The 55,675-nt window shown below is 68.6% G+C and carries 52 protein-coding genes and 10 pseudogenes (1 of these 62 cut by a window edge); 28 read left to right on the top strand and 34 right to left on the bottom strand.

The annotated features are described in order from the left end of the window. The 3 genes from ACIQRL_RS39690 to ACIQRL_RS39680 form a co-directional block, all read right to left on the bottom strand. Positions 1-552 carry the 5' portion of a sigma-70 family RNA polymerase sigma factor gene (locus tag ACIQRL_RS39690; protein WP_401340978.1) on the bottom strand. It extends 66 nt beyond the left edge of the window, so only the first 552 of its 618 coding nucleotides appear in the window; it begins with the start codon at positions 550-552; its stop codon lies off the left edge, out of view. Between the two features lie 607 nt (positions 553-1,159). Then, positions 1,160-1,897: a YqjF family protein gene (locus tag ACIQRL_RS39685; RefSeq protein WP_401340976.1), complete on the bottom strand. Its 738-nt coding sequence runs from the start codon at positions 1,895-1,897 to the stop codon at positions 1,160-1,162. A 51-nt stretch (positions 1,898-1,948) separates the two neighbouring features. Beyond that, the gene (locus ACIQRL_RS39680) at positions 1,949-2,650 is read right to left on the bottom strand and encodes an SDR family NAD(P)-dependent oxidoreductase (protein ID WP_401340973.1); all 702 of its coding nucleotides are present in this window, start codon (positions 2,648-2,650) and stop codon (positions 1,949-1,951) included. A 449-nt stretch (positions 2,651-3,099) separates the two neighbouring features. On the opposite strand from ACIQRL_RS39680, the gene ACIQRL_RS39675 reads away from it, so the two are divergent. From ACIQRL_RS39675 to ACIQRL_RS39665, 3 genes are all read left to right on the top strand, one after another. Then, complete coding sequence (locus ACIQRL_RS39675) at positions 3,100-3,333, top strand: hypothetical protein (RefSeq protein ID WP_328557983.1); 234 nt, start codon at positions 3,100-3,102, stop codon at positions 3,331-3,333. Positions 3,334-3,416: 83 nt separating this feature from the next. Next, positions 3,417-4,349: a hypothetical protein gene (locus ACIQRL_RS39670; protein WP_401340971.1), complete on the top strand. Its 933-nt coding sequence runs from the start codon at positions 3,417-3,419 to the stop codon at positions 4,347-4,349. Between the two features lie 250 nt (positions 4,350-4,599). Beyond that, positions 4,600-4,815, top strand: a complete 216-nt coding sequence (locus ACIQRL_RS39665; protein ID WP_389400758.1) for a hypothetical protein — start codon at positions 4,600-4,602, stop codon at positions 4,813-4,815. 369 nt (positions 4,816-5,184) lie between these two features. On the opposite strand, the gene ACIQRL_RS39660 is transcribed toward ACIQRL_RS39665, so the two are convergent. Both ACIQRL_RS39660 and ACIQRL_RS39655 read right to left on the bottom strand, forming a co-directional pair. Further along, a complete protein-coding gene (locus ACIQRL_RS39660) occupies positions 5,185-5,415 on the bottom strand; it encodes a type I-E CRISPR-associated endoribonuclease Cas2 (RefSeq protein ID WP_401340969.1) in 231 nt (76 codons plus the stop codon). A 553-nt stretch (positions 5,416-5,968) separates the two neighbouring features. Beyond that, positions 5,969-6,787: a DUF4239 domain-containing protein gene (locus ACIQRL_RS39655; RefSeq protein WP_401341058.1), complete on the bottom strand. Its 819-nt coding sequence runs from the start codon at positions 6,785-6,787 to the stop codon at positions 5,969-5,971. Positions 6,788-7,107: 320 nt separating this feature from the next. Here ACIQRL_RS39655 and ACIQRL_RS39650 point away from each other — a divergent pair, with 320 nt between their 5' ends. Next, positions 7,108-7,935 carry an SAM-dependent methyltransferase gene (locus tag ACIQRL_RS39650; protein ID WP_401340966.1) on the top strand — a complete coding sequence of 276 codons (828 nt, stop codon included), beginning with the start codon at positions 7,108-7,110 and terminating at the stop codon, positions 7,933-7,935. Between the two features lie 185 nt (positions 7,936-8,120). Here ACIQRL_RS39650 and ACIQRL_RS39645 read toward each other — a convergent pair whose 3' ends face one another. The 4 genes from ACIQRL_RS39645 to ACIQRL_RS39630 are packed head-to-tail and all read right to left on the bottom strand — an operon-like array spanning position 8,121 to position 12,398. Continuing rightward, positions 8,121-9,317 (bottom strand): ABC transporter ATP-binding protein, encoded by a 1,197-nt coding sequence (locus ACIQRL_RS39645; RefSeq protein ID WP_401340964.1) that lies wholly within the window; start codon positions 9,315-9,317, stop codon positions 8,121-8,123. A gap of 38 nt (positions 9,318-9,355) precedes the next feature. After that, complete coding sequence (locus tag ACIQRL_RS39640) at positions 9,356-10,189, bottom strand: carbohydrate ABC transporter permease (protein WP_401340961.1); 834 nt, start codon at positions 10,187-10,189, stop codon at positions 9,356-9,358. Next, positions 10,189-11,130, bottom strand: a complete 942-nt coding sequence (locus ACIQRL_RS39635) for a carbohydrate ABC transporter permease (protein WP_401340958.1) — start codon at positions 11,128-11,130, stop codon at positions 10,189-10,191. The genes ACIQRL_RS39640 and ACIQRL_RS39635 overlap by 1 nt, the downstream gene beginning before the upstream one ends. After that, positions 11,127-12,398, bottom strand: coding sequence for an ABC transporter substrate-binding protein (locus ACIQRL_RS39630; RefSeq protein WP_401340956.1), 1,272 nt, complete (start codon positions 12,396-12,398; stop codon positions 11,127-11,129). The genes ACIQRL_RS39635 and ACIQRL_RS39630 overlap by 4 nt, the downstream gene beginning before the upstream one ends. Before the next feature lie 275 nt (positions 12,399-12,673). Between ACIQRL_RS39630 and ACIQRL_RS39625 the strand changes: the two genes are divergently transcribed. The 4 genes and pseudogenes from ACIQRL_RS39625 (at position 12,674) to ACIQRL_RS39610 (ending at position 17,195) form a co-directional block, all read left to right on the top strand. Further along, entirely contained in the window at positions 12,674-13,921 is a 1,248-nt protein-coding gene (locus ACIQRL_RS39625; RefSeq protein ID WP_401340954.1) for a MalY/PatB family protein, read from the top strand. Positions 13,922-14,501: 580 nt separating this feature from the next. Further along, complete coding sequence (locus ACIQRL_RS39620; protein ID WP_401341055.1) at positions 14,502-15,086, top strand: LysR substrate-binding domain-containing protein; 585 nt, start codon at positions 14,502-14,504, stop codon at positions 15,084-15,086. 13 nt (positions 15,087-15,099) lie between these two features. Beyond that, positions 15,100-15,355 (top strand): annotated as a pseudogene (locus ACIQRL_RS39615) (IS5/IS1182 family transposase); the annotation flags it as partial. 235 nt (positions 15,356-15,590) lie between these two features. Continuing rightward, positions 15,591-17,195, top strand: coding sequence for a phospholipase D family protein (locus ACIQRL_RS39610; protein ID WP_401340952.1), 1,605 nt, complete (start codon positions 15,591-15,593; stop codon positions 17,193-17,195). A gap of 149 nt (positions 17,196-17,344) precedes the next feature. Here the strand turns inward: ACIQRL_RS39610 and ACIQRL_RS39605 are convergent. After that, positions 17,345-17,938: pseudogene (locus ACIQRL_RS39605) on the bottom strand (transposase); the annotation flags it as partial. A gap of 268 nt (positions 17,939-18,206) precedes the next feature. Here ACIQRL_RS39605 and ACIQRL_RS39600 point away from each other — a divergent pair. After that, entirely contained in the window at positions 18,207-19,892 is a 1,686-nt protein-coding gene (locus tag ACIQRL_RS39600) for a ribonuclease J (RefSeq protein WP_401340950.1), read from the top strand. A 520-nt stretch (positions 19,893-20,412) separates the two neighbouring features. Here ACIQRL_RS39600 and ACIQRL_RS39595 read toward each other — a convergent pair. From ACIQRL_RS39595 to ACIQRL_RS39575, 5 genes and pseudogenes are all read right to left on the bottom strand, one after another. After that, positions 20,413-20,766, bottom strand: a complete 354-nt coding sequence (locus ACIQRL_RS39595; protein WP_401341053.1) for an STAS domain-containing protein — start codon at positions 20,764-20,766, stop codon at positions 20,413-20,415. A gap of 27 nt (positions 20,767-20,793) precedes the next feature. Next, positions 20,794-21,012 (bottom strand): annotated as a pseudogene (locus ACIQRL_RS39590) (SpoIIE family protein phosphatase); the annotation flags it as partial. Between the two features lie 434 nt (positions 21,013-21,446). Further along, positions 21,447-22,847 carry a chromate efflux transporter gene (gene chrA / locus ACIQRL_RS39585; RefSeq protein WP_401340948.1) on the bottom strand — a complete coding sequence of 467 codons (1,401 nt, stop codon included), beginning with the start codon at positions 22,845-22,847 and terminating at the stop codon, positions 21,447-21,449. Continuing rightward, entirely contained in the window at positions 22,844-23,275 is a 432-nt protein-coding gene (locus tag ACIQRL_RS39580; protein WP_401340946.1) for a chromate resistance protein ChrB domain-containing protein, read from the bottom strand. Before ACIQRL_RS39580 ends, chrA begins: the two co-directional genes overlap by 4 nt. After that, the gene (locus ACIQRL_RS39575) at positions 23,272-23,829 is read right to left on the bottom strand and encodes a Chromate resistance protein ChrB (RefSeq protein ID WP_401340944.1); all 558 of its coding nucleotides are present in this window, start codon (positions 23,827-23,829) and stop codon (positions 23,272-23,274) included. Before ACIQRL_RS39575 ends, ACIQRL_RS39580 begins: the two co-directional genes overlap by 4 nt. Before the next feature lie 223 nt (positions 23,830-24,052). Here ACIQRL_RS39575 and ACIQRL_RS39570 point away from each other — a divergent pair, with 223 nt between their 5' ends. From ACIQRL_RS39570 to ACIQRL_RS39550, 5 genes are all read left to right on the top strand, one after another. After that, positions 24,053-24,736, top strand: a complete 684-nt coding sequence (locus ACIQRL_RS39570) for an ATP-binding cassette domain-containing protein (RefSeq protein ID WP_401340942.1) — start codon at positions 24,053-24,055, stop codon at positions 24,734-24,736. Continuing rightward, a complete protein-coding gene (locus ACIQRL_RS39565; protein ID WP_401340940.1) occupies positions 24,733-25,524 on the top strand; it encodes an ABC transporter permease in 792 nt (263 codons plus the stop codon). The genes ACIQRL_RS39570 and ACIQRL_RS39565 overlap by 4 nt, the downstream gene beginning before the upstream one ends. Further along, the gene (locus ACIQRL_RS39560) at positions 25,521-26,564 is read left to right on the top strand and encodes a YncE family protein (RefSeq protein WP_401340938.1); all 1,044 of its coding nucleotides are present in this window, start codon (positions 25,521-25,523) and stop codon (positions 26,562-26,564) included. The genes ACIQRL_RS39565 and ACIQRL_RS39560 overlap by 4 nt, the downstream gene beginning before the upstream one ends. A 142-nt stretch (positions 26,565-26,706) precedes the next feature. Next, complete coding sequence (locus ACIQRL_RS39555) at positions 26,707-27,090, top strand: hypothetical protein (protein WP_401340936.1); 384 nt, start codon at positions 26,707-26,709, stop codon at positions 27,088-27,090. 758 nt (positions 27,091-27,848) lie between these two features. Next, entirely contained in the window at positions 27,849-28,763 is a 915-nt protein-coding gene (locus tag ACIQRL_RS39550) for a hypothetical protein (protein WP_401340934.1), read from the top strand. A gap of 92 nt (positions 28,764-28,855) precedes the next feature. Here ACIQRL_RS39550 and ACIQRL_RS39545 read toward each other — a convergent pair whose 3' ends face one another. The 3 genes and pseudogenes from ACIQRL_RS39545 to ACIQRL_RS39535 form a co-directional block, all read right to left on the bottom strand. After that, complete coding sequence (locus tag ACIQRL_RS39545) at positions 28,856-29,092, bottom strand: hypothetical protein (protein ID WP_401340932.1); 237 nt, start codon at positions 29,090-29,092, stop codon at positions 28,856-28,858. A gap of 63 nt (positions 29,093-29,155) precedes the next feature. Continuing rightward, positions 29,156-29,467 (bottom strand): annotated as a pseudogene (locus ACIQRL_RS39540) (transposase); the annotation flags it as partial. Positions 29,468-29,852: 385 nt separating this feature from the next. Further along, complete coding sequence (locus ACIQRL_RS39535) at positions 29,853-30,941, bottom strand: alcohol dehydrogenase catalytic domain-containing protein (RefSeq protein WP_401340929.1); 1,089 nt, start codon at positions 30,939-30,941, stop codon at positions 29,853-29,855. A 102-nt stretch (positions 30,942-31,043) separates the two neighbouring features. Between ACIQRL_RS39535 and ACIQRL_RS39530 the strand changes: the two genes are divergently transcribed. The 5 genes from ACIQRL_RS39530 (at position 31,044) to ACIQRL_RS39510 (ending at position 34,662) form a co-directional block, all read left to right on the top strand. After that, positions 31,044-31,937 carry a LysR family transcriptional regulator gene (locus ACIQRL_RS39530; RefSeq protein ID WP_401340926.1) on the top strand — a complete coding sequence of 298 codons (894 nt, stop codon included), beginning with the start codon at positions 31,044-31,046 and terminating at the stop codon, positions 31,935-31,937. A gap of 229 nt (positions 31,938-32,166) precedes the next feature. Continuing rightward, entirely contained in the window at positions 32,167-32,364 is a 198-nt protein-coding gene (locus tag ACIQRL_RS39525) for a hypothetical protein (RefSeq protein WP_401340924.1), read from the top strand. A 665-nt stretch (positions 32,365-33,029) separates the two neighbouring features. Then, positions 33,030-33,344: a hypothetical protein gene (locus ACIQRL_RS39520; RefSeq protein ID WP_401340922.1), complete on the top strand. Its 315-nt coding sequence runs from the start codon at positions 33,030-33,032 to the stop codon at positions 33,342-33,344. Between the two features lie 21 nt (positions 33,345-33,365). Then, a complete protein-coding gene (locus ACIQRL_RS39515) occupies positions 33,366-33,602 on the top strand; it encodes a hypothetical protein (protein WP_401340921.1) in 237 nt (78 codons plus the stop codon). 532 nt (positions 33,603-34,134) lie between these two features. Then, positions 34,135-34,662 carry a hypothetical protein gene (locus ACIQRL_RS39510; protein WP_401340919.1) on the top strand — a complete coding sequence of 176 codons (528 nt, stop codon included), beginning with the start codon at positions 34,135-34,137 and terminating at the stop codon, positions 34,660-34,662. 189 nt (positions 34,663-34,851) lie between these two features. Here the strand turns inward: ACIQRL_RS39510 and ACIQRL_RS39505 are convergent, their stop codons facing one another. Continuing rightward, positions 34,852-35,271, bottom strand: coding sequence for a hypothetical protein (locus ACIQRL_RS39505; protein ID WP_401340918.1), 420 nt, complete (start codon positions 35,269-35,271; stop codon positions 34,852-34,854). Between the two features lie 225 nt (positions 35,272-35,496). On the opposite strand from ACIQRL_RS39505, the gene ACIQRL_RS39500 reads away from it, so the two are divergent. Beyond that, positions 35,497-35,733 carry a hypothetical protein gene (locus tag ACIQRL_RS39500; RefSeq protein WP_401340916.1) on the top strand — a complete coding sequence of 79 codons (237 nt, stop codon included), beginning with the start codon at positions 35,497-35,499 and terminating at the stop codon, positions 35,731-35,733. Then, entirely contained in the window at positions 35,723-35,980 is a 258-nt protein-coding gene (locus ACIQRL_RS39495) for a hypothetical protein (RefSeq protein WP_217235551.1), read from the top strand. Before ACIQRL_RS39500 ends, ACIQRL_RS39495 begins: the two co-directional genes overlap by 11 nt. Before the next feature lie 325 nt (positions 35,981-36,305). Here ACIQRL_RS39495 and ACIQRL_RS39490 read toward each other — a convergent pair whose 3' ends face one another. Continuing rightward, on the bottom strand, positions 36,306-36,704 hold the full coding sequence (locus ACIQRL_RS39490) for a hypothetical protein (RefSeq protein ID WP_401340912.1): 399 nt from the start codon (positions 36,702-36,704) through the stop codon (positions 36,306-36,308). 159 nt (positions 36,705-36,863) lie between these two features. Between ACIQRL_RS39490 and ACIQRL_RS39485 the strand changes: the two are divergent. Further along, positions 36,864-37,046, top strand: a pseudogene (locus ACIQRL_RS39485) (transposase); the annotation flags it as partial. Continuing rightward, positions 37,024-37,125: pseudogene (locus ACIQRL_RS39480) on the top strand (MerR family transcriptional regulator); the annotation flags it as partial. The pseudogenes ACIQRL_RS39485 and ACIQRL_RS39480, both read left to right, overlap by 23 nt. 387 nt (positions 37,126-37,512) lie before the next feature. On the opposite strand, the gene ACIQRL_RS39475 reads toward ACIQRL_RS39480, so the two are convergent. Next, positions 37,513-37,845: an STAS domain-containing protein gene (locus ACIQRL_RS39475; RefSeq protein ID WP_401340909.1), complete on the bottom strand. Its 333-nt coding sequence runs from the start codon at positions 37,843-37,845 to the stop codon at positions 37,513-37,515. 647 nt (positions 37,846-38,492) lie between these two features. Between ACIQRL_RS39475 and ACIQRL_RS39470 the strand changes: the two genes are divergently transcribed. After that, positions 38,493-38,642: a hypothetical protein gene (locus ACIQRL_RS39470; RefSeq protein WP_401340906.1), complete on the top strand. Its 150-nt coding sequence runs from the start codon at positions 38,493-38,495 to the stop codon at positions 38,640-38,642. 320 nt (positions 38,643-38,962) lie between these two features. On the opposite strand, the gene ACIQRL_RS39465 is transcribed toward ACIQRL_RS39470, so the two are convergent. The 8 genes and pseudogenes from ACIQRL_RS39465 to ACIQRL_RS39430 all read right to left on the bottom strand — a co-directional run. Beyond that, entirely contained in the window at positions 38,963-39,229 is a 267-nt protein-coding gene (locus ACIQRL_RS39465) for a DUF4235 domain-containing protein (RefSeq protein WP_401340904.1), read from the bottom strand. Positions 39,230-39,233: 4 nt separating this feature from the next. Next, positions 39,234-39,683 (bottom strand): DUF3618 domain-containing protein, encoded by a 450-nt coding sequence (locus tag ACIQRL_RS39460; protein ID WP_401340902.1) that lies wholly within the window; start codon positions 39,681-39,683, stop codon positions 39,234-39,236. Next, positions 39,680-40,117, bottom strand: a complete 438-nt coding sequence (locus tag ACIQRL_RS39455; protein WP_401340900.1) for a phage holin family protein — start codon at positions 40,115-40,117, stop codon at positions 39,680-39,682. The genes ACIQRL_RS39460 and ACIQRL_RS39455 overlap by 4 nt, the downstream gene beginning before the upstream one ends. Before the next feature lie 93 nt (positions 40,118-40,210). Further along, complete coding sequence (locus ACIQRL_RS39450) at positions 40,211-40,693, bottom strand: phosphatase PAP2 family protein (protein ID WP_401340898.1); 483 nt, start codon at positions 40,691-40,693, stop codon at positions 40,211-40,213. Between the two features lie 162 nt (positions 40,694-40,855). Next, a pseudogene (locus ACIQRL_RS39445) lies at positions 40,856-41,906 on the bottom strand (YihY/virulence factor BrkB family protein). A gap of 530 nt (positions 41,907-42,436) precedes the next feature. Continuing rightward, positions 42,437-42,649 carry a hypothetical protein gene (locus ACIQRL_RS39440; protein ID WP_401340896.1) on the bottom strand — a complete coding sequence of 71 codons (213 nt, stop codon included), beginning with the start codon at positions 42,647-42,649 and terminating at the stop codon, positions 42,437-42,439. A 441-nt stretch (positions 42,650-43,090) separates the two neighbouring features. After that, the gene (locus tag ACIQRL_RS39435; protein ID WP_401340895.1) at positions 43,091-43,651 is read right to left on the bottom strand and encodes a hemerythrin domain-containing protein; all 561 of its coding nucleotides are present in this window, start codon (positions 43,649-43,651) and stop codon (positions 43,091-43,093) included. Positions 43,652-44,164: 513 nt separating this feature from the next. Next, a pseudogene (locus ACIQRL_RS39430) lies at positions 44,165-44,455 on the bottom strand (sigma-70 family RNA polymerase sigma factor); the annotation flags it as partial. Between the two features lie 43 nt (positions 44,456-44,498). On the opposite strand from ACIQRL_RS39430, the gene ACIQRL_RS39425 reads away from it, so the two are divergent. Further along, positions 44,499-44,732, top strand: a complete 234-nt coding sequence (locus ACIQRL_RS39425; RefSeq protein WP_401340893.1) for a hypothetical protein — start codon at positions 44,499-44,501, stop codon at positions 44,730-44,732. Positions 44,733-45,059: 327 nt separating this feature from the next. Here the strand turns inward: ACIQRL_RS39425 and ACIQRL_RS39420 are convergent, their stop codons facing one another. Then, entirely contained in the window at positions 45,060-45,923 is an 864-nt protein-coding gene (locus ACIQRL_RS39420) for an ANTAR domain-containing protein (RefSeq protein WP_401340890.1), read from the bottom strand. Between the two features lie 157 nt (positions 45,924-46,080). Between ACIQRL_RS39420 and ACIQRL_RS39415 the strand changes: the two genes are divergently transcribed. Next, entirely contained in the window at positions 46,081-46,443 is a 363-nt protein-coding gene (locus tag ACIQRL_RS39415; RefSeq protein ID WP_401340889.1) for a helix-turn-helix transcriptional regulator, read from the top strand. A 911-nt stretch (positions 46,444-47,354) separates the two neighbouring features. On the opposite strand, the gene ACIQRL_RS39410 is transcribed toward ACIQRL_RS39415, so the two are convergent. Both ACIQRL_RS39410 and ACIQRL_RS39405 read right to left on the bottom strand, forming a co-directional pair. Then, positions 47,355-48,824, bottom strand: a complete 1,470-nt coding sequence (locus ACIQRL_RS39410) for an aminotransferase class I/II-fold pyridoxal phosphate-dependent enzyme (RefSeq protein WP_401340886.1) — start codon at positions 48,822-48,824, stop codon at positions 47,355-47,357. Between the two features lie 190 nt (positions 48,825-49,014). Further along, positions 49,015-51,273 carry a catalase gene (locus ACIQRL_RS39405; RefSeq protein WP_401340884.1) on the bottom strand — a complete coding sequence of 753 codons (2,259 nt, stop codon included), beginning with the start codon at positions 51,271-51,273 and terminating at the stop codon, positions 49,015-49,017. A gap of 517 nt (positions 51,274-51,790) precedes the next feature. On the opposite strand from ACIQRL_RS39405, the gene ACIQRL_RS39400 reads away from it, so the two are divergent. Together ACIQRL_RS39400 and ACIQRL_RS39395 are read left to right on the top strand one after the other, a co-directional pair. Next, positions 51,791-52,669: an SDR family oxidoreductase gene (locus ACIQRL_RS39400; RefSeq protein ID WP_401341051.1), complete on the top strand. Its 879-nt coding sequence runs from the start codon at positions 51,791-51,793 to the stop codon at positions 52,667-52,669. Between the two features lie 165 nt (positions 52,670-52,834). Beyond that, a pseudogene (locus ACIQRL_RS39395) lies at positions 52,835-53,366 on the top strand (alcohol dehydrogenase catalytic domain-containing protein). 679 nt (positions 53,367-54,045) lie between these two features. On the opposite strand, the pseudogene ACIQRL_RS39390 reads toward ACIQRL_RS39395, so the two are convergent. Both ACIQRL_RS39390 and ACIQRL_RS39385 read right to left on the bottom strand, forming a co-directional pair. Beyond that, positions 54,046-54,622: pseudogene (locus ACIQRL_RS39390) on the bottom strand (cysteine hydrolase family protein). A 95-nt stretch (positions 54,623-54,717) separates the two neighbouring features. Then, entirely contained in the window at positions 54,718-55,293 is a 576-nt protein-coding gene (locus ACIQRL_RS39385; protein WP_401340882.1) for a TIGR03557 family F420-dependent LLM class oxidoreductase, read from the bottom strand. Positions 55,294-55,675: the final 382 nt, after the last annotated feature.

The following is a 55,675-nucleotide window of genomic DNA, read 5'->3' as shown; positions in this document are numbered from 1 at the left end:
ATGGCTCTTGACCGTTCCCAGCGGCAAGCCGGTGACCTGGGCGATCTGGGTTTGTGTGAGGTCGTTGTAGTAGGCGAGGCTGAGCACGCGCCGCTGAGTCGCGGGGAGCTTCGACAACTCGTGGCTGATCAGGACGCGGTCCAGCACCGCATCGGGCTCACCGGCACGATCCTGCGTGCATACGACGGCCCCCGCTGCCGCCACCAGGTCGGCCCGGCGTGTCCGGGCGTGCAACGCGTCGGCGATCTTGCGCCGGGTGATTCCGACGATCCACGCTGCCAGAGCGCCACGTTCGGGTGCGAAGCCGGCCCGTCCCCGCCAGGCGGCGAGGAATACCACCTGCGTGACGTCCTCTGCCTCAGCCGCGTCCCCCAGAGAGCGTCGGGCCAGGGTGTACACCAGCCGGCCCCATCGGTGATAGGCCCCGGAAAGGGCCTGCTCGTCGCCTTCGGCGAACGCGGTGGCGAGTTCCTCCTCGCCAAGAGACTCATGAACGGGAGCCGTGAGCGGAGCACCCTTGAGGGGCTGCTCGGTCAGCTGCTGTGAGGTCATGGCGACTGCTCCTCGAACAGGGCGGGCTGCGCCATGTCTCCGAAGGGGGGCGACCACTGTGGGTCGTACCGTCTGCGGTGTCCGGCGCACCGGTCCGCGCGGGGCGATTCCGGCTCTGCCACCATCCGAAATATCGATGCAGCGGGCAACTTGCATCGACTGTGCGTCGTATTGGCTGACCGCTCGCGGGCGGCCCGCATGCCGGTGATCGGCGACGGGCACAGACACGCGTGGGTTGACCGCTCCTCCGCGGACGGCGGAACGGACAGGCTGCGCCACCCGCGCGTGGCTTGGGCGTCAGCCCCGGTCAGGGCTGGTCAGCCCTCCCTACCGCGCCGTACTGCCGGGCCAGTGCGTTCGCCATCACATCGATCGAATAGCGCGTGGTGACCAGGTCGCGTCCCGCACGCGCGAAACGCTCTCGCTCTCTTTCGGGCAGGGTCGCCATTTTTGCGGAGTCCGCTTTCCAGCCCTGCCGCACTCGACGTGTCGAGCAGGATGCCGTTCACGCCGTCCCGCAGGTAGTGCGTGACCCCGCCCCGGTGTGGCCGGTCATGCGGGAGCGGGCACCGGCACGGCACGCGTATCGGCCTCAGGCACAGGCGCGTCAGGTGCCGGGCAACGGCACCGGTGTTCCGAACCGCACCGGCACACCAGGTGCGTACAACACGCTGACCGGCGTTTCCTGGGGCCGGGACAGGCCTGCGGCTGCGATGAGCGAGTCGTCCCAGCCGAGCAGGGAGCAGCGGCGGAAGGACCACTCGGGGTGGGTGTTGGGGAGGTAGTAGGAGCGTCCGAACGCATGTCCGTGCAGTCCCCAGCGGTTCGTGAGGAACTCCTCGACGGGGTCCGGCGTCATGGGGGTGCTGGTTACCTCGAGCCACACGCGGGCCCCGGCGTTCGGTGTTCCGCGGCGGCTGGTCCGGTACAGCAGGCGGTTGTCGAACCAGTGGCTGTGGATGCGGGACCACCGGTACGGGAGCCGGAAGGACGCGTCGGCGGCCAGGACGGGCACCAGCCGGTCGCATTCCAGCGAGCGGAACACCACTCCGCGGCGCCCCAGCGCGTCCCGGCTGTAGAGGCGGACGTTGACCTCGTCGAAGGAGCCGAGATACGGGATCGCCGGGGTGTCACCGAAGGCGAGATCGCGCATGCGGAAGAAGACCAGACCGACGTACGTGCGGCCGTTGTGGAGGTCCGGGACGGTTCCGGGCGGCAGAAGACCGGCCACCTGGAAGGGGTCTACAGGCCAGTGCAGGAACACCAGGTCGCGCCAGTTCTGCCGGAAGAGGGTCCGCCGCAATTCCCGCGGCGCGCGAGGGGTCACCGGCTCCACGGGGTGCATGGTCCGGTGGTACCGGCGGGGCGATCCACTGTCGGGCACGGTTGCTCCGCCCTACCGCTCGACGTCGAGCGGGGCGTCACGGCCCGGCTTCACCAGTCGGGCGCCGGCCGAGAGCGCGGCGACGATCGCGTCCACCGCCTCGGCGACGGGCAGCCCCGCCGGCAGCACGGGAGGATTTCCGAGAACGGCTCGGCCGGTGAATCCCGTCTCCACATGGGGCAGACGGATCTCCAGCACCGCGACCCCGGACGCCCGCTGCTCGCGCCGGACCCCCCGGAGCCATGCGGCCAGGCCCGCCTTGGACGCGGCGTAGTCGGCCATGCCCGCCGAGGGCGAGTCGGCGACGACGCCCGTGATCGCCGCGACCACACCGCCCGGCTTGACGACGGGAAGGGCGGCACGCAGAAACGCCAGAGGAGCCAGCGTATTGACGGTGAACAGATGCTCGGCCACGGCGTCGCTCACCGACTCGGCCGGTCCGAAGGCGGCAACGCCGACGCAGACGACGACCGCGTCCAGCCCGCCGAGTTCCCCCGCGGCCCAGGTCACCGTGCGTGCGCACTGCTCGAGGTCGTACGCGTCGAAAGCGCGGGCGGGGGCGTCGCCGCAGGCCCGGGACACGCGGGCGAGGCCTTCGCGGTCCCGGCCCGCAACGGCCACGGCGGCTCCCTGCTCGTGCAGCCGCAGAGCCAGGGCGGTGCCGAGGACTCCCGTTGCGCCGGGAACCAGGATCCCCGCACGGCTGATGACCATGACACACCTCCCGTACCCCGGGTAGCCCCGGGGCATCGGACGACTCGCCTCTCTTCTTCGGCAGGTGATCGATCCCTGGATGCGGCGGTGGACCGCCGCAGGCAGCTCACGCCCGCTCTCCGTTCCGGGCCACGAGCGTGTGACCCGTGAGCTGCACCCGCCGGCTGCGGCGCCCGGCCGGCACTCGCCGCCCCGGACGGCGCGGTCCGGCCCCGTCATCCCGGCCCCTCCCCGTCATATCCCGCCTCGTGGAGCCCAGTTCACACAAAGCGCGCAGGACCGCGCGGCGGCGGCAGAGAGCGGCGCGCCTGCTTCTTCGCGATGAGGCCGCGCTTCGTCGCGAAGAAGAGTGCGTGCGCTCAGCCCGTGCATCCGTGGACGCCACGAGATCGGAAAAGCGGTGAAAGCATCACAAAATGTTTCACCGATCCGTGATGAGAGGGACAGCAATGATCGTGAAGAAGCTGCACGATGCGGGCGTCCAGAGTGAACACGCCTACGCCGCGGCCTTCGGCTCCATCGGCCTTTCGCTCGTCTCCTGGCTAGCGTCCAACAAGCAGGAGAACCTGGAGCGGGCCGACCGTTGGGGCATCTTCGTGGGGGAGTGGGCACCCACCTTCTTCGCCCTCGGGCTGGCACTGGCCAACTACGAGCAGAGCGATTCCGCGGGGGCCGACCACTGATCGGCGGGCCGCATCGGTCACGACCCCGTTCGGCCCGCATCCGCGACCTGCGGAAACGCGCCTCCCCGACCGAGAAGACGCTGATGCGAGACATGGTGACAATGGAGACGAGCTCGGTGACGGAGCTGCTCGGCAGTGGGATCGAGGACGTTTCGGCCAGGGGACGCGTGGGGCCGGGCGGGCCGCCGACATGGCGCGAGCTGGGGCTGCAGTCGATGTCGGCGACACTGGTCGAATCGCTGAGCCAACGGGGAAGCCGCTTCTTCGAAGCACTGTGCCAGTGGCCTCGATGGCATGCACTGAACGAGCGTGCGCTCGCGGTGACGCATCATCCCCTGCTCATGGCCGAGTCCGCCCGTCAGCTCGCCGCCACCCTGGAGTTGCGGTATCTCAAGGGAGCGGATGACAACCGACTCCAGCCCGTCTCGGTGAGCCTGGGAGTGGACCCGAGAGCACAACCGGTCGAGCGCGGCGCCGCATCGGACGTGCTGGTGCACGTCACGGTCAGCGATCTCGTCGTACGAGTGGGTACTGTCGCCGCGTTCCGCCTGACGGCCGAGTTCTTTCACGCCGGCACGCGCTTCGGCGCCTGCGGCATGACGCTGGCCCACCCTTCACGCCCTCGACCGGAGGTGACCTCCACGCCGTATCCGGGCCTGCTGCGTCCCGCCCCGGCCGCCGTGGGAGCGTCGGCCGAACCGGACGTGCTTCTCGCGCGCGGAGCACAAGGGCGACTCGTGATCGCCCCCTGCGACCCTGGGCACCCGGTGCTCCTGCCGGGCCGACCCGCCCTGCTGCCGGCGCTCGCCGTCATGGAAGCCGGAAGGCAGGCGACGCTGCTCTACCGAGGGGCCCTGCCGTCCGCTGTGGCCGGCATCGCTGTGCGGCTCGACGCGCCGGTGCCAAGCCGAGGGGCGGTCGTAGAGGTGGTGGCCGAGGGCGGCGCCTCGCGCTTCCTCGTAAAGGCCGGGGAACAGATTGCCGCCATGGGCACGGTCACCTTGTTGCGACCCTGAACGCAGCAACGGCGATCTGCACGCCGAACCCCTGCCGATCGGCGCCCGCGCCGATATCACCGGACCCGGGTGGTCTGCCGGACAGGCCGTCCGCGGTCCGGCCCGTGGCGGTCCGACGGACCTTCGCCGGAGCTGCCCGTCCGGGCTGCGGCCATACGGGTGTGCTGAAGCCGTGTCAGGCGACCGACCGAAAGCCGATTGACCATGCTGGGCGGACATCAACACGCTGTCCAGCGACGAGGAGTACGGCATGCCGATGGACTCGGTGGCCAGATTTCTGGCGGCTCTGAACCCCCAGGACCGGCAGACGGTCGACGCCGAACCACGCGATGAGCAGGAGCGCCTCGCCGCGGCCTGGGAAAGCGAGCTGGAGGCAGACGCCGAACTCGACACGCTCGACGAGTTGTCGCCGGCTGCGGCGGAAGCAGAGGCGGCCCGTCGTGTCCTGGACCGCAGAGACGGTTGACCCCCTGTGGCACCCGTGCCACCGCGGCCACGGCCAGGTGGCCGATCGCAGACATGGTCAGCTGTGCGGCATGTGGTCCGGCGGGACGGTTTCCGTCTGTCCCTGACCGGAAGGCGAGGGGCGCGATGACGCAGGAGCGGACCGGGGACAGGACGTCGCGGTGAGACCGGGCCCGAGGCGGTCCGGGACAGTACGAGGCCGTGTTGGGCTGTGGTCACGCGGCCGACCTCGGGCGGTCGCCCAGCTCTCCGCCCAAGCGACCGCCCGCTCAACGGCCTGCTTCTGCCGACCCCGCTGAGACCACCGCATGCCGATCGCCTCAGTGCCGCCTTCTGCTGCTCACTAGGCCTCCCGGCCCTCCACCGGTCCCTATCCGGAAACGACCCAGCCGCAGAGGCCTCCACGGGCGTGGAACTGGCGGACCGCGTCGAGAGTTTCTTTCCTTGTCGGCTGGAATGCGACCGGAGTCATACCGTCGAAGTCGATTGGGTGGCGTCGACGGGTTCCTGCTGTGCGGAGTTCAAAGCCTTGCTCGTCGGCGCTGGGGTAGAGCAGGACGGACATTCCGTCGCCCGTGCATGCGGCTATGGAGGCCCACAACTCGTCGCGAACACGAGCTGAGACAGTTGAGGCTCTGGCGGGTCAGCAGATTCAGCCGGGAGTCGGCGGTTGACTCCCGCATCTCCCGCTCCCGCAGAGGACTTTCCGTCACGGCGATCGCGAACGCGTGGCCCAGGCTTGGCCCGTAGCGCGGTACGGGTGGCATCTTCTCGCAGGCGGCTGGTTGATGATCTTGGCCGTGTGTCCCCTTTCCGTAGCGACCCGACGAGGGTCGGATGAGAGGGCCACAAGAGAGGCTCTGCCCCTGGGGGTAGGGCTTCTCTGCGTCGCAAGGGGTCTGCGTCGGAGGTGCTTTCGTGCCCGGCGCTGCAGCCGAAGTCCGCCCGGCTGCGGCTGGGAGCGCCTGCCGGCGGGGCTTTTCTGGGTCCAATCTGGGTCCGGATAGACGGTGAAAACCCGTGAATGATCAACACGGGCGGGATAGCCCCGTATCTGCTGACCTGCCCGGCCGAGGAAAGGAGAGGTGTTCGGGGAAACCGGAGGCAACGTTCTGACGAGGGCCGTGTTCGCCGGTCGAGCGGACACGCGGAGCTCAGTGCGCGGCACTTGCGTCGTCGGCCGACCGGCTCCAGTACTGGGCGAGGGCTCCTTCTCTGTACGGGGCGGGGCTGACGCTGAGTTCACCGGCGAACGGGCGGTCCAGGACGAACACCAGGAGCAGGCTGAAGCCGACGAGCCCGGCGACCGAGGCGACGAAGAGGATCTGAACCCTCAGTTTGCGCATGCCGTAGAGGAACGTGAGGGGGACCAGGACGAGTGCGCCGCCGAAGGCCAAGGCCTGCAGCAGCGGCGGGAGTTCCTGGCGTGCCATGGTGATGCGGGCGCGGCGCTGGGAGGCGACGTCGTTGAGATGAGTGACGGCCTCCTGGTAGAAGACCTGCTCGCTCTGGCTCTTCGGGTCGTATTGCTGGAGCACCTGGAAGGCGGCTCCGAGGTGGGTTTCTGTGGCCCCGTAGCTGGGGTTTCCCGCGCGCATCCGGGGCCACTGGTCCTCGACGACCGCGTGGACGTAGCCGCTCACCGTGGAGTCGAGGCGAGCGCGCACCTGCGCCGGGAACGCGGCGGCGTCACGGGTGATGAGCGCCGCGTCGGTGGCCTCGGAAGCGACGATGGTCTGGGTGTCTTCCAACTGGGTCCACAGAGTGACGATGACGAAGGCGAGGATGATCCCGTAGATCGCGCCGAACATGCCGAGTGTCACCCCGACCATCTCGTTGTGCTCGCCACGGGCCACCGAGGGATACCTGCGGCGCAACAGCACGCTGCCGCCGACGGCGAGGAGGACGGTTCCACCGACGGTGAAGACGGCCAGTGTGAAGGTGCTGTAGTGGTTGAGAAGCCAGAGCGAGATATGAGCGGAGTCTAGGGCGGACACGACTGCCCAAACGCACGCTGGCGATGGGCCGCTACGGGTGTGGCCAGGAAGTTCACACCACCGAGTGAGAGATCGATTCCGTGCGACTTCGAGCGTGCTCGCCTTTCGTCCGGTCGTCCGGCGGACGTGGAGCGGCGGGAGGCGGCGAAAGCCGGCCTGGTCACGGGGCGGAGGATCACCGAGTGGCGTCCGGCCCTTCCTTCGACCGCGGGGTGAGAGCCGGTCCGAACGTCGAAGTCGGACTTGCCCGTTCAATGGTCCGAAGTGCTGGGCAGCGGGTTCTCCCACGCGGGAGGATGGCTGCCATGACGAGCGAAGGTACCTCGATCGACGCCACCAGGCCCAGCATCGCACGTGTTTACGACTACCTGCTGGGCGGCAAGGACAACTACGCCGTTGACCGGGAGATAGGCGACGTATTCAAACGCGACCTTCCCGGCTCGGTGGCGATCGCCTTCGCCAATCGCTCGGCGCTGACCCGGGCGGTCGCGGAGATCGCAACGACCACCGAGGTGTCCCAGTTCATCGACCTGGGCAGTGGTCTGCCGACCGCCGACAACGTTCACCAGGTCGCGCAGCGGCACGTCCCGGAGTCCCGCGTGGTCTACGTCGACATCGACCCCCAGGTGCTCGTCCATGGACGAGCCCTGCTGGAGGAGAACGACCGGACCCGAGTCGTCGAGGCCGATGTTCGCGATCCCGAGGCCGTCTACAACCACCCGGAAACCCGGGCGATGATCGACTTCGAACGTCCGGTGGCCGTCGTGTTCAGTGCCATCCTTCATCACGTCAACGATGAGGAGGACCCCGCCGGGATCGTCCGCTTCTGGCGCGATCGCGTACCCTCCGGAAGCTACTTCTTCGTCAGCCACTTCCGTTCCGGCGACAACCCGGAGACGGCCGAGGCGGAGAGAGTCCTCCAGCAGACCTTCGGCCGTGGCCGCTGGCGCACCGACGAGCAGATCGCGCACCTGCTGGACGGTCTGGAGATCCTCGACCCGGGAGTGGTCCCCGCCCCTCTGTGGCGCCCTGCAGCGGTCGGTAAGCCGTGGAACGACGGCGTCGAGAAGGAACTGACCGTCTGGGAACACCTCATCGCCGCGGGGCTGGCTCGCAAGGCCTGAAGGCAGGCGCCTCGCGGCTTCGTAGAGCAGGCGGGCGGGGAGAGGCCCCGATGCACGGGAGGCGCCCGCGGTGGTGCCTCGAAGGCATTTCCGCAGGTGATTTCTGCTCGGCGGCCAGTTCCTCCTCGTACGGCAGGAAATCTGGCCGGAGGAGTTCTCGGCCCCTTGCCTCCCGATCCCAACGGTCAGTCCGTCGCCTCGTCGGACAGCGTCAGGTTGGCTCCGGAAGCCGGGTCGAACACGTGCATCTTGGCGCTGTCCACCCAGAGTTCGGCTCGGCTGCCCTCGCGTACCCGTGTGGAGGCGTTGAGGCGGGTGACGATCTGGTGCCCGCCCGCGCCGGTGTCGGTCAACCCCGAGTCGGCGGCGAGCTCGGCGAGTTCGGAGGTCGCGGTGGGCTGCCACTCGTCCTCGGTGAAGTAGGCGTAGACATCGGATCCCAGGGATTCGACCACGTCGACGTCCACGCTGAACGTCGTACCCGCTCCGATCCTGCCCCGGTCCACCAGGGCGGCGTCCTCGAAGGCCTCCGGGCGCAGCCCCACGATCAGGTCTCGGGGGGCGTTGTGCCGCTCGAGGGTCTGGCGCAGTCGGTCGCTGAGGTCGAGGTCGCCGACCGACGTGTGCAGGCGGTTGTCCTCAACGGTGGCGTGCAGGAAGTTCATCGCGGGCGAACCGATGAACCCGGCGACGAAGAGGTTCTTCGGCTGCTCGTACAGGCGTTGCGGGGTCCCGATCTGCTGCACCACTCCGCCGCGCATCACCACCACCCGGTCGCCCAGTGTCATGGCTTCGGTCTGGTCGTGGGTGACGTAGACCGTGGTGCTGCCCAGGCGTTGCTGGAGGCGGGAGATCTGGGTGCGCATCTGGACGCGGAGCTTGGCGTCCAGGTTGGAGAGCGGCTCGTCCATCAGGAACGCCTTCGGGTCGCGCACGATGGCCCGTCCCATTGCCACCCGTTGGCGCTGACCGCCGGAGAGATTGGCGGGCTTGCGGTCCAGATGTTCCGTCAGGTCGAGGATGCGGGCGGCCTCTTCGACCTTTTCGCGGATGGTCGCCTTGTCCACCTTGGCCAGCCGGAGCGCGAAACCCATGTTGTCGCGCACGCTCATGTGCGGGTAGAGAGCGTAGCTCTGGAAGACCATGGCGATGTCACGGTCCTTAGGAGCCTTGTCGTTGACGACCTGCCCGTCGATCAGGAGAGTGCCCTCCGTGATGTCCTCCAGCCCGGCGATCATGTTGAGGGTGGTGGACTTACCACAGCCGGAAGGACCGACGAGGATGACGAACTCACCGTCCCCGACACTGAGGTTGACGTCCTTCACCGCCACCGCACCATCGGGGTAGCGCTTGGTGATGCCTTCGAGAACGATCTCTGCCACGGTCGGTCCTTCTTGTCCTGACGAACGGCTGCCGCCGGTCAGCCCTTGACGGCCCCGGAGGTGAGCCCGGCCACGATGCGCCGCTGGAAGAGCAGCACGAAGATGATGATGGGGATGGTGATCACTACGGCGGCGGCGGCGATCGAACCGGTGGGCTGGGCGAATTGGCTGCTCCCGGTGAAGAAGGCGAGAGCCGCGGGCACGGTCCGGGCCGCCGAGGTCGAGGTCAGCGAGATCGCGAAGAGGAAGTCGTTCCAGCAGAAGATGAACACCAGGATCGCGGTGGTGAACACGCCCGGCGCCGCGAGCGGCGCGATCACCAGCCGGAACGCCTGCGCCGGGGTGGCACCGTCCACCTTGGCCGCCTTCTCCAAGTCCCATGGAATCTCCCGGAAGAAGGCCGACAGGGTGTAGATGGCGAGCGGCAGGGAGAAGGTCATGTACGGGATGATCAGACCGATCCACGTGTCGAAGATGCCAATGATCCGCTCGATGTTGAACAGCGGCGAGACCAGCGAGATGGGCGGGAACATGGCGATCAGCAGCGACATGCCGATCAGCAGGCTCTTGCCGGGAAACCGGAGCCGGGCGACGGCATAGGCCGCCATGGTGCCCAGCACCACCGCGATCACCGTGGAGATCAGGGCGATGCCGATGGAATTGATCAGCGCGCGGGTGAACTCGGAGGTCTGGAAGATCCCGTGGTAGTTCTCCCAGGTCCACTTGGTCGGGATGAAACTGCCGTCGGTGAGGGTGCTGGGGTCCTTGAAGGACAGGGAGATGATCCAACAGACCGGGAACAGCGCGTAGAGGATCACGAGGATGTTGACCAGGGCCCACCCTGTCATCCGGCGTCGTCCGGCGGCGGACATCAGCGTCCCCCTTCCTGAGAGCCGGGGGCGGCCGCCCCGAAGAGTTTGATGAAGGCGAAGGCGATCACTGCCACGCACAGGAAGATGAGGACGGAGATGGCCGAACCGATGCCGAGGTTGAGCGCGGTGAAGAGGTTGTCGTAGCCCAGGATGGACACCGAGCCGGTGTTGTGCGCGCCGGACGTCAGGATGTAGATGTTGTCGAAGATCCGGAAGGCGTCCAGGGTCCGGAAGAGCAGGGCGACCAGGATGGCCGGCTTCATCAGGGGGACGGTCACCAGGAAGAAGCGCTGCCAGGCTCCGGCGCCGTCCACCTGAGCCGCCCGAAGCGTCTCCTCCGGAACCAGGGCGAGGCCGGCGAGCAGCAGCAGGGCCATGAACGGGGTGGTCTTCCACACCTCGGCCAGGATGATCACGCCGATGGCGGGCCACTGTTCGGTGAGGGGAGCTGAACCGGAGGGCAGGAGAGCGGCCAGGTAGCCGGTTTCCGGGGTCCAGGCGTACTGCCAGGAATAGGCGGCGACCACGGTGACAATGCCGTACGGGATCAGGATGGCGGTGCGAACCGTCCCGCGGCCGAAGATGGTGCGGTGCATGACCAACGCCAGGGCGAATCCAAGGACGAGTTCCACGACCACGGAGACCACGGTGATGAACACCGTCACCCACAGGGCCTGCCACCAGAACTCCGAGGACAGTACGGCGCCGTAGTTGCTGAAGCCGACGAACTGCGCTTGTGCTGGGAAGCGCAGGTCATAGCGCTGGAGCGAGAGGTAGATCGCGTAGACGATGGGGTAGGCGGTGACTGCGAGCATGACGATCACGGCTGGCGCGCACAACAGCCAGCCCAACCGGCGCTCCTGCCGGGCCCCTTCGGACAGAGCGCGATCGTCTTTTGGCGCCGGTTCGTCTTTGGCGGCGGTCGGAGCCGAAGAGGTCACGGGATCAGCCCCTTTGAGCTGAGGGCGTCCTTGATCTGGCCGCTGATCTTCTGCACGTCCGGTCTCGGGTCGATCCCGTTCGGTGGCGACAGGGTGTGCGAGATCGCGATGGACACGTTCTGGTAGGCGGGGGTCTTGGGCCGGATGCTGGCGTTCTCCAGGGCCGCCAGAACGGTGGAGGCGAAGGGGTAGTTCTTGACGAGAGCGGGGTCCGAGTAGAGCGGGCGGAGCGTGGGCGGTAGCCCGCCCTCCAGCGCCGCGGTCATCTGGTTCTGCCGGTTCCGCAGGCACAGCGCCGCCTCGAAGGCGAACCCGGAGTGGCGGGTGTAGGCGCCGATGGCCAGGTCGATGCCGCCGATGGTGGGCTTGGCCGGCCGGTCCTTGTCGACCGCCGGGTAGGGCGCCCACCGGAACTGCTTGAAGAGCGAGGGGTTGTTGGCCTTCATCGAGGGATACACGAAGGGGTAGTTGATCTCGAAAGCCGCGCTGCCGGACTCCATGGCCAGCCGGTTCTGGTCCTCCATCTGATTGGACAGGGACGGGTCGGCCGCGGCCGAGGTGGCCAGGGTCTTCATGACGGAGGCCGCGCGCACGGCGGGCGGGCCCAGCTCGGGAGCCGTGGCCGTCGCGTTCAGGATGGAGCCGCCGGCGCTCTCGACCAGCGTGTTGAACCAGACCGTGAGTCCTTCGTACTGTGCGCCCTGGATCTCCACGTAGTGCGGTTTGCCCTGCTTCGCCAGAAGGCCGGCCATCAGGATCATCTCGGCCCAGGTCTTGGGCGGCGTGGGGACCAGGTCCTTGCGATACCAGAGCAGTTGGGTGTTCGTGTTGTACGGGACGGCGTACAGCCGGCCCTTCCACGTGGCCGTCCGCAGCGGGACCTCCAGGGTGTCCCGGGTGGCCGCGGCGCGGTTGTCCCCGGTCCACGGCAGGATCCATTTGGCTTCCGCGAACTCGGCGGGCCAGGTGACGTCCAGCCCGATGATGTCGACCGTGTCGTCCTTGGCGGCCAGCCGGCGCACCAGTTGCTGGCGCTGCCCGTCCGCGGTGCGGGGCAGTTTGTTGTAGCTGATCCGGTAGCGCCCACCGGACTGCTTGGAACAGGCACTCGCCGCACTGGCCAACGCACCCGAATCATCGGGAAAGTTGTACCAGTTGAGCGTCACCGATCCACCGCCTCCGCTCCCGCAGCCGGCCAGCAGAGCTGCCGACAGGCACAGAGCGAGCAGAACCCGCAGGAGGCCACGGATGCCGGACAAAGACGCCACCCCCACACTCCTCCGGACCGGTACGAGAGGTCCGGACGGATCGGAGGGAAGCCCGGACCCGCGAAAGGCTAGGCCCGAACTCGGTGTCACCTCGCACGCCTCACCAACGAGTCATCCGATCGGCCGCACAGAACACGGCTCACGCCGCACGGCGACGCCCTCGGGGCGCGGAACCACCCTGCGGCCGTGGCGACCCAAACCGTGGCGCGAGCCTGACGACCGCGACTGGTCCCGTCGCGCACCGTTGCTGACCTCCCGCTCATTAGCATCCAGCCATGGCACCTGACACCCCACCCCAGGACCGGACACGGCAGAGCGCCCCCGCGGGAGAGACGGGATCGGTCTTCGATGCCGTCGTCGACCGCAGGAACAGCAACTCCATGAAGTGGGCCAGTGCACGTCAGTTCCTGACGGCCGACGAGGCCGCGGCCGACCCGCTGCCGATGTGGGTCGCCGACACCGACTTCAAGGCACCCCGGGCCGTGCTCGACGCGCTCCACCAGGCTGTGGAATACGGTGTCTTCGGGTATCCCGCCGGCGCGACCGACAGCTACCTCGACGCCGTGACCGGCTGGCAGGCCAGGCGATTCGGATGGGAGGTCCCCCGGGAGTGGGTGATGCAGACCGCCGGCATCATCACCACGCTCAAGACAGTGGTGCAGGCGTTCTCCGCGCCGGGCGACTCGGTGCTCATCCAGCCCCCGGTCTACGTCCACTTCCACGACGACGTCCTGCTGAACGGCCGTCACCTCGCTTTTGCGCCGCTACAGCGGACCGACGACGGCTACCGGTTCGACGCCTCGACGTTCGAGGCCGCGATCCGTCCCGACACCAAGCTGTTCATCCTCAGCCACCCGCACAACCCCACCGGGAACGTGTGGACGGAGGACGAACTGCGGACCATGGGCGAGATCTGCGCCCGGCATGACGTCCTGGTCGTCTCCGATGAGATTCACCAGGACCTCATCATCAACGCGGACCGCGAACACGTCCCTTTCGCATCGCTCGGCGAGGAGTTCGCACGGAACAGCATCACCTGCACAGCTCCCAGCAAGACGTTCAACCTTCCCGGCCTGCAGAGCGCCAACGTCTTCGTACCTGATCCCAGGCTGCGGGCGGAACTGGCCCGCCAGTACGAGCGCAACGTGTTTCCACTGGTCAACGTGCTGGGCATGGTCGCGGCCGAGGCGGCCTACGTGCACGGTGAACCCTGGCTGGAGGAGTTGCTCACGTACCTGCGCGGCAATCACGCGCACTTCGCGCAGGCGGTCAACTCCGCCACCACCAAGGTGAGGGTCCTGCCGGCCGACTCGCTGTATCTGGCGTGGATGGACTGCCGGGGACTGGGGATGGACGCCGAGACGCTGGACAAGTTCATGCTCACCAAAGCACGGCTGTGGCTGGACAAGGGACAGAAGTTCGGGATCGAGGGCCACGGCTACATGCGGGTGAACCTGGGCTGTCCCCGCTCAACGGTGGACGAGGCCGTGGACCGCCTGCTGGCGGCCGTCGAGAACCTGTGAGCACCGCGCCCCTGCCCACTCCCCGCTGGGCTGTCGGCGGCGCTGGCCTGCAGCCGCACCAGGGTGTTCTCCAGTGGGTCGGCGGTCCACGGCTTGCCGTTGGCGAGCTCCGGCTCCTCGGTCAGCCGGTGTCCAGCGGAACGCGGATTCGTGCCCGTTCAAGCCGACCCCGTCGCCGGCGAACAGGGCGTGGACGATGCGCAGCGGGACGTCGCGGCGGCGCGGCATTGGTCGACCGTCAAGGTCACCGGCTCGCGCAGGTCGGTCCCGGTCAGCGCGTCCGTCTCGTCGTCACGGGGATGGATGTTTCGACGGCGAACAGGATCATTGAGCGGCGTCCGTCTCTCCGCGCGGGATCTTCGCCCACACCCTGCACCTGCTGCCCGCTTACCGTTGGACGTCACCCCCCCCCGAACCGGGGAGCAGGCTTCACTCGGCCGGCCGAGCGCGCGGGCCGGAGGGGCCGGCGCAAGGTCAGACGCGGAAGCCATGGGCGCTCGTCCTCTCGAAGATGTCGGCAACGCGCGGCGATCACGGAGGCAAGCCGGATCGTCATGGACATCCGGACCACACCGCCTGTGTGCAGGAACTGCGCCGACGGCACCCCGACAGCCAGGTCCGCACCCGGCACCTCGACTGGCGGCACACACGCGCCCTCGCCGAGCGGCGGGTCGACGCCCTCGTCGCGTACAGGCCCCTGTCCTTCCCCACGGACGGCTTCCGGGTGACCAAGCTCCGTGAGGAGTCGCGGGTACTCCTGACGTCGGCGAGTCATCATCTGGCGAACGAGAAAGCCGTCAGCGTGCGGGTCCTGTCGGACGAGGAACTGGTGGCCTGCGTCAGCACTCCGGCCGTCTGGAGCACGCCCAAGCCGGTCGGCGGCCGCCCGGCACCACCCCCGCCCGCGATCGACGACAGCTACGAGGACAAGCCGGAACTCATCGCCACCGGCCACTGTGTCGCGATCTTCCCCGCCGGAGATCGACGCGCTGCTGCGCGAGAGGACATCGCCCAGGTGCCCGTTGTCGACATCGATCCCTGCGAGGTCGTGCTCGTCACGCGCGCTGACGATCCGAACCCGCTGCTCGGATCACTGGAAGACGTCGCACATACAGTGCTCGGCACAACCTCCCGACGGGAGAACAACGAACTGCCGGTCAACTGACACCGTTGCCTGCAGACGCACACGAGCACGCGGGCACCGTGACGTTGAGGCTCTGGAGCGCTCCCGGGGGTGGACTCACCACGAAGAGTCACTTGGTTGGTGAGGGCGATCTGCGGCCCCTTGCCCCCTTCTTGATCACGCCGGGGCAGTGGGGTGACGCGCCGCAGATGATCCCGGTCCTGGAGCGCGTTCGAGTACCGCGTGCGGGTGCTGGGCGAGGAGCACCCCGACACGCTGACGTCACGCGCCACCCTCGCCGGCGCCTACGAGTCGGCAGGGGATCTGGGGCGTGCGGTACCGCTGTTCGAGCTGAACCGTTCCGGGTTTGATCTTACCGAACCCGGAACGGTTCAATGCCGTTGCCTTACGGGTCTGGGTCGGGTGGGTCCGCTGGTTGCTGGGTCTTCGCAGGGCTGGCGGAGCAGGATCGCGTGGTCACGCGCTCACGGGGTAACGGATCTATCAGGAGATCCCGGAAAAGCCGTTGACTGGAAGGACTGTCACGTGGAACGCGCCGACTGGCTGCTCACCTCCGCTCAGCGGGGGAATCCGGCGTCGCGGGTGGACCGCCGTCATGCCGACGGTGCGGCGTGGTCCACGGGCAACGACGTCCGCCCCCTGGTACACGGGGCGGTGTACTTCGCCGAGCTGCTCGCGGCCGTGCGGGCGCAGCGGGCCGGCGACATGTTGATGTTCACGGACTGGCGGGGTGACCCTGACGAGCTGCTGGACGGTCCGGAGAGCGCTATCGGCGATGTGTTGTGCGACGCCGCACGCCGCGGTGTCGTCGTCAAGGGGCTGGTGTGGCGCTCGCACCTGGATCGGTTCCAGTTCAGCGAACAGGAGAACTACCACCTGGGGGAGGAGATCGAGGAGGCGGGAGGCGAGTGCCTGCTCGACATGCGGGTGCGGCCGGGCGGCTCGCACCATCAAAAGTTCGTGGTGCTGCGCCACCCGGGTCGGCCCGAGCGGGACGTCGCCTTCGTCGGCGGGATCGATCTGTGCCACAGCCGTCGGGACGACGCCGCTCATCAGGGTGACCCGCTGGCGCAACCCATCGCCGACGCCTACGGTTCCCGTCCGCCCTGGCACGACATCCAGCTGGCGGTGCGCGGGCCCGCCGTCGGCGATGTCGAGGCCACGTTCCGTGAGCGGTGGACGGACCCGGCTCCGCTCAGTCGCAGCCCGCGCAGCCGGCTGCGGGCGGCACTCCGGGACGAGGACACGCGGGCGGATCCGCTCCCGGTGCAGCAACCCGACCCGGGCCCGCGCGGTTCCCACACGGTCCAGATCCTGCGCACCTACCCGAACCGCCTCAGGGGCTATCCGTTCGCTCCCGACGGTGAACGCAGCATCGCCCGCGCCTACACGAAGTCCCTGCGTCGGGCACGCCGGCTGATCTACCTAGAGGACCAGTACTTGTGGTCGGAGAGTGCCGTCCAGCCATTCGCCCAGGCTCTCGCGGATCATCCGGGACTGCGGATGATCGCCGTCCTGCCGCCACTGCCGGACCAGGAGGGGCGGATCAGCACACCGATGAACCTGCTGGGCCGGATCCGCGCCCTGGAAGTCCTGCGACGGGCCGGCGGCGACCGGGTGGCCGTCTACAGCCTGGAGAATCACGCCGGGACACCCGTGTACGTCCATGCCAAGGTCTGTGTCATCGACGATGTCTGGGCCTCGGTCGGGTCCGACAACGTCAACCGGCGCTCCTGGACGCACGATTCGGAACTCAGCTGCGCTGTCCTCGACGAGACCTGTGACTCCCGTGAACCGACGGACCCCGGCGGCCTGGGTGACGGCGCCCGCGTCTTCGCGCGCGAGCTGCGGTTGTCGTTGAATCTCGAACACCTTGACCGCGACGGGGACGGGGAAGCGGCTGCACTCTGCGAACCGGGCCGCGCCTTTGCGGCCTACGCCGACTCGGCCGCCGCTCTGGACGCGTGGCACGACGACGGCCGCCACGGTCCGCGACCGTCGGGACGGCTGCGCACCTATCACCCGCCGCGCCTGTCCCCCATCACGCGGGCCCTGACCGACCCGCTCTACCGGGTCATCGCCGATCCCGACGGCCGCCCGCGCTCCCTGCGTCGGCACGGTGCCTACTGACGGTGTCCCGGACGGGTGAGGTGACCCCAATGCCGCGAGGGCAAGTCCACGTTCTTGCTGGTACTGCCGTTCGAACTCGGCAGGTGAAAGGTAGTTGAGAGGGCGCTTTCTCCCGTTGTTTCATCCCGGATTGCCTGGTTGGGGTTGGTTCAGGTGCCGCGCCGGCTCGGGGTGGATTCCGCGGTCAGGCGTCGCGTCATGAGGTTGATCATCGAGAGGTGGACCATGGCTCCGGAGCGATGCGGCTTGGCCTCGTAGTCACGTGCCAGTCGGCGGTGGTTCGTCAGCCAGCCCAGGGGTGCGTGTGACCGTCCAGCGGCGAGGTAGGACGGTGAAACCCCTGGTGGCGGGGTCGTGGCGGACGATGTGCATGTCGATGCCGAGAGCGGCGGCGTGTTCGACGAGGTGCTGGCGGTAACCGCCGTCGACCAGGTCTTGCGGATGGTGGGATGCTCGGCGGCGACCTTTTCGATGAGGGCCTGGCCGGCGATGGAGTCCTGCACGCTCGCGGCTGTGACCAGGACTCCTAGGAGGAGTCCGACGGTGTCGATGACGATGCTCCGCTTCCTCCCGACGATCTTCTTGCCCGCGTCGATGCCCTGCCCGTGGGCGGGGACCTTGGTGGAGGTCTTGATGCTCTGCGAGTCGATGACGCAGGCGGTTGGTTCTTCCTCGCGGCCTTCCTGCCTGCGGACTCGGCGGCGCAGAAGACTGTTGAGCTGGTCGAAGGCGCCTTCACGTTCCGGGAGCCCTGTTGGAGGCGCTGACTCCATGAGGCTCTCGGACTCGGACGTCTCGAACCTCTCAGACGCCCGGTAGCCCGCCGACTGGACGGTCGTGGCAGAGGGCGAACCCGTGCCAGGGGGCCGTCGACACGCGGCACAGCCGTGCCCGCGCCCCCGCTGCAACCTGCTCGCCCCCGCGACCCGGTGCGGGTGCCCCGCTCCGTCGGGAAGAAGAGATCGCCCAGGCAATGGATCACGCCGTCCCGCTCTGCGTTACCGTCAGGGTATGAGTCATCCGCACCCCGAGTTGAAAGCCGCTCCGCCCCTTGCCGAAGGAGGGCTGCGGGTCATCGCCCTGGGCGGCCTGGGTGAGATCGGCCGCAATATGACCGTCTTCGAGCACGCGGGCAAACTGCTCATCGTCGACTGCGGCGTGCTGTTCCCCGAGGAGACCCAGCCCGGCGTGGACGTCATCCTGCCGGACTTCACCTCGATCCGGGACCGGCTGGACGACATCGTGGCCGTGGTACTCACGCACGGCCACGAGGACCACATCGGCGGCGTACCGTACCTGCTGCGCGAGCGGTCCGACATTCCCGTCGTCGGTTCCAAGCTGACGCTTGCGTTCCTGGAGGCCAAGCTCAAGGAACACGGCATCCGGCCGCGCACGGTGCGGGTGCGGGAGGGCGACCGGCGCGGCTTCGGGCCCTTCGACTGCGAGTTCGTGGCGGTCAACCACTCCATCCCGGACGGTCTCGCGGTCGCGATCCGCACCGGCGCCGGGATGGTGCTGCACACCGGCGACTTCAAGATGGACCAGTTCCCTCTCGACGACCGCATCACCGATCTGCGTGCCTTCGCCCGCCTCGGTGAGGAGGGTGTGGACCTGTTCCTCACCGACTCCACCAACGCCGAAGTACCTGGCTTCACCACCTCCGAGCGTGAGCTGAACCCGGCGATCGAGCAGGTGCTGCGCACCGCGCCACGCCGGGTCATCGTCTCCAGCTTCGCCAGCCATGTGCACCGCATCCAGCAGGTCCTGGATGCCGCCCACCAGCACGGCCGTAAGGTCGCCTTCGTAGGCCGGTCGATGGTCCGCAACATGGGCATCGCCCGTGACCTGGGCTATCTGAAGATCCCGTCCGGTCTGGTCGTGAACACGAAGGAGCTGGAGAAGCTCCCGGACCACAAGATCACTCTGGTGTGCACAGGCTCCCAGGGCGAACCGATGGCCGCGCTGTCACGGATGGCCAACCGCGACCACCAGATCCGCATCGGCAAGGGCGACACCGTCCTGCTCGCCAGCTCCCTCATCCCAGGCAACGAGAGCGCCATCTACCGGGTGATCAACGGACTCACCCGGTGGGGCGCCCACGTGGTCCACAAGGGCAACGCCAAGGTCCACGTCTCCGGGCACGCCAGCGCCGGCGAACTCGCCTACTGCTACAACATCGTCAAACCCCGCAATGTCATGCCTGTGCACGGCGAATGGCGCCACCTGCGGGCCAACGGCGACATCGCCATCCGTACCGGCGTCGACCCCGACCGGGTCGTCATCGCCGAGGACGGCGTCGTCGTCGACCTCGTCGACGGGCGCGCGTCCATCACCGGGAAGGTCCCCGCCGGCAACGTCTACGTGGACGGCATGGAAGTCGGCGGCGCCACCGAAGCGTCCCTCAAGGACCGCCTCACCCTCGCCGCCGAAGGCGTGGTCACGGTAGTGGCGATCGTCGACGCGGACACCGGCGCCCTCGCCGAGGCCCCCGACTTCCTGGCCCGCGGGTTCGTCCACGACGACACCACCTTCGAGCCGGTCATCCCGGTCATCGAGAAGACCCTGGCCACCGCGGCCGAGGAAGGCGTCGGGGACGCGCACCAACTTGAACAGCTCCTCGCCCGCGCCGTGGCGAACTGGGCGTTCCGCACCCACCGCCGCAAGCCCCTCGTCATCCCCGTCATCATCGACGCTTGAGCCACAGCACGGTCCCTGGTCCCGGAGGTATCGAGGTCGGGCACGGGAGTCAGCAGCCACCTCGGGAGACCGGGGTGGCAACACACTCCACATGATGAGTCATCGGGAAGATGTCGCCGAAGCCCACCCTGCGAGAACCAGCAGGTCGGACATCGTTTATCGACACCGAGGAGCCGCTACCTTTCCGGCTGCGGCGGAAGCGGGTCATGCAGCCCGTCAGTCGACAGGCGGCTCGGCCGGCCGGAGCCGGTGTGTCCGGAAGTGTCCTCGCGCCGTGGCATTCCACAGACTGTCTCGAGAGTGACAGTACGGACTCGGAGGGTTCACGTCTCGGTGGGAACCCTCGGGGCGAATGGGGCTCCTTTGCCTGTGCCCAGGGGAGCGCGGTGAGGTCTCCGCAATGGGCGGTGATCGGGCCGATACGTGGTGGACAGCAGCCCCGGACCGAACCGGCCCCGCAGAGGGGGATTGCTCCATTTTTGCGGGCGCGATTCAGTCCCTGGTGGCGCGGTCCTGGTGATCAGCGGGCTGTGGAACTGGGGTTGGTGGCTGTTGATGTGTCGGGGTGGAGGGTGAAGACGCGGTCCAGGCCGGCGATACGCAGGATCCGGGCGGTGTTGGCGGGGACTGCGGCCAGGGCCATGTCGCCGCTCTGTTCCGTAGCCAGGTTGCGTGTCGCCAACAATGCGGTGATGCCGCTGGAGTCGCAGAATTCCAGGCCGGCCAGATCCAGGACCAGCAGTTGTCCACTGGCGAGGGTGAGACGGTCCACAGCCTGGCGGAGTTCGGGTGCCGTCGCATGGTCGAGGTCACCGGTGATCTCCAGCACGGGACCGGTGGCCGCGTCTCGGGCAGTGATCGTCAGCGGGCTCATATCAGTCTTCACTCGCGAGGTGGGAAGCAGGGCGGGCACGCCGAGGGCGGGCAGCGCTGTGTCGTCGTCGAGGCCGTCCCCGAACCCGGTGAGGAGCCCGGTCAGGGCGGTGATCAGGACCTGCGGTCCCGCAGCGGGCTGGGCGGCGGTGAAGGCGCGCAGGGCGTCCTCGCCGTACAACTCGCGATCGGGCCCGGTGCGGGCCTCGGTCAGGCCGTCGGCATAGAGCAGCAGGGTGTCTCCGGGAAAGTTGGCCGCTGCATTTACCTCGCCGCGCACAGCCGTGGTCAGCCGCGGAGACGAGTGCGGCGATGGCCTGCCTCATCGACTCCGGCAGATCCTGGCCGGACCGGCGGGCGAAGTCGTTGCGGTCGTCGAACCAGAGAGACAGAAGGATATGCAGTCCGCTGCCCACACCGGTCTCGGGGACCGCCATGAAAGTGGGCGTCATGCGGCGCCAGGTGATCATTCCCCGTGGCTGCGAGTACCTCTGACGCATCCGGCTCGCCCCTGGCAACGCCCGCCCGAGCGCGGGAAGAAGCCCCCAGCACCCTCGCCCCGTGGATCGCGGTGCCAGCCTCTCCCTGGGCGGCGGCCATGCACACCCCGCCTGCCCTGTGGCTGTTCCCGTTGTCCACGTTCGGCGCTTCACGCCCACCTGGCCCGAATCGCCCCGTGCGTCACCAGAGGGCGCTGACCCCGCTCGTGAGGAGCCCGAGTGCGGCGCAGATGCCGAGAGTGCGCAGGACGCTCCAGCGGAGTCGGAAGATCATGAGCAGGGCGGCGGCCGTGATGACGAGGGCCGTGGGCCGAATCGTGTCCAGGTGGGGGAGTTGGAGGTGCAGCGGGCCCCATGAGTTGTCGTCGACCGTGGTGAAAAGGGTGTGGAGTGCGAAGTAGAGAGCGAGGTTGGCGATGACGCCGACGACGGCGGCGGTGATGCCGGTCAGGGCGGCGGAGACGGAGCGGTTGCCGCGCAGGCGCTCGATGTAGGGGGCGCCGAGGAAGATGAACAGGAAGCAGGGGACGAAGGTCACCCAGGTGGTCAGCAGCGCGCCGAGCAGGGCGGCGGCCCAGGGATTGAGGGAGCCGGGGTCGCGGTAGGCGCCGAGGAAGGCGACGAACTGCACCACCATGATCAGGGGGCCGGGGGTGGTCTCGGCCAGGGCCAGGCCGCGGACCATCTCGCCCGCGCCGAGCCAGCCGTAGGTCTGCACGGCCTGCTGGGCGACGAAGGCGAGGACGGCGTATGCCCCGCCGAACGTGACCAGTGCGGTGCCTGAGAAGAACACGCCCTGGGTGGTGAACACGCTGCCGGTTCCGGTGAGGACGGCCACCGCGGCCAGGGGCGCCGCCCACAGCACCAGGCCGGTGAGCAGGATGCGCAACGTCCGCCGGTGGCTCGGGCTTTCGGCGTGCAGGGCGTCGTCGGAGATCAGCGGCGGCGGGCCGCCGTCGGCGGAGTGCGCGGCGGCAGGGCGCAGGGCGTGCGGAGCGAAGCGGGCCAGCAGCCAGCCGGTGAGTGCCGCGCCCGCGATGACCAGGGGGAAGGGGACGGCGAAGAGGGCGAGCGCGGAGAAGGAGGCGACCGCGAGGGCGATGAGGGCGGGGTGGGTCAGCGAGCGGCGGCCGACCCGCCACACGGCCTGGGCGACGATCGCGACCACGGCCGGGGCGAGCCCGGCGAACAGACCGGTGACGGCCACGGTGGTGCCGAAGGCGACGTAGAGGGCGGACAGGCCCAGCAGGGCGAGTACACCGGGCAGGACGAACAGGGTGCCCGCGGCCAGGCCGCCGCGGGTGCCGTTGAGCAGCCATCCGATGTAGATGGCCAGTTGCTGGGCCTCGGGGCCGGGCAGCAGCATGCAGTAGCTCAGGGCGTGGTTGAACCGCTGCTGGCCGATCCAGCGTTTCTCCTCCACCAAGGCGCGCTGCATGACCGCGATCTGGCCGGCCGGTCCGCCGAAGGTCTGCAGGGATATCGCGAACCAGGTGCGTACCGCCGTCCGGAAGGGGACGATGTCGCGTCCGCTGTCGATTGCGACAGCGGACGCGGACTCGGCGGTGGGGTGAGTGGTCACGCGGGGTCCCGCCCTGCAAGCGTGGCGCGGCGGTGGTACTCGTACAGGCCGTCGAAGAGCGGGCCGGTCAGTTCGAGGACGCGTTCGTCGTCGCAGATCATGGACAGTCCGCGCAGGACGACGTCCAGCCCCGGCGCTTCGGGGGCGTCGTAGCGTTCGTCGTCGAGGTCGGCCTCGTGCACGATCTCCGCGAGTTTCCAGAGCACCGGGTCGGTCAGCTCGTAGCGGCGCAGGATCGTCTCGAAGGAGCAGTCCCCGCCGTGGTGGCCGAGGTCCACGCCGCGCATGTCGAACGGCGTCGCGTCCTCGGGGACTTGGGCGGGGTCGGTGACGAAGACGAACTCCGCCTCCTTGTCGACATGGCGGTGGATCAGCCAGGAACAGGCTGCCCGGTCGATGTGGATTCCGGCGCGGGTTGCCCACTTCATGCTTTGTCCTCCTGCTGTTGTGTGGTCTCCGGCGCTACGTCGTCGGCGTCGTCGGTCTCGGGCCCGGGGCAGGCCGTTGGCTCCACTGCCAGGGCCCGTACGGCGGCGTGGGCCCGGTCGCGTTCGGGTGGCGGGAAGAAGTCGCGGCGGCCGATACGCCGCAGCTCGGCGCGGAGTCGCCGCACGGCCGTGACGCTGTTCGCGCCATCTGCCGCGGCTTGGGCGGAGGCCTGGTCGATGATGCTCTGATATTCGGCGGCGCGGGCGTCCGCCATGCCGGTGGCCAGCTCCCGCTCCTGCGTGAGCGTCGCGGGCCGGGCGAGCCAGATCGAGGCGGTGCCGCCCGCCTCGATCGCCTCGTCCGCGATCCACTCCAGCTGCTCGCGGGTCCGGGCGTCGGCGGGCAGCGCGACCAGCCCGTCGGAGAGCTGGGCGACACCCAGCCGCTTCAGCTTGCGCCAGACGGCGATGCGGGGCGTGGATGGTTCGCGGGGGAGCCGGTAGGAGAGCAGGACCCACTCGCCCGGGTCGCGTACCGCCCGGTCAGCGGGCATGACGGTCCTGTGCTCGCACAGGATGCGGTTCGCGGGTCATCCAAGCTCCTGAGGTCTCCAGAGTTGTGTGCAACCATGGTTACATGCAACCACGGTTACATCAACTGCGCGGTCGTCCTGCTGGTCGACATCCGTCTGTGCTGGACCTGGCGCAGACACCACCCGCCATTCGATGCAACCATGGTTGCACTGAATGGCTGTGACGAGGGAGGCCCGCCCCGCCATGGACGCAAGCGCCCCCGCGTTCTCCCTGGAGCGGGTCACCGTGCGACAGGGCGCCGCGACCCTCCTGGACGCGGTGACCTGCGACATCCCTGCCGCGGCCTGCACTGCGCTCGTCGGGCCGAGCGGTGCGGGCAAGACCACCCTGCTGCGGGTGCTCAACCGTCTGGAAGAACCCGTGAGCGGAGGCGTGACGTTCCAGGGCCGCCTGCTCCCCGACTGGGACGTCCTCACGCTGCGCCGCCAGGTCACCCTCGTCGGCCAGCAGCCCGTACTGCTCACCGACACCGTCCTGGACGACCTGCGCGTCGGCCGACGCGATCTGGACGAACCGCGAGCAGCGGCACTGCTCGAACGCGTCCACCTGTCCGCCGCGTACCTCCACCGTGCGACCGCGGGCCTGTCGGGCGGTGAAGCCCAACGCGTGTGCCTGGCGCGGGCGCTCGCCGTCAATCCCCGGGCACTGCTGCTGGACGAACCCACCTCCGCCCTCGACGCGGTCGGCTCCGCCACCGTCGAACGGGTCGTACGGGAGCTGGCTGTCGACGGCCTGACCGTCGTCCTGGTCAGCCACAACACCGCGCAGGCCCGCCGCGTGAGCGACCAGGTCCTCGTCCTCGACGGCGGACGACTCCTCGAACAGGGCCACGCACACCATGTCGGCTACCTCAAGGAGGGCGCATGAACCCCGCCGTTCCCACCTGGGCGGGCGTGGCCGCCTCCGCCGCGCTGGTCCTGCTCGCTGCCGTCGTCGCCTGGCGCGGACGCCTGCACCTGAGCCGTGACATCGCCGTCGCGGGCGTCCGCGCGGGGCTGCAGCTGGCCGCCGTCGGCGCCATCCTGCTGCTGGTCTTCCGCCACACCGGACTCGCCGGAGCCATCGGCTGGCTCACGATCATGGTGCTCATCGCCGGCCGGGTCGGCGCCCGCCGTGTCCCCAACCTGCCCCGGGCCCTGGCAACGGCCACCGCCGCGGTCGCCGTCGGCACCGCCGCGACCCTCGGCACCCTCCTCGCCCTGGGCGTGATCGTCACCCAGGCCCGGGTCGTGATCCCCGTCGGCGGCATGGTCGTCTCCGGCGCCATGCAGGCCACCTCCCTGGCGCTGACCCGGCTGAGCGACGAGGCCCGTACCGCTCGCCCCGCCATCGAGGCCCGTCTCAGCCTCGGCCTCACGGCGGCGGACGCGTTCGCCCCGCACCAGCGCACCATCGTGCGCACCGCGCTGATCCCCGCGATCGACTCCACCAAGACCGTCGGCATCATCAGCCTGCCCGGCGCCATGACCGGCCTCATCCTCGCCGGAGTCGACCCGCTCACCGCCATCCGCTACCAGATCGTCGTGATGTACATGCTGCTCGCCGCTGCCGCTCTCGCCGCCCTGACCGCCGGCCGCCTCGGCGAACGCGCACTGTTCGACAACGCCCACCGCCTCCGCCCGCTCACCGCCGCACTCCAGGAGGCCCGCCGATGACCCCCCTCCCACGCCCCCGTCTGCTCCTCGTCCTGGCCGCCGCCCTGCTCCTCGCCGCGGCCGGAGTGGTGGCCGGTCTGCTGCTGACCCGGACCTCCGAGCCACCCCGCCGTGTCCTGCCCCTGCAGCGCGTCGGTGAACCGGCCCTTCCCGGCGACAGCTCCCGCTTCGACTACGCCAGCCTCGACCCCGGCCGCGGCCTGCTCTTCATCGCCCACCTCGGCGCGAGCGAAGTCATCGAGGTCGACGTACACACCGGCCATTTCGTGCGCACCATCACCGGCCTGCCGGACGTGCACGGCGTCCTGGTCGTCCCCGCCCTGCACCGCGTGTACGCGACCGCGACGGGCGCCGACGAGATGGCCACCCTGGACGAGAACACCGGCACCGTCCTGCACCGCGCGCCCACCGGTGCGTACCCCGACGGCCTCGCCTACGACCCCGTACGCGGCACGGTATGGACCACCAACGAATCCGGCGGCTCGGAAACCGTCATCGACGCCGCCATGGGCGCCGTGCGCGGCACCGTCGATCTCGGCGGCGACGCGGGCAACGTCGCCTACGACCCCCTGGGCGGCGGCCAGATCCTCGCCGACGTCCAGAGCCGCAACCAACTGGCGGTCATCGACCCGGTCGCGCTGGCCGTCACGCGCCGGATCCCACTGCCCGGCTGCGACCACGACCACGGCCTGGCCCTCGCCCCCCAAGACCGCCTCGCCTTCGTCGCCTGCGACGGCAACGCCCGCCTGCTCACCGTGGACCTGACCACCCGTCGGGTCACCGGTAATGACGCAGTCGGCTCCGACCCCGACGTCCTCGCCTACGACTCCGCCGCGCATCGCCTCTACGTCGCCGCGGAATCCGGCCGGCTCACCGTCCTGGACAACCACGACCACCGCCTGACGGTCTCCGGCCGAGACCACCACACCGACGGCACCCACGTCGTCGCCGTCGACCCCGCGACCCACCGCAGCTACTACCCGGTCCCCCACGGCAGCGGCGGCCACCCGACCCTCCTTACCTACCGGCCCACACCCTGACGGCGCCTGGGTCTGTCTTGCCCGGTGCGTGGTAATCCACAGCTACCTCCGCTGTCGGGCACAGGCCGCATCTCAAGGCTCCGCCTGCGGTCCGTGTTGCGGGTGCGCTTGGTGATGTCGGCGGCAAGCGGGGAACGAGGGCGTGGAGAACCAGGGGTACGCGGACTCCCTCCCAAAGGATGACCTGGTCGACCTCCCCCTCAGCCGGTTCAGCTCCCGCGCCAGCTACGACAGCGGCAAGACGCTGAAGGGCCGGACGGTACGGATGATCGGGTTCATCACCAAGGACGGCGACGGCACCTGGTATCCGACCCGGCTCCTCATCTCCTGCTGCGCGGCCGACGCACGCCCCGACAAGGTGGAGATCCGCGGCGCCGATGCCCCCACAGCCGACAGTTGGGCGACGGTCACCGGTACCTGGCACCCCAAGGGCAAGGTCGGCTCCGACGCGGCATGGCCACCCGTGCTCGACGCCGGCAGCGTCAAGCACATCACGCAGCCCGAAAGCCCTTACGAGAAGCGGTAGTTGAGGAAGGCAGGCGAGCGCACACGGTAGTGACAGCGGGGTGACCCACCCCTCATGATGGGCGGGTCATGGCGACTTCGACCCTTGTGTCCCGCCTGCGCCGGACCGGCAGCGAGCCGTCCCGTGCGGTCGGCGGCTGCCCGCCCGGGCGTCTTCTCGGTGACGAGCACGGTGCTCGCCGTCGTGGGACACCACGTCGTGTTCGACGTCTCGCCATCCTGGGCCGGGCCGGCGCGATCACGGGCGGCGGCTCCAACCCGACCCAGCTGCCCACCAAAACCATCGAGTACGACCGGTGGGGCAACACCAACAAGGTGATCGAGGCGGCGAACTCGGTCACCCGGACCACGTCCACCGGCTATGACACCGCCGGACGCCCGAACCTGACGTCCGTCAGCGGCGGGGTGGGCACCGCGGTATCGGACACCGCGACCACGTACGACCCGGACAGCGGGGACGTGGCCACCGTCACCTCCAACGGGAAGACCAGGTCCCGCGCCGTGGGCGTCCTCGGGGCGGGATCACCAGTACGAAAGGACGTCCCTCACGGCGGAGGGCAATTTTGGGGCGCAGGCGGAACGACAGTTGGCGGCGGGAGACCCCGGCGCGGCTCCGACCCTGTATCTGGATGCTGTTGGTGATCTTCACCTTGCCTGCTGCGGCGTATGGCTGGTCTTCCTCCCGCCTTGTTCCCATAGCCCACTGGAGTCGCTGACTCTGACGGGACGGTAGACCTGGACTGCGTGAGGAGAACCCGGATGAGCAGTGCGCGGAACACGGGCATGGAAGCATCGGCTGCCGGCGACGCGCGGACGTCCCGGACTCACGTCCCATCGGGCATGACGTCGTTCGACCACATCTACGATCAGCCGGATCCGCGGGCCTATTTCCGGGCGTTGGGCCCACTGGACTACCAGGTGCCCCATCACGGACAGAACATCTTCCGGCGGGCGCTCACGGCCTGCGGTCGGACAGTCCGCACGGCAGAACCGGTAACAGTGCTGGACATCTGCTGCTCGTACGGCATCAATGCGGCCCTCATCAACCATGAGGTGACACTGGACGACCTCTACTCCCACTACACGTCGCCGCAGGCCACCGAGCTCACCACAGCCGAGCTGATCAAGTGGGACCGCAGCTACTACGCGGCTCGTCGACGCCATGACGTCGCACGGGTGATCGGACTCGATATGTCAGCGAACGCCATCTCCTACGCACGCGCGGCCGGCCTGCTGGACGAAGGCTTCGCCGAGAACCTCGAAACCGCGCCTCCTTCCCCTGCCCTGCTCCGCGCCGCGCGGCACACCCGGCTGATCACGATCACCGGAGGGGCGACCTTCCTATCTGACCGCACTTTCCAGCGGCTCCTGGCCGGTGTCCACGTCCCGGCGTGGGTTGCGGCCTTCGTGCTGCGCACGACCTCGTACGCGTCCATCGCAGCATGCCTGACCTCACACGGCCTGGTCACCGAGAAGGCCACCACGCACACCTTCCCGCAACGACGCTTCACAGACGCGGATGAACAGCAGTACGCCATCCAAGCGGTGACCGCAGGCGGCGAGGACCCGTATGGGAAGGAGGCTGACGGCTACTTCCACACCACGCTGCACCTGTCGCGCCCTCCTGAGGATGTGAGGGCATTTCCGCTGACCGATCTGATGCCGAGTCTGTGAGACCAGTCCCGCCCCGCACGCGCCCGGTGCAGATGAAGATCACCAACAGCGTCCTTTCCGTGAACCGGTCACGGTGGGTCATGTGACGTAGCTCAAAGGCTGTGGTTCTGGTGCGCTTCTGTGGCGAGAAAGTCTCGCGCCGCGGAGGTGGCCCGGTCGCGAATGTGCTGCTGGTCCGGAGGTTGATCGTTCGGCAGGTCGAGTGCTCTCGCCAGATCAACGATGGGTTGCAGCGCGTTGGGGTAAGCGTCCTGGGGGCGCTGCCAGGGTTCCATGGCCAAGTCTGCAGCGGCCATGCGGATCAGGCTGATCGCTACTACTGCGTCCACGCTGTCGCCTTCTCATCATCTTTCCGTAGAGGGAAGCCCTATCACCGAAAGCCGGGTGGTTGATCAGGTGGCCAGCAATACGCGCTTGCGTAGCCGGCTGAAACCGGCTCGGCCGAACATCTGGCGCTTGAGCATCTTGATCCTGTTGACGTGCCCTTCGACGACGCCGGAGTTCCAGGGCAGGGTCAGGCCGGCGATGACGGCGTCGCGGTCTCGATCGATGCCGGCCGCGAGAGTGTGGAGGCTGGGAAGGTCGTCCTGGCGGACGGCGTCGAGCCACTGCAGGAGTCGTTCCCCCTGCCGCTCGGTGAGCATTTGGGCGAAGGACCGGACGTGACCGGTCAGGGCGTCGAGTTCAGGGCAGTTGGCAAGGACGGCAGTCCACGCGCTGCTGGAAGTCGGCCACAGCCGCCGTTCCATCGGGCGTCAGCTCCCGACGGAATCATCCGCCCCGAACCTGAACCCATCGACATCGCGGCCACCCCTCCGACCGCTCGAACCACCCCGCCCAAACCAGCGCAGCACACCACACCGATCCACAGGCCGACCACGACATGACTTCACCGAAACGAATGAAGATCGCCAACAGCATCCCGACTACGAGCCAGAGCCGTTCTTCTTGCAGTCCCCCCGTACGAGGGCCTTTTGGTTTCGTCCACTTCAAATGACAGCGTTTGCACGAGAAATAGCAGCAGTTTGGCGGCCTGTGCTTGTGAGGAGGTGGGCCGTGGCGCTGGCACATGGAGATCAGTCGGTCTTGTCAGCGAGCCGGTGGGGTGAGGGCGGTGCGGTCGAACGGGCCGCCATGCGCGGCGGCATAGGTGACGGCGTCGTTGACGGCGCTGAGGCCGAACGACCGGACCCGTTCGGAGGCGAGGTCCAGGGTGCCCGAGGCGAGGAGCCGGATGATGCCGACGTTCGCTGTACGCGGGTACATCCACTGGCCGCGCACGGTGATCGAGTTGCGCATGATCCACGGGTACGGGAGTGCGAGGTCGTCGCCACCGAGCATGCCGACGCCGCCCATGAGAACGACTCGGCCGTACTCGCGCACGGTCATGGCTGCCGTGCGCGCCGCCGAGCTGGGTGCGCTCGGCGGTAGCAGGTCGATCATCATGTCGATCGGGCCGTCGGCCGCCGCGGACATCGCCGCGCGGTCGCCGGCCTCGTCCCCGGTGAGCGGGACCGGACGCACACGCGGTCCGAACCGGTCGGCGAGGAGGTCGAGCGCGGCCCGATTGCGGCCTGGGGCGACCACGCGGCCCGCCCCCATGGCGAGCGCGACCGCGACCGCGCTGCTGCCGAGGTTGCCGGTGGCCCCGCTGACGAGCAGCGTCTCACCGGCTGCGAGGCCTCCGGCCAGCAGCCCGCCGTAAGGGATGACGTGCACGCCGAGCGCGGCCCAGCGGGGCGGGTCGTCCCCCGCGGCTGCGGGCAGCGGGAAGACGTTCTCCGTCGGGACCCGCATGAGCTCGGCGAACGATCCGTCGTGCAGGTGCCGGGCGAGCCGCGCGCCGCCCTCGCCGCGGGAGCTCCAGCCCTGGAGCGTGATGTCGGGTGTCAGTGCGTCGTCCCGCGAGCGCACCGTGCAGTCGCACCACACCAGGTCGCCGGGGCGCAGCCGGGTGGCGTCCGGGCCCGCGTGGACGACCCGTCCCACGCCGCCGATCCCGGGCACGACGGGAGGGACCAGGGGGTAGTTCCGCTCGCCGCTGAAGACCTCGGCCGCGTAGGGGGCCACGCAGGTGGCGAGCACCTCGACCACCACCTCGCCGCCGCCGGCCTCGGGGTCGGGCACCTCCCGCACCGTGAGGGGAGCACCGAACTGCGTCAGAAGTGCTGCTCGCACGTGATGACCTCCGTGTTCGTACGTGTTCGTCGCGATCGACACTAGGAGTCAGGCAGGCATGCGGGAAGCGACGATCAAGCATGCGTGGTATGCGTATGTCGCATGGACATCTCCAGCACAGGCCTGCGGGTCCTGCAGCAGATCGCCGAGTCCGGCAGCTTCACCGCAGCAGCCGCCCGGCTCGGCTACACCCAGTCGGCGGTCTCACGCCAGGCCGCCTCCCTCGAACGAAGCGCGGGCACCGCCCTGTTCGAACGCCGCCCCGACGGAGTGCGGCTCACCCCCGCGGGTCTGACCCTGCTGCGTCACGCCCGCACGATCCTGGACTGCCTGACAGCGGCCGAGCGCGATCTCACCGGCATCGTCCCGCGGACCGAACGGGTGCGGCTCGGACTGTTCCTGAGCGCGGGCGCGGCCATCCTGCCTCCCTCGCTTGCCCGCCTCGCGGCGACCGACCCGCAGATCACGGTCACGACTACCGAGGGCACCACGCCTACCCTTGTCCGGGCACTGCGCGCGGGCTCGATCGACCTCGCCGTCCTGACGTCCCGCCCACCCCACCGCCCCTTGGACGGCGAGTCGCCGCGCCTGCACGTCGAGACCGTTGCGGACACCGAACTGGTCGTGGCGGCGTCTTCGACCGGAGAGTTCGCCGGCCGCACGGCGGCGCATGTCGACGAACTGGTCGACCTTCCGTGGATCGCCACCCCGGCGTCGAACGCCGAGCCACTGCTCGGCGTCTGGCCCGGTCTGCCGGGTCGGCCGCACATCGTCCACTGCGCGCGCGACTGGCTGACGAAGCTTCAGCTGGTCGCCGGTGGCTTCGGGGTGACAACGGTGCCCTCCCGGCTCTCGCCGGTGCTGCCGCCCGGGGTGAGCCTGCTGCACGTCGAAGGCGCACCTCCCGAGATCCGCCGGGTTCTCGTAGCGCGACTCCCCGGCCGCCCAAGCCTGGCGATCACGGCCGTCACCCGAGCAATTACCTCGACCGCCTGACACGTGCCGCCGGGGCCGTCGGATTCGAGCAGGCCCCCGGCTTCTGCCCGAGCAAGTGGGGCCCTCTGCGGGGTGGTGGGGGCGGCCCAGGTGACGGTCGCGTTTGGAATGCCGAGTGCCTGCAGACCGAATATCGGGCTCGGCAGGGTGACCGGGCAGAGACAACTCTGACCATCGCTCTCTTGTCGTTCCCTTCCCGGTCCTACTGTGGCCGGGGACAGGGGACCTTATGGACGAGAACAGGGATGAGACCGAGTACGAGCGCGGCGAGCGCGAGGCGCGGCAGTTGAAGTACAAGCGCGAGAATGGCCGCAGGCCGCCTCCCTCCATGCAGAGGGGCTCAGACCTGCTGCCCTTCTTCTGGATCGCCTTCTTCGTCGTCGCGTTCCTCGCGCTCTTCTACCTGGGCTCAGCAGCAGAGGGGTAGGTGGTCTTCCTCCGCTCAGGTCGGTAACGGAGGATTCGGCGTGCTCTGTTCGTCCCGCCGGAGGATGGCCGGCACTGCCCGACCTGCCGGACCGACATGCGGCCGTACACGATGCTGCGTTCCGTGCTGTTCGGGCGCCGTTCGCGCGGCCGGTAGCCCGGCCCTGTCCAGAGCGCGGTCGGGGCCGGGCTACGGCTGAGCACTCTAGGCCGGCAGCGGGGCTCGAATCCTCAGCGGTCGGACATCGGGTTCGGTCCCAGTGTGCGATCTCAAATGAAACGACGTCTGCCGTCGACAGGCACGCCACGGGCCGTCAGCGTGCTGGTGATGGGGAGTGCGCCGGCCTGACGGTGAGGCGGCCCGGACCACGAGGGGGAGGGGCGGTTCCGGGCCGCCACCCCACCAAAGTGCCCCCGGTTGACGGCCGCCGCCACACCGGCGACGGCACACGGGTGAGGGCCCGCAGCGGGTCACCAGTAGCAGTGGGTGAGAAGCTGTGCCAGAGCCCGTGATCTGTGACGTTCTGTAACAGTGGGCCGGTCGGTAGAGCTAGTGCGGGCCCCGGCAGTCACCTGAAACTCATCAGTCTCTCGCTTCCGCAACCCAGTTCGACGCCCCAGCGTCCGTCTACATGACGGACGGCTGCCGATCAACCGGGAGAGCACGTGGCGAAGAAGGACCAAACGACGGACGCGGCGAAGGACGGCGAGAAGTGGATGGCGCGTTTCCAGGTACGGCTGGCCATGCAGCCGGGCGTGGACCGGGCAGTCGTGCTCCAGGCGGTGAAGGATGTCACGGTGCACTGCGCGGATACGGGAGAGCACCCGCGGACGGCCTTCGGCGACCCGGACGCCTACGCCGTGCAGGCCGCCGAGCGGCTGGTGCCGGCGGACCGGGCGGCGCGGGCGAGGCGGCACAACGCCGTGGTGGACGCACTCGACTCCGCGCTTAAGAAGGCCGGTGACATCGCAGGTCTGTGACCGGTTGAAGCGACTTCCGTCATGGCCCGGACGACGGGTGGCGGCACCCGATACGAAGAGTTGACGGCCGACGGCCAGGTCCAGGTCGACTACGCGCCCCCGCTCGGGGAGCCCTGGTTCGAGGGCGACGACGACCCCGACCACAACCCGATCTGCTCGTGCCCGCGCGTCCCGAAGCAGTTCTGCATGGAGTGCGCCGGCTGCGCTGCTTGCGGGCAGTGCAGCGGGCCGCACGTCTGGTCGCCGCTCCGGAACTGACCGACCCCCAACCCCCAGCACTCCTGGGGAGGCGAGAGGTCCCAGCCACCCCTCATGCTCACCGTGCGTCACATCGGAGCTGTCACGCGCCCCGTCACGCTGGCTGTCGCCCCCGCCGGGCCACCACGCGACAGCACCCGCCGAATGTCCATATTGAAAGCTTTTTGATTGCCGGCAGAGCCCCGAACCCCCGCTCGGGCCCGATCCGGCGTGACAGCGTGACATCCCTGCCCGGCGGCCCGGCCGGGTCATCACGCTCCGCGTCCAGTGACATCGGACCTTGACCGCTGACACCGAACATTGACCGACGCCGCTTTGTGACAGCCAAGTACTCGCCGTGCAGGTGAGACGCGGACACCGCCACCACATCCGGGTAGATCGTGCGTTGTGCCTTCGTTGAGGTCCGTGCTCGCCTCGCTCGCCGTCAGCTTCAACTACGGACAGTTTCCAGAAATGAACTGTGGGTAGTCATAGGGCTTGATCGGCCGTGCGCAGGGCGCGGCCGGCCGCCGACAACACGACTGGAGAACCCGTGCCTCTGCCCCCGATCGGTCAGGCGATCGCGATGACCGCCCACGACGCCAATGTGCCGCTGCAAGTCCCCATCCTCGGGCTCCTGACCATCGCCATCAGGGGCGGGTTGAGGGCCGTGGTCGAGCAGGAGATCCAGTCCGGTTGGGGCGGGGCGAGGCTGAGGGTCGAAGGGTTCGAGATGACCGCCGACACCGAGCAGCTCGGCAAGGTCGTCTTGTCCTGGGCAAACTCGGGCAGCACGCCGCTGAGCGAGGTGCGGATCCTCGACCAAGCGGCGTCGAGGTACCTCAGCACCTGGTACCTCGACTGGACAATGACCATCGAGAAGCCCCCGGGCGGGGACGCGCACATGCAGCTGGCCAGCACCAAAACGGCCGCCCTGGTCGGTGACCAGCTCACCGACTTCCCGCCGCAGGGAGGGAAGTACCAGCTCCAGCAACCCGTCGACTTCGCCCCGGTCGGAGCACCCCACCAGGTCGTCCTCTCCCTGCAGCAGCTTGCCGCGACGGTCACCTATAGCCCCTGACCACAGAACCCGCAGCGGGCCGGAACCGTCAACGGTTCCGGCCCGCTGCCGTTTGCTGCGGCGCTTCTCGACACCGTCCTGTGCTCTGACCTGCGCGGCTAACCGTCGCTGACACAAACTGACGTCCGTCAGACTTCGCTGCCAATCAGTCAGGGGTTGTCAGAGGACACTCCGCTCACGCCGACTGGGTCAGTGAAAGCCCCGGAACGTCGGGTCATGGTGGCTGGGGGAGACAGGCGTCTCCACCGGGCGCAGCCAGCGGATCGGCACGGTGAGTGTGGTGACCTGCGGGAGTTCGACGGGCTCGCCGTCGGCATCGAGCAGCGTTCCGCGGACCTGATAACCGTGGCCGGGCGACAGGCCGGCCGCCTCCGCCTGCTCCTCGGTGAGCTCCACCGTGATCCGGGTGCCCGCCCCCATCACCAGGCCCAGGGCGGTTCGAGCGGCAGCGTCAACGTCGACCACGGCCAGCGGGAAGTGCGTGCCGCGCAGCCGGCTCAACGGCCACCAGGAGTCGCCCATGGTCGTTGGCCGGTACCGCCGCACAGGAAGCGAGAACGGCACCTCGCAGCGGTACGTCTGCCCCACCTCGACGTCCTTGGTGCGCATACCTCCAGCGTGCTCCCGGCCATGTCCCGGCGCCTGAACAGCCAGCAGTGAACAGTCCGACCTGTGTCATCGACGCCCTGTCTCCCCAGGCCGTCGTGACCATCTGTGTCACTGTTCATCTGTGTCATCTGTGTCATCGGGCGGGTTTCGCCCGTACCGTCCCGGAGCGCCCCGCCCCGGCGATACCGTGGTGACACACGCCAGATGACAGCCCAGGAGCCCCAGATGAGCGAGCAGCCGGCCCCCGCGCCCGTGCCCGACCGTCAGCCCCTCGATGAGCACGCCGCCGCTTCCGCCCGCGCGTACGCGGCCGATCAGCGCGCGAAGGTCGACGTCCTCGCCTCGGTGCTGGAGGACATCGCCGCCAACGGTTATCCGTCCCCGGAGACGGGCGTGCTGTGGGAGGACGCCCGCGACGCCCACCTCGAGCGCCTTGCCGGTGAGCAACCCCGTGTCGCCTGAGCACGCACCGCGCCGGTCCCAGGTCGTCCTGGTGGAGCCCGCGCTGAGCCAGCTGGCGAAGCTCACGGCGAGCGAGACACACCGTCTGGACCGCGCGATCGTCGCGATCAGCGTCAACCCCGAGCTGGGCACCCCAGTGCCCGACACCCTGCTGCGCGACTACGTCGACGACGTCGACGGGGTCCGCGTCATCTACTACGTCACGGCCCTTCGGCAGATCACCATCGTCGCTTACGTCGAAGCCTGATCACGTAGCATCGCCGCGGATACGAGTGGGTCCGGGGGGCTGCTACGTCTCCTGCGCGGGGTGCCCCTGCTCTCCGGTCCGGGTGCCGGACCGGAGAGCGATGACATTCGAAGGCCGGTCCCAGGCGACACACGGCTGCTGCTCGTGTAGCAGGCCCTGCTGCACACAGCAGCGGCGTCGTGCAGCAAACGGTTGTTCGTCTGCTGCACGACGCTCTTCGGCACGGTGGGCAAGGCCCTTTACCGCCACCGACGGGCCGCGCGCACGATGGCCCCGTGATCATTCCTTCGCCCTTGGCCACCTTCACGGACGCTGAGCTTGTTCTTTATCCACCGTCAGCGTCGTAGGGCGGGGTCGGAAGGTTCCAGACGGCGTCTGACCGGCTGGCGATCCTTCGCAGTTCGCGGGCGCTTCGTGGTGATACGGCCTGCATCACGGTGTCGAGGAGAGCTCGGGCTTCGAGAGGGTTGCCGCAGCAGTACCAGTGCACGTTGCCCCACTCGTAGTCGTGCCACAGAGCACGCTCGGGCTGGTGGACGTAGTCCTTCCACAGGCTCACAGCCGCGCTGACGTCGCCTGGCTGCAGATAGTTGCGGGTGTGCTCGAGACGGATGATCTCGGACAGCGCATGCGAAGACAGGCCGTCGATGACTGGCCTTGTACCCGTTGTCCGGTGGCTGTCGAGGGCACCGGCGCGGATCTGTCCTGGCCGTCTACGCGGCATGGACCTTTCGGTTCGTCGTCATGCGGTACATGGTGCCATGGTCTCGAATGGCGTCTCGAACGGATTCGCTCGAATGGGGATTCACCGGACGTGGGGGCGGCCTCCGTTTGATCATGTGCTCCGACCAAGGTGCACGTGACCACGACGAAGGCCGTGAGGGTGAGTGTGCTGGCTGATGCTGTCCAGAGGGAGGCGTTCGCGGAAGCGTCACGCTTCCGGGGCGAGTTCTACGAGTGTCTGACCGCTCGGCGCGATGAGTTGTTCGAGTTGGTGGACGCGGTGCTGTGCGCGGACGGTGCGGTGAAGTCGCCGGTGGACTTGCCGCATCGTCATCCTCGAGGACCAGCTCGAAGAGGCCCAGCAAGTGAACGCCGCCTACCGCCGCGAGACCGGAACGGCGGACCCGACGACCGCTGTTTAAGGAGCGATCTGCGGCTAGCGGGAGACGTCAGCCATCTGCTCTCATGGTGGTGCTTGAGCACGTCACGGGCCGCGAGGACGACGGCCGGGACGAGGCTGCTCCAGTAGGCGTGCGTGACGACCGTCCCGGCGAGTTCGATCTCCCGTGCTCGTAGCCGGGCGATCTCCGCCGCGTCCTGGGGATCCCAGCCGGGGGAGGAGGGCCGGGACGACTTCCGCCAGACGTTTTCGTGTGTTTCCCACGCGTCCAGCGGGTCGGCCGACCATGGCACCCGCTGGTAGAGCGTCTGCAGACACCCGGCTATGCCCGGCCGGGCCGTACCGCGCCTGCATCCGCGTCGGCGCGAGGTCGGTGCCCGTCCTGCTGCCGTCGGCTCCGGGACAGCCCTTAGACGGCTCCCGAAGGCGGTGATGGCGGGTTCTGCGCGGCCTCCACGCTCGGGTAGAGGTGTAGCGCCTGGTGGAGGCCGGTGATCGCGAAGAGCCGTGACAGGAGCAGGGGGGCGCCGGCCAGTCGCAGGTCGGTGAGATGGTGGCAGCGGAGCAGGGTGTTGAGGAACGTGGAGTCGCCGAAGGCGACGTCGCTGAGATCCACGATGATGGCCGGATGCTGCGTGCTGGCTGATTCGAGGGCTTCGGCGAAGGGGACGATGGTCGCGTGGTCCAGGTCGCCGCTCGGTGAGAGGACCGGTATCTCTGCGGGTGCGGTGCCGGGGATCATGCCCGAAAGTATCGCCGACGCCCCAGCCGGACGGCAAAGACACCGTCCCGCGCACCTGCTGGGCCTCGCACCGTGATCTTCTGCCGGCAAAGATGCGGCTGAGACCGCAACGCCTACAGAGACCGGCGGTCGTGGGTGAAGCCCCACGCCGCATCTACGGTGCGCTCGTACTGGGCGAGGGCTTGGCCGCGTCCGAACCAGGTGGCGATGAAGATGCCCCATCGGTCCGCGCGGTCGATGCCCGCGGGTTCGACCCAGCGAGGTCACCCAGGAGGCGACGGACAGGCCGATGGTCAGGCAGGCGATGGAGTTCGCGTGCTGGCTGCGCAGGCCCTTGTCGTGCAGAAACCGCCCTGGCATGCCTGGCAGATGGCTCCCTGGTCCCACGCGCTGCGCCCGGCAAGCGCACCGGGACGCTTCCTGGCCACTGGTTCCGGGAAACACCTGTGTGCGCGAGACGCGTCGGCTGGCGATCCGGCAGGTCTCAGGCTGGCACCTGAGCGGTCGGGCGGGCACGGTCGAGCTGCTGGTCAGTGAGCTGGTCACGAACTCGGTGCGGCACACGCCTGGACCTGGGACACTGCGGCCGGGCATGTGCTCGCCAAACTCGGCGGCCTCTGTGTGCCGAGCATCCGCGGCTGATCGCCGTGGAACCCCACAGCGACGTCGTGCACACCATGTACGACCGCGACCCGAGCGCTCCGGCCCGGCCCTACTCGAACGCGCGGGTCCGTACCCGCCACATGACGCTGCCGCTCGAACAGTACGAGGCCCGGTCCGGCTCACGCTGGAGATAAGGGATGGCCGACTGCGCTGCGAGGTGGAGGACGTCGCCGTCTCGGAGCCGGTCCGCGGCGCGGTCGCCGAGGACGCCGAGGGCGGCGTGGCATCGCGCTCCTTGGCATGCTCGCCGGCGACTGGGGCTGCGTTCCCCCGCAGACCGGCAAGACGGTCTGGTTCGAACTCGACGCCCCCACCGACTAGACCCGCGCTCGCCAAGGCAGTCATCCCACTCATGCGCGGACCCGCACCGGGTGGTCCCCGCAGAAGGCAGGCAGAGGGCAGTCTGCGGACAGGGGCCGACCGCCGGGTTGTCGTCGGCCCCGTCTATCCGTTGTCAGCCGGGCCAGGTGCCGGTCAGGCTGCGTGTGGTGGCGGCGCCGGTGCGGTCGACGATGGCTTTGACTGCGGCGAAGATGGCGCCCTGGAGAGTGGCGGCCAGGATCACCTCGCCCCAGTTGCGGCCCTCGTCAGTGGCGTCGGGGGCGTCCTTGTCGTGGGCGAACATTTTCCATGCCTGTTTGAAGACGGCCCCGGCGATCACGCCGCTGACGGCTCCCATGGCGAGTCCGACGGGCTTGTAGACGATCTTCGAGGCCTTCATCTGTCTAGCCCTTCTTGATACGGCCGGCCAGCCACAGCACGGTGATGCCTGCGGCGACGGTCAGCAGCAGGGTGCGGTGCTCCCGCGCCAGCTGCGCAGACTGTGCCCTCTTCTGTTGCAGTGGGGCGGGTGCCTTCTCTTCCCATGTCCGTCCGGCCTGGAGAGCTGCGGCGCGGGCTTGTCCGGCGGCCTGGGCTGCCTTCTCCTTGAAGGAGTCGGGCAGCTTGTCCTGGACCTGGGAGGTGGCCTTCGTGGCCTGAACCTTCAGCTCGCTGGCCTTGGCGACCGCGTCGTCCTTCAGCTGGCCGGCTTTCTGCCGGGCACGGGCCTTGACGTCGGTCTTGTCCGCGAGGGCCTGAACGGTGTCGCCGAGTTCGTGCCGCGTGTGCTCCATCTGTTCGCGGAGCTCGGCCGGGGTAGGGGTGCTGTGCTGGTCGGCAGGGGTGTGGGTCATCGGTGTGCGCTCCTCTTAATCTCAGCGACGTCGGCCTTGACGTTCTCGATCGTGCTTTCGGGGGTGGGCGGGGAGGCTTTCGCGGCCTGCTTCTTGCCGGTGAGGGCGAGGACGGCGGCGATCACGCCGAGGACAGCGGTGATGATGAGGGCTGCCGCCCAGAGCGGCAGTACGAGGTCGAGGGCCGCGATGGCGGTGGCGACGAAGGCCTGGAGCATCAGGAATCCGGCGAGCGAGGCGCCGCCGAACAGGCCGCCGCTCTTGCCGTAGCGCTTGCCCTTCTCCTTCATTTCCGCCTGCGCCAGTTTCATCTCGCCGCGCACCAGCTCGGTCAGCTGCTGGGAGGCCTGCTGGACCAGCTGGCCCACCGGCTCCTGCCTTCCGCCGTTCACGTGAGGCTCTGAGCTGGGGTTGTGCGGTTGTGTACTCGACATGCGATCACCTCCTGCGATCTCCTGTTCCTGTCAGCCGGGCTGCCGAGACCGCCCGCGCTCTGGTGAGGGGGCGAGTACCCCGAACCGCGCAGTTCAGAAGAGAGAACGAGCGGCACTGAGCCAAAGCTGCGGGACGGTGCGAGGCGGTTGCAACACGTGCCGCAGCAGGGGCGGGACATGCCGGGTGAGCCGGGCTCCGGCCAGTCCGATCAGTGCGCCGGCGGCGACATCCGTCGGGTAGTGGGCCCCCGACTGCACGCGCTCGACGGCCACCAGGGCGGCTGGTATCGCGCAGGCTGTTGCGGCCAGCGGCCACAGGGGAGCTATGGCGGCGGTGTGGCCCGACGGAAAGGAGGAGGAGGCAGGCCGGTCTTCGACTTCGTCGTGGTCGATCCACTCCTTGGGCGGGCGTGGCCGGTCGACCAGCTGTTTGCCGACGCCGTTGGAGACCAGCTGTGCGACAGCGAGCGCCGTAAGCCCCGCTATGGCGGATCTGCGTCCGCGCCGCCCGCCGAAGGCGCCCATGACGAATGCCGCACCGCACCACAGCTTGCTGCTCTCCGCGGTCTTCTCCACCGCCGACAGCATCCGTCCGACGCCTGGCGGGATGCGGCCGGCTGCCCGCGGGGTCAGCTGCCGATCCGCTGTACGCACATCCGCCGTCAGTTTCATGACCAGCGGGTATCCCCAGGCGGTGGTTTGCACACCCGCCCGCCCATGCCTGCTCTCCGGAGCCGGCTATTCATCGCCCTGGCCCATGCGGCGTAGGTCGTCCTCGTCCCACTTGCGGGTGTCGCGCGGCTGCGTGTAGGGCTCCGCGTCGGGCGGGTGACCGCCGGCCACGGCCCGCTGGCGTACGGCCTCTGCGTCGAACTCGAGGCCGAGCAGGATCGCCAGGTTGCTGATCCACAGCCACACGAGGAAGACGACGACGCCGGCCATCGTGCCGTACGTCTTGTTGTAGGAGGCGAAATTGGCGACGTAGAAGGCGAAGCCGGCGGAGGCGATCATCCAGATCACCAGGGCCAGGAAGCTGCCTGGGGTGATCCACTTGAAGCCCTTCACCTTGGCGTTGGGGCAGGCCCAGTACAGGATCGCGATCATGATGGTGACCAGGACTACCAGGACGGGCCATTCGGCGATCGATCACACCGTCATCGCACTGTCCCCGACGCCCAGGGCAGTGCCGGCCTGGCGGGCCAGGCCGCCGGTGAAGACCACGATCAGCGCGCTGACGATCGCCAGCACCATGAGCACGACGGTCACCCCGACCCGTACGGGCAGAATCTTCCAGGCCGGGCGGCCTTCCGGCATGTCGTGGACGGCGTTGGCGGCGCGCATGAACGCCGCGACGTACCCGGAGGCGGACCAGATGGCCGCGACGAGCCCGACGATGGCGACGATCGATCCGATGCCGGCGTTGCCCTGCAGCTGCTCCACGGCGCGGGTGAGGATGTCGCGGGCCGGGGGCGAGCTGCTTGAGATTGTCGAGGACCTTGTCGGTGGTCGACTTCCCGGTGATGCCCAGGAGGGAGACCAGGGCCAGCAGGGCGGGGAACAGAGCGAGCGCCCCGTAGTAGGTCAGTGCCGCGGCCCGGTCGGTCAGCTCGTCCTTCTTGAACTCCCGCAGACTCCCCGACAGGACCTTGCCCCACGCCTGTTTGGGCAGCTCCGTCGGCCTACTCGGCGCCCGCTCCTCGACTTCGGGTTCTGGGCCCGCTGCCTCAGGAGACAGGGCATCGTCACCAGTTTTGTCTGTTTTGCGGTTATTAAGATTGAATCGTGCCATGTTGGCTGGGTACCCCGGCTCGGAGAGTTGGAGCAGCCGAGTATCGAACGTGATCGCCAGGCGGGAACGTCACTCGGGTGAGCACCTGGAGGGAGCGTCGGGTCGGCCCGTTCCGGTTCCCGAGGGTTCCGGAACGGGCCGACGCCGTCATTTCGCCGGCCCCCACCGGCGATTCCCCTGACCGTCCCTTCAGGGGTTCCCCATTCCGCGGCGCACCAGAGCCGCACGGACGTGAGTAACCCCGTTCCCGCAGCTCAAAACACCCCTTTTTCGTCGCAGGACGGCCTGCGACGTGGCCGGTGATCGGTCGTCGTCAGCGTCATGGACCGACCCGCGCTCGACAACGGCTTCACGGACTTCCCCAATCTCGAAGCGACCTTCACTCGCGATCACCTGCGCGAGGCAATCTGCGCCGCAGGGCTGTCGATCGTCGTCGTCTGGCAACTCGGCGTGTTCCGTCCGTGGAAAGCATCGACCAGGTGGGCCCACAGGGAGGCGCCTGTACGCGCCGTGTTCGGGTTGCCCATCGTTCAGGACTGGCCCTGGAGCGGCGGGAGCTCCCGCACGGCGGCGGGCACCTTGTCGATGCCACGCTGCAGGTACCAGGCGAGTGACCAGCGCAGGACGACGCCGCGGCGAAGACGCCACTGGTCACAGAGTTGGGACAGGACGTCGTCGCAAAAGTCCTCCCGGAGCTGCGCCAGCACCTCGTCTTCCGGGTAGGTCGCGTACCCGGACCCCATGTTCCTGGGTCGCCGAGGTCGAGCGCGTAGGCGAGGATCGTCGCGGCGGCCGCGCTGGTGCCTCGGCCGTTGTACCTCCCAGCCGAAGCCGTCGGCCTCCGGCTCGGCAAGTTCACGAAGCACCGTCACTGTTGCAGCGGCGGACGTGACGCCCCGCCGGCGGGGCGCTGCCGCACCCCCGGCCCGGGCTGACGTCGTACAAGCGGCCGTAGCCGGCCCCCCGGTCCAGTCGTGGGCGCCTGGCGTCCTCCCGGAGCTAATGGTGCGGGTGGTGATCACTCGCTGCTCGGAGGCGCCCGAAGGGCATGCGCGCCCGGCTTCCTCCGCGGGGTTCATCTAGAGGAGGAAGGTGAAGCCCGCGTCGGACGGGGACGGCGCCATATGACCGCGCACTTGTCCGCCCTGTGGCCGGAGCGGCCACACGGCGGACAACGGGAGTGTTCAGCTTTTGCCGCGGCCGGTGAGGAGGTCGCGTGCCCGGTCCACGAGTCCGGTGCCGGGGCCCAGCAGCTTGTTGCCGGGCGGGGTGTTGGGGGCCGAGGGATGCGGGCGGGTCGGTGCGGTCTTCTTGGCACTGCGGACTTTGTCGCCCAGCTCGTTCAGGGCTTCAGGGGTGCAGGCGGCCTCGAGTAGGGGGAACAGCCTGTTCTCTTCGTCGCGTACGTGCTCGGCCACTTCGAACTTCAGCTTCGCCACCAGGTCATTGAACTGCGGATCGTCCGCACGCAGGCCTTCCAGGTCTTTGAGGTGCTGTTCCACCTGGGAGTGGTCGGCGATCTCCTTGTCCGCGATGTCGTCCCCGCCGTCGACGTACTTGCGTACGGCCGGGTACAGGTGCATCTCCTCGGCCACCGAGTGGCGCACCAGCTCGATGGTCAGTTCATCGGCCAGCTTGCGGCGCTGCTCGTGTCCGACGGGCTGAGCCTCGATCTTCCCGAAGAGTTCATCGACCTCTCGGTGGTCGGTGGTGAGCTCCGCGATCACATTCCCGCCGTGTCCCATAAGCGAACTGCCTTCCCTTTGTGCGTGAGCCGAAGCCAGCCCACCGTTCCACGGCGGGTGCCCCAACGACCCTGCAACACGCGCACGGCCGCCTTGGAGACAAGCGGTCGGGCCAATGAGACCTGGGCCTTCGAGACCAGCGAAACCCGAACCCCTGTCCGTCCCACCGTGCGAGGTGCGCGGTCTGCCGGTCCGGTCCGCCGGGCGAGGCCTCGCCATCCGAGGACGTCATCACGGCCCGCCGTGCCCCACCGGCTTGACGAGGCGCGGCCCCTGCGCGAGACGTGCTTCGGCGGCCTGTAGCCCGGCCTCGCCGTGGGCGGTGTCCGAGGACGAGGACGACGCCGATGGCTTGATCGACCACATTGGGTGCGGGAATGGACTCTTCGAGCTGGACGCGCACGGCTTTGACCGGGCAGCAGAAGTCAGGTCCTCGCCATTCGCGCAGCGGAGTGGCCACCGGAATGCGAGCTTTGATGAAACGGCGTCAGCCGCAGACGGACAGGGCTCGGCTCACTGGGTGGTGAGCAGGCCTTCGCGAAGTTTGGCGAGGGTGCGCTTGAGGAGCCGGGAGACGTGCATCTGGGAGATGCCCAGGTGTTCGCCGATCTGGGCCTGGGTGCATTCGTCGACGAACCGCATGTGAATGATCTGCCGTTCGCGCTCGTCCAGGGAGGAGATCATGGGGGCCAGGGCGTGGAAGTTTTCGACGAGTTCGAGGGTGGCGTCGTCGGATCCGATGTAGTCGGCGAGCGCGGTCTCCCACTCGTCGCCGGTGCTGATCGCGGCGTCGAGGGAGGAAGAGACGCTCGCCGGGCTGTACGCATACTGGCGCGACCAGACGGCCATGCAGGACGATGATCCAGGCGCCTGGCTGATGACCTGCACCATCATCACCACCGAAGCCACCGACACCGCCGGCCGTGTCCACCGGACTCGTTGCCGGACCCCAACCCGGGTTCGGGGCACGCCCCCTCGTCGCGGGACGTCCCGCTCAACCACTCACCCTGCGCGGTCTTCGGTTCCGGAGTTCTGCCCGCGGCCAGCGTGCTGCGTCGTTCTGGGCGTGCGCAACGGTTGATCTTGAGCTGGGTGGTGGAAGGCGTGCCCGTGGGGAGTGCATTGGTGGGCCAAGGCGACGCTCCGCTTCCCGCGGGAAACGCAGGACAAGGCCTGTCGCCGCTCTGGGGAAGCCCTGTCCCATCTACGGGGCAGGCTCATCCACTGGTAACGGACCTGCTGCGGCCCACCGAGGTCGACAACCGTATCCAGGCCGCCGTCGTCACCAAGGCCGCCATCGAAATAGCTACCGGCATGCTCGCCGAGGTGGGCCGTATCGGCATGTCCGAAGCGCACACGAGCCGGGCGCCTACGTGGCTGGTCAGGGCAACGGGCTAGGGTCCACCGCTCAGACCCTCGTGCGCCGGGCGCTGGCCCCGTCGGGCTGATCGCCATCGCGCCCCGGACAGGCCCCTTTCCGCTGCAGGCGGCCGGTCGGTGCCTCTTTCAGCAGGCTGCTCCGGGCTCGCGCTCGCCTTCCCTCCTGCGCGGCCTGTACTGCGGGCGGGGGCGCCGCGTCGTCCCGGCACGGCTCCGGCTCCGACGCCGCTCTGAGCGCGGTCACCGCCGCAATCACGTGCCGGCGCACCGTGCCGGACAGCGTCCCGCCTTGGACGGTGGTCACCACATCCTCGGCGACCCGGTGGAGTTTGGTGTTCGTGTTCTGGGAAACGCTGAGCAGCACGGTCCAGGCGTCCTCGGCAGTGAGCCCGAAAGACGCCATCAGCATGCCCCGAGCCTGGTCGATGGCGGGCCGCGTCTGCATGGCGCGGCGAAGCTGGGCGACCTCTTTGCGCAGTTCCTGCTCGTCGCGGTTCAGGGCATGCTCCCCTGGCGTGCTGCCATCGAGATGAGGCGGGGCCGGCTCGTGGTCTTCCGGCGCGAACAGCGGAAGCGTCCCCGTGAGGGTCAGCAGCCGCAGCACCGTAGGACTGGCGAATCGGACGGTAAGGGTCTTGTGCCGGTCCAGGGCGTGCCGCCTTGCGGCGATCAGTACGTTGAGAGCCGCGCAGTCGCAGAATGCCGTTTCGCCCAAGTCCAGATCTACGCCGCGGAAGCTGCTCTTGAGGGCATGGCCCAGGGCTGTCTCCAGCGCCCGGGCCGTACCGAGCCCGAGTTCGCCGCGGATCGTGAGGAGGACGCGTCCGGCATGGGACTGCGTATCGATCGCCAAACCCTGTACCGCGGGGCGGTCAACCAGTGGTGCGTACATGATCCTGCCCTCGGTGAGGCGCTGCCGGAGACCTTTGGTCCGGCCCGTGTATGTTCCCCGGCTTCAGGTTGCGCTCCCCAGGCATAACCCGTCAAGCAATACCTGAAAATTATTTCATTCTTTTGTAAACGTGAATTAGGCGCCCTATGCTGAGGGGATGGTAGAAGTGCCTGAGCCGCATACGGGATGGACGTTCCTCACCAGTCACGCCCGTGTGCTGGCCGTGATCGCGCAAGACCCCACCGCCCGGATCCGCGACATCGCCGCCCGCTGCCGGCTGACCGAGCGCGCTGTCCAGAAGATCATTTCCGATCTGGAGGCCGACGGGTATCTCACGCGCACGCGCGAGGGCCGGTCCAACACGTACCGCATCCCGCAGGGAACCCTCCTGCGCCACCCCTCGGAGCAGGGACTGTCGGTGGCGGAGCTACTGAAGATGCTCGCCCACCACGACGACCCCTTTCACGATTCCGCAGACGCCGCTGCGCGTGCCACGCAGGGGGAGGACGCCGGGCTCTGAGGCCCCGGCGCGCAGGAGGACGCGAGCGGCTTGCGGGACTTCCCCGGGGGCGAGTCGCTCGCGGGCGTCTCCGCTCCCGCTGGAACAGAAGATCACGGCTGCTGCGCCGCTGGTCGAGTCCCGCTCACACCCACGGGCACAGCGCCTTGTCTCCGGCGCCTTGCCCCGTTGTGGGGCGCGTGCCAGCCCTTCCAACCCGCGGCGTCCGACAGGCGCGTGAAAGGCCGCCGGCCCGTGCCGGGCCCGCCGCGGGGGAGCGGACGCCACCGGGTGCCTGGGAAGCCGAGCTGCGGGGAAAGTAGCATGCCCCCCTTCCGGAAGGACGAGCGCATCACCGGCATCCCGGCCACGGCATCACCGGCGAGTACCGGGAAGAGAGCGCGCCATGACGACTCCCGGACCCGATCCCGGGCCTCGAGCCCGGCGAGACACCGCCCGCAGAAAACGGCATCTCCGGCATCTCCCATCCTGAGCCGCCCGAACTACGCATGGACTGGGGCCATGCCTCTCATCATGATCATGGGGAAGGTGACGCTGGTGGTGATCGGGCTGATCGCGATGGCGGTGCCTCTTCCTATGCTTCCCCGGATGCCCCTGCCCAAGAGCGTCAGCACGGCGCCGAACGCTCCCGCACGGCCCACGTCGGGAGCGGCCCTCGTAGCGACCACGAGAGCACGAGGAATGCGGCTTTCCCAGTGGCGCAGCGACGCCACTGGCCGTGGGGAGATTCCGGCGGCCCGCCCGGGCGGTGGAGGTCCGTCCCGCCTAGCGCCCTCGCGCGTGTTCTTGAAGCGCACTGCAGGGCCCCAGGCACTACACCGGGGGACCTGGACCACAGGCAGCGGGGGCTATCGCCATGCACATGCACGACCGGCCTCCACTGCCTGAGGCTGGAGGCAGCTGCCCGAGGGTCAGTCTTCGGCGACTACCCGAATGGTTTTGAGACGGTGGTCGGCAGCATCGGGCAGGAACATGCCGGCTGTGACGCCCGAGGTCAGGTAGTGCAGGACTGGCTCGGTCAGGCGTTCGCCGGGCAGGACGGCTGGAATGCCCGGCGGGTACGGCGTGATCATTTCTGCGGCGATCCGGCCACAGGCCTCGACGGTCAAGACCGTTTCATGCCGGCTGAAGTAGGCGTCGCGGGGCAGCTGTGCCTGTTCCATGCGCAGATCAGCGGGTGCGGGGAGCGCGACCGGGGAGGCGTCGTGCAGGGCGTCGGCGTGCTCGGCCAGGTCGCGCAGGGCGATCAGCAGGCGGTTGGTGGTGTTTTCGTCGTCGGCGTGGGTGAGTTGTGCGCTGATACGTCGGTGATCGGTCAGGTGGGGGTCGAGATGGTGGTGGGCGCGCAGCCAGTCGGCCGCGCGGTAGCCGGTGGTGCCCAGTTCGCTGATGTCGATGACGACGGGCAGGGGGTCGAAGTCCGCGGCGAGGTGGGGGCCGCAGAAGTCGGCCGCGTCGTTGACGTGGAAGCCGTCGATCGCCTCGATGGCCGCTCGGGTGCGGCCCGTCAGTTCCAGGGCGCGGCCCATGAGGGTGCGGCCCTGTTGGGCCATCTGTCGGCGCCAGGCATCGATGCCCGCGTAGAGCAGGACGTTCGGGCTGGTCGTGCCCAGCAGGTCAGCCCGCGATGCGAGTTCTGCCGGATCGATGAGATCGCCCTGCAGATGGAACACGGAGCCTTGTTCCAGGCCGCTGCCCATCTTGTGGATGCTGGTCACGCAGATGTCCGCGCCCGCGTCCATCGCCCACCTCGGCAGGTCGTCGTGGAAGGGCAGGTGCGCGCCCCACGCCTCGTCGACGATGAGTGGTTTGCCGCGGCGGTGGCAGATGTCGGCGATGGCGGCGAGGTCGGCGGCGGCACCGTACGGCGTCGGGCTGGTGACCAGGGCGCCGTCAGCATCGGGATGTTCCGCGAACGCTTTGGCATAGGAAGCCGCTGAGGGCGGATGAGCGATGTGCCGCTCGGCGTCCCATTGGGGCTCCACCCACACCGGCTGCACGCCGGAGAGGATGAGTCCGGCGATCACCGATTTGTGCGCGTCTCGGCCCACCAGAAGTCGGTTGCCGGGACAGGTCACCACCAGCATGGCGGCTTTCACCGACAGAGAACTGCCGCACGTGGAGAAGAACGTGTGCTCGGCGTGGACGGCATCGGCCATGAGGCTTTCCGCCCGTTCCAGAACACCGCCACGGGCCAGGCGGTCGTCCAGACCCCCGTTGGCGAGAATGTCACCGAAGACGGCGTCCCCGAGTACGGCTCGCGCCCGCGGGTCCGCGCCGCGTGCCTGTTTGTGGCCCGGGGGCGTGAATCCCAGTTCGTCGACATCGTGATAGCGGGCGAGCGCATCGAGGACCGGCGCCTCATCGTGGTTCAGAGCCATATGTCAGCAGTTCCCGAAAGGCGGCTCCCCATCTCGCCCACTCGAAGCGGTGCACCCGAGGAGCGGGGGCATACGACATTGGGAGGCGCCAACTCCTCGGTCAAGAGCCGGTCTCACGATCCTGGTTCGGCCATCTTGCGCTGGGCCTCTGCTTCGGGGCCTGGCCAGGCAGGAGCCGTGGCAAGGCGGGTCAGACCGACGGGGCGAAGCGGTTCCAGGCGCGGTGGCGGCCCAGCAGTTCGGCGAGCTGCTCCAGTGTGGTGGCGCCGGAGTCGGCACTGACCACGCCGGGGGAGTCGGGCGCGATACCGGCCGCGGCCAGTGCCTCCGTGCCGTCGCCCCATGCCCCGAGGGCCTTTCCGTGGCGGTAGGCCTCCATCAGCATGAGCAGCACGCGCGAGTCGATGCCTACGGCCATGGCGACGTCGTCGTCGACCTTGGCGTCTCGGGCTCCATAGGCGTCGGCTCCGATCGCGGGTGCGCCCGCCAGCAGCAGGGCGTCGAACTCCGTGGAGCGGGCATTGGCGAAGGTGCGCTGAACGGTGAGGGGTTCGCCGTCCGGGTCGAGGACACCCCCGGTGGGGGCGATCACCAGCGGCACCATGTCCGCGTCGAGGACGGCCTGCCGGGCCGACCGTACTTCGCTCAGGTCCTGGTCGCCTTCGGTGATGATGCCGATGATCCTGCCGTCCAGGGGCCAGGTGCCGCCGAGCTGGGAGAGCGCCGGGCTGGGCAGGGGGTCGACCGGCGTCACGGTCGGCGCGGGGGCGGGCAGGCCGAGGCCGACTGCGACCTGGGCGCACAGTTCGGCGTCGATGTTGGCCAGGACCTTCAGGGCACGTTCCTTGATCGCTGTTTCCCAGCACTTGCTGAGCTCGAAGGTGTAGGCGGCGACGATGTGCTCCCGCTCGGCGGGTGTCATGCTCAGCCAGAACATGCGCGGCTGGGTGAAGTGGTCGTCGAAGGAGGCTGCCGCGTCCCGCACCTTGGTCGCCGCGGGCAGCGGCTCGGGGACCTCGATGTAGGCGCCGTTGTCGGCGCCGGCGAGGAAGGGGCAGCCGCCGTCGAGGGAGTTGGGCCGGTAGGGGGCGACCCCGTGGTGGACGGCGCTCTGGTGCATGCCGTCGCGGAGCATGTCGTTGACCGGCGCGTGGGTGCGGTTGATCGGCAGCTGCCCGAAGTTCGGACCGCCGAGCCGGCTGATCTGGGTGTCGAGGTAGGAGAAGAGCCGGCCCTGGAGCAGCGGGTCGTTGGTGACGTCGATGCCCGGGACGAGGTGGCCGACGTGGAAGGCGACCTGTTCGGTCTCGGCGAAGTAGTTCGAGGGGTTGCCGTTCAGGGTGAGCAGTCCGATCGGCTGGACCGGCGCCAGCTCCTCCGGCACGATCTTCGTCGGGTCCAGCAGGTCGATGCCCTCGAACATCTGGTCATCGGTGTCCGGGAACGTCTGGATGCCCAGTTCCCACTGCGGGTAGGCGCCGGACTCGATCGCGTCGGCCAGGTCCCGGCGGTGGAAGTCGGGATCCACGCCTGCGGTGATCTGGGCCTCCTCCCACACCAGGGAGTGCACGCCCAGCTTCGGCTTCCAGTGGAACTTCACCAGCGTGGTCGCACCCCCGGCGTTCACCAGGCGGAAGGTGTGGACGCCGAAGCCCTCCATCATCCGGTACGAGCGCGGGATGCCCCGGTCGGACATGTTCCACAGCGTGTGGTGGGTGGCCTCGGTGTGCAGCGTGACGAAGTCCCAGAACGTGTCGTGGGCGCTCTGCGCCTGCGGGATCTCCCGGTCGGGATGCGGCTTGCCGGCGTGGATGACGTCGGGGAACTTGATCGCGTCCTGGATGAAGAACACCGGGATGTTGTTGCCGACCAGATCGAAGACACCCTCCGTGGTGTAGAACTTCGTCGCGAAGCCCCGGGTGTCCCGAACGGTGTCCGCGGAGCCGCGCGAGCCCAGCACGGTGGAGAAGCGCACGAAGACCGGCGTCTCGACATCTTTACCGAGGAACGCGGCCTTGCTGATCCCTTCCGCTGTGCCGTAACCGTGGAAGACGCCGTGGGCGGCTGCGCCGCGGGCGTGCACGACCCGCTCCGGGATGCGTTCGTGGTCGAAATGTGTGATCTTCTCGCGCAGGTGGTGGTCCTGCAGCAGCACCGGGCCCCGCGGCCCTGCCTTCAGTGAGTGGTCGGTGTCGTACAGTCGTGCGCCCTGCGCGGTGGTCAGGAATTCACCGGCCTGCGCCCCCTCGGCCTGCGGGATGCCCGTCGCCTGCCCGGTGGGGCTGTAGGTGTCCGGGCCGCGCTGATCGGGCTTGGGCGGCAGCGGGCCGGCCGGCTCGGTCGGCTCGTCCACGGGGGGCGGCACGGGGGCCGGCGCGCCGGGGAGTTCGTTTCCGGGGTGAGCGATCTCCTGGACCTTCTCGGCGACCTTGTCGGCTGCTGCTGCCACGGGGTTCTTCTTCTTGGCACTCACGGGAGTTTCCGATCACTGAGGGAAGACAGAGGAACGACGTCCCGTCGCGATGACAGGAGCGTGAGATCCGCTGAGTACCCGATTCCGCAATCGCAACGCCTGCGCCTCCCCAACGTGAGGCGCAGGTTCACCCGATAGGTCGACGCCCAGGCGCAGCGCTAGTCAGACCCATGCCGGCGTTCTGCCGACAAACCCGTGGACGGGACGGTCGCCCTTCTGCCCCCGACCCGGAGGCGCCGTGGGGCGCGGCGCTGGCGTGTCGGGCTTCGGCCCTCAGACGTGGTCTTGATGACGGGCCTGCGGTAGGGGCGGGATCGAGCTGCGCCAGGCAGATACCGCAGAGCCTGAATGGATCAATTGGAGGAGGGCACTCCGTTCTCCACGGACAGAATGTCCCCACGGAGCAAAACGGCAGAAACCCACCTGTATGTAGCTCGGAGTGTCAGTCGGTGTAAGCGCAGCGCATCCTGCTCAGCCCAGAAAGGACGAACCGTTGTCTGACAGTGCCCGTTCGCAGCCCCGGCAGCCCGAGCCGGATTTCCCGCAGCAGGATCAGGAGCATCCGGGCTGGACGGGTCCCATGGATCCGCCGCCCGATCACGGTGAGGACTCCTACCGGGGCTCGGGACGACTTCATGACCGCAAGACGGTTCTGACGGGCGGGGACTCGGGCATCGGGCGCGCCGTCGCACTGGCCTTCGCCCGGGAAGGCGCCGACGTGCTCTTCACCCACCTTTCCGAGGAGGGCGACGAGGCCGCGGAGACCACCCGCCTCATCCAGGACGCAGGCCGCACAGCGGTTGCTGTCCCCTGCGACATCCGGGAGGAGGACCAGTGCCGCAGGCTGGTCGAGCGCGCGGTGGAGGAATGGGGCCGCATCGACATCCTCGTCAACAACGCCGCCTATCAGATGTCGCAGCCGGACGGCATCGCGGCGATCACCACCGAGCAGTTCGACCGCGTGGTGCGCACCAACCTGTACGGCATGTTCTGGCTGTCGAAGATGGCGCTGCCCCACATTCCGCGAGGCGGTTCGATCATCAACACCACCTCGGTCCAGGCGTATCAGCCCAGTCCGCACCTGCTGGACTACGCCATGACCAAGGGAGCCATCGCGACCTTTACCCAAGGGCTGGCCCAGATGGTCGCCGCGGACGGTATCCGCGTCAACGCTGTCGCGCCGGGACCGGTCTGGACGCCCTTGATTCCCGCGACCATGCCGGACACCGCGGAGTTCGGAAAGCAGTCCCCACTGGGGCGCCCGGCCCAGCCCGCGGAAATGGCCCCCGCCTATGTCTTCCTCGCTTCGCCCCAGGCGAGCTACATCACCGCCGAGATCGTCAACGCTACCGGCGGCCAACCCATCGGTTAGAGCAGATCAGGATGGCTGAAGGAGAGCCGCGCCGTCTTACGCCGACGGCCAGCCGGGCCGTCATCGTCACTGCCACACGGGACTAGTGAAGGGGTGAACAGCATGCGTGCATTGACCTGGCAAGGCTGACGGGACGTCCGAGTAGAGACGGTCCCCGACCCTGTCATGGAACAACCCGACGACGTGATCGTGCGGATCGCCTCAACCGGCATCTGTGGCTCAGACCTACATCTGTCCGAAGTCCTCGGGCCGTTTCTGGATCCGGGCGACATCCTTGGCCACGAAGCGATGGGGACCGTAGAGGAGGTGGGCCCAAAGGCTGCCCAATGGGCGACCGGCCTGCTCCCCGACGCGTTGGCCCAGCCGTTCATGCAGAAGGTCGGCCTGGGCCGGCTCGGCGCCCTCCACGCGGCAATCGATCTTGTACGCCGCGGCGGCACCGTCTCCCTCTCCGGTGTATACGGCGGAGCCATGGACCCCCTGCCGCTGCTGCGCATGTTCGACAAGCAGATCCAGTTCCGAATGGACCAGGCCAGCGCTGGGTACCAGAAATCCTCCCCCTCCTCACCGACAAAGACGTCCTCGGCGTGGACGGCTTTGCCACCCATCACCTGCCGTTGGAAGAGGCACCGCAGGCACATACGCAGCCTTTCAGGCGAAGCGGAACGGCATGATCAAAACCCTCCTCCATCCATGAAGCACTGACGCCCGGCGGTTACCCCCGAGCTTGTTTTCCCAACCCATGCCGACTTGGTCCCACTTCCAACCCGCCTTGCATGGACAACGTCCCGAGCGGATGCGGTCCAGGCGTGACAGAACGAGGAGGTAGCTGTGCCTGAATCCGCTGCTCGCGACCATCGCACCCATTCGGGATGGCTGGAGGTATGCCACGACCTGGTGACTACGGTCCTTGCCCCGTCGTGTGGGTTCTACCCACAGCAAAGGCCCTGCCTTTCCTACGGGCATGACCGGCAGGGACTGGACGCGACGTCGCTACGGGAGGCAGTGCTCGCTGCCTACCAGAAGCGGCCCGCCTGGCGGCCCGACCCTGCACAACGCCAGGCGGAACGCCTCCAACTCGCCGGAAAGCACGCACTCCTCTACGCGAGATTGTTGTGACGCCGACCGAGCGGCGCACGCCATCCAAGCGCATCCCCCTGCGGATCGCTCTCATCGCCTCCGCCCGCCACCCGATCCGTGCCCCCTTCGTCGGCGGCCTCGAAGCACACACCTGGACGTTGGCCGACCTTCGTCCGGGACTAACGCTCCCGCCCACGCCGTCTGCGAAGACTGCCGGGGATCGCGCGGCTGGGTGGGGGTGACGGGCCGGGCTGGCTCGTTGTCGGCAGCGATCGGCTACGGAGGTCCCCGGCTCATCAGGGAGGAGGCGGTCGATGTCCTGCACGGCTGGGCCCAGGCGCGTGCTCCGGGTCGGTGTGCAGTCGGGCGAAGTCGATGTCCTTCGCCACGGTGATGCGGGCGCCCATGTTGCGCTCCATCATTTCCAGGGCGGCCTCCTCCAGGTGGGGGTGGATGGAGGCGGCAGCGTCCCTGGGTACGGTGACCCCCAGATGGCGGATGTGTGCGTCCAGCGCAGAGTAGAGGATGCACTGCTCGGTGACCTGACCGGTCAGCACCACATGGCCGACACCGAGCCGTCCCAGGAGGTAGGCGAGCGGCGTTTCGTAGAAGACGGAGTGGCGGGCCTTCACGACGAAGAGCGACTCGTCGTCGGGCCTGATCGGCTCGATCAGGTCGGCATGCGGCCGTGCCAGTGCGGTGTCCCACGAGTTCTCCGTGGTGTGAGCGCCACAGCCCGAAGTTGTCGTTCGCGTAGACGACCGGCACGTCCGTCTCGCGGGCCCGGCCGATCAGCTCCGCCAGGACGGGTACGACCCGGCGGACGGACGGAACGAGCAGCTCGGCGTCCTCGTGGTCGTATGTGTTGATCATGTCGATCACGACGAGAGCGCGCCCCACCGTGTCTGTGTCCGCGGCCTGTTCCACGGTCTTCGCCGTCCGTCCGGTGTTGGGTGGTTCCGGCGCTGTCAGCCGCGCAGTTCCGGCAAGATCTTCGTGCGGTAGAAGTCGAAGAAGCCCTGCTGGTGCTTGCCGATCTGGTTGACGTAGACGGTGTCGAATCCCGCCTCGACGAACGCGGACAGTGCCTCGGTGTGCGTGTCGGGATCGTCGCCGCACGGTATGGAGTCCGCCAGCTGACGGATGATCTGGTGCGCCTCCTCCAGCATCTCCAGGCGTACCGACGCCTCCGGCCAGGGCGTGCCCAGGATGTGCTCGTTGAGTGCCTCGCCGGTGCCGACCCCCAGTCGGAAGCGGCCGCCCAGCTGGGCCGCGCTGGTGGCGGCCGCCTGGGCGATCACGGCAGGATGCGTGCGGACGAGGGGGCAGGTCACCGCCGTTTCGACCGGCAGTGAAACGGCCTGTGACAGGGCGCCGATCACCGTCCAGACGAACGGGCTCGAGCCCTCACGGGCGTTCCACGGGTGGTAGTGGTCCGAGATCCAGAGGGAGTCGAATTCGGACTGCTCGGCCATCCGGGCCTGATCGACGAGTTCTGCCGGGCTGTGCTCCTCGCACGACAGAGAGTATCCGAAGTCGGGCATCGCTTCTCCCTGTGAAGCACGTGGTCGCGGCCGCCGGGAACGCGCTGCCGAGTACCCGGCGGCCCGGGGGCCTGACGAGGCCGCCAGCCGACTGGTCCCAGGCGATCCCGTGGGGGCACCCGGCGTGAGCCGCGCACCGGCGGTCGGAAAGTGAGTCTGCGCCGCAGGGGCCGGGACGAGATCCTGGGCACTGCATGCAGCGACCTCGATCTCACCGTCTTCCTTGAAGCCGCCGGCATCGCCGACCGCGACGCTGTCCTGGATGACTCTCAGTGAGTTGAGGGGTGCGACGGTCGCGCGCATCAGTTCAACGCGGCCTGAGGTTCGAAGCGTTGGCGCCACGACGCGGTGGCTGCTCCGTACGGGCTCCCTCAGCGGCTTC

The organism is Streptomyces sp. NPDC091209, assembly GCF_044757755.1.
In the GTDB taxonomy this organism is placed as follows: Bacteria; Actinomycetota; Actinomycetes; order Streptomycetales; family Streptomycetaceae; genus Streptomyces.
The sequence above is the reverse complement of the archived record's forward strand: the minus strand, read 5'-3'. Positions and strand labels throughout refer to the sequence as shown.

Excerpts from the sequence above, each read along its gene's own strand:
- ACIQRL_RS39565 (WP_401340940.1), top strand. The coding sequence starts at position 24,733 with ATGAACCCCGCCGTTCCCACCTGGGCGGGCGTGGCCGCCTCCGCCGCG.
- ACIQRL_RS39670 (WP_401340971.1), top strand. The coding sequence starts at position 3,417 with ATGCGAGACATGGTGACAATGGAGACGAGCTCGGTGACGGAGCTGCTC.
- ACIQRL_RS39625 (WP_401340954.1), top strand. The coding sequence starts at position 12,674 with ATGGCACCTGACACCCCACCCCAGGACCGGACACGGCAGAGCGCCCCC.
- ACIQRL_RS39600 (WP_401340950.1), top strand. The coding sequence starts at position 18,207 with ATGAGTCATCCGCACCCCGAGTTGAAAGCCGCTCCGCCCCTTGCCGAA.
- ACIQRL_RS39425 (WP_401340893.1), top strand. The coding sequence starts at position 44,499 with ATGCAGGACGATGATCCAGGCGCCTGGCTGATGACCTGCACCATCATC.
- ACIQRL_RS39415 (WP_401340889.1), top strand. The coding sequence starts at position 46,081 with ATGGTAGAAGTGCCTGAGCCGCATACGGGATGGACGTTCCTCACCAGT.
- ACIQRL_RS39440 (WP_401340896.1), bottom strand. The coding sequence starts at position 42,649 with ATGGGGTCCGGGTACGCGACCTACCCGGAAGACGAGGTGCTGGCGCAG.
- ACIQRL_RS39525 (WP_401340924.1), top strand. The coding sequence starts at position 32,167 with ATGGACGAGAACAGGGATGAGACCGAGTACGAGCGCGGCGAGCGCGAG.
- ACIQRL_RS39680 (WP_401340973.1), bottom strand. The coding sequence starts at position 2,650 with ATGGTCATCAGCCGTGCGGGGATCCTGGTTCCCGGCGCAACGGGAGTC.
- ACIQRL_RS39595 (WP_401341053.1), bottom strand. The coding sequence starts at position 20,766 with ATGAGCCCGCTGACGATCACTGCCCGAGACGCGGCCACCGGTCCCGTG.
- ACIQRL_RS39560 (WP_401340938.1), top strand. The coding sequence starts at position 25,521 with ATGACCCCCCTCCCACGCCCCCGTCTGCTCCTCGTCCTGGCCGCCGCC.
- ACIQRL_RS39550 (WP_401340934.1), top strand. The coding sequence starts at position 27,849 with ATGAGCAGTGCGCGGAACACGGGCATGGAAGCATCGGCTGCCGGCGAC.
- ACIQRL_RS39465 (WP_401340904.1), bottom strand. The coding sequence starts at position 39,229 with ATGAAGGCCTCGAAGATCGTCTACAAGCCCGTCGGACTCGCCATGGGA.
- ACIQRL_RS39385 (WP_401340882.1), bottom strand. The coding sequence starts at position 55,293 with ATGCCCGACTTCGGATACTCTCTGTCGTGCGAGGAGCACAGCCCGGCA.
- ACIQRL_RS39530 (WP_401340926.1), top strand. The coding sequence starts at position 31,044 with ATGGACATCTCCAGCACAGGCCTGCGGGTCCTGCAGCAGATCGCCGAG.
- ACIQRL_RS39650 (WP_401340966.1), top strand. The coding sequence starts at position 7,108 with ATGGCTGCCATGACGAGCGAAGGTACCTCGATCGACGCCACCAGGCCC.
- ACIQRL_RS39675 (WP_328557983.1), top strand. The coding sequence starts at position 3,100 with ATGATCGTGAAGAAGCTGCACGATGCGGGCGTCCAGAGTGAACACGCC.
- ACIQRL_RS39515 (WP_401340921.1), top strand. The coding sequence starts at position 33,366 with ATGGCCCGGACGACGGGTGGCGGCACCCGATACGAAGAGTTGACGGCC.
- ACIQRL_RS39455 (WP_401340900.1), bottom strand. The coding sequence starts at position 40,117 with ATGTCGAGTACACAACCGCACAACCCCAGCTCAGAGCCTCACGTGAAC.
- ACIQRL_RS39580 (WP_401340946.1), bottom strand. The coding sequence starts at position 23,275 with ATGAAGTGGGCAACCCGCGCCGGAATCCACATCGACCGGGCAGCCTGT.
- ACIQRL_RS39685 (WP_401340976.1), bottom strand. The coding sequence starts at position 1,897 with ATGCACCCCGTGGAGCCGGTGACCCCTCGCGCGCCGCGGGAATTGCGG.
- ACIQRL_RS39460 (WP_401340902.1), bottom strand. The coding sequence starts at position 39,683 with ATGACCCACACCCCTGCCGACCAGCACAGCACCCCTACCCCGGCCGAG.
- ACIQRL_RS39420 (WP_401340890.1), bottom strand. The coding sequence starts at position 45,923 with ATGTACGCACCACTGGTTGACCGCCCCGCGGTACAGGGTTTGGCGATC.
- ACIQRL_RS39475 (WP_401340909.1), bottom strand. The coding sequence starts at position 37,845 with ATGATCCCCGGCACCGCACCCGCAGAGATACCGGTCCTCTCACCGAGC.
- ACIQRL_RS39570 (WP_401340942.1), top strand. The coding sequence starts at position 24,053 with ATGGACGCAAGCGCCCCCGCGTTCTCCCTGGAGCGGGTCACCGTGCGA.
- ACIQRL_RS39665 (WP_389400758.1), top strand. The coding sequence starts at position 4,600 with ATGCCGATGGACTCGGTGGCCAGATTTCTGGCGGCTCTGAACCCCCAG.
- ACIQRL_RS39500 (WP_401340916.1), top strand. The coding sequence starts at position 35,497 with ATGAGCGAGCAGCCGGCCCCCGCGCCCGTGCCCGACCGTCAGCCCCTC.
- ACIQRL_RS39435 (WP_401340895.1), bottom strand. The coding sequence starts at position 43,651 with ATGGGACACGGCGGGAATGTGATCGCGGAGCTCACCACCGACCACCGA.
- ACIQRL_RS39640 (WP_401340961.1), bottom strand. The coding sequence starts at position 10,189 with ATGTCCGCCGCCGGACGACGCCGGATGACAGGGTGGGCCCTGGTCAAC.
- ACIQRL_RS39505 (WP_401340918.1), bottom strand. The coding sequence starts at position 35,271 with ATGCGCACCAAGGACGTCGAGGTGGGGCAGACGTACCGCTGCGAGGTG.
- ACIQRL_RS39410 (WP_401340886.1), bottom strand. The coding sequence starts at position 48,824 with ATGGCTCTGAACCACGATGAGGCGCCGGTCCTCGATGCGCTCGCCCGC.
- ACIQRL_RS39575 (WP_401340944.1), bottom strand. The coding sequence starts at position 23,829 with ATGCCCGCTGACCGGGCGGTACGCGACCCGGGCGAGTGGGTCCTGCTC.
- ACIQRL_RS39490 (WP_401340912.1), bottom strand. The coding sequence starts at position 36,704 with ATGCCGCGTAGACGGCCAGGACAGATCCGCGCCGGTGCCCTCGACAGC.